Here is a 56,988-nt window from a genome sequence, read left to right as displayed (position 1 = left end):
GCACTGCAAGGGCGCCGGCGGCGTGACCGAGCATGGTGCTCTTGCCCGCGCCGGGTAGACCGGCGACGACCATCATGTCCCGGTCGCCGAGCTCGATGATGAGTCCCTCCGTCATGACAGGACAACGGAGCAGCGTCGGTAATGGTTCCTTTACCAATTAGCCGCCGGTGATGACTGCGGCGGGTGACCGCGCCATCAGGTGGCCTCAGGTGTCGGTGTCGGCCCGCACGGCACCCGACGCGATGGCGGCGAGCAGTGCGGCGTGGTCACGCTCGTTCTGATCGGCGTACGCCGCAGCGAATTCCGCGACCGCCTCGTCGAACACCGATGCCGAGCCGAGGTACGACCCGATCGCGATCGGGTCGCCGGACCGGGCGTGCGCGCGAGCCAGGGTCCAGCCGCAGAGGCGGCCGTAATCGGTCATGTTGGGCCACAGCATCCCGTCGATCTCGGCCGAGCCCTTCCAGTCGCGCAACTGCCGCAGGTAGAAGTCGCGCGACTGGCTGTCGAATCCGGCGACCCTGACCCAGCCGAGGAAGATGTCGCTCACCGTCTGCATGAGACGCTGCCCCGTCACGACACGCTGCCCGGCGTTGTCGAAACGGCTCGGCGCCAGGAACTCCTCCAGCACCGAGGGACCGGCCTCCTTTGCCTGGAGGAAAAGGGGATCCTGGTTGTCGACACCCAGCATCAACACCATCCAACAGCGTGTGCCGACGCTGCCGACTCCGACGATCTTGCGTGCGAGGTCCACGTAGGAATACCGGTCGAGCAGCGCACGGCGCTCCGGCTCCAGCGTCTCCCGATACGCCGCCAGCACCTCGCCGAGCCGTGCTCGCAATTCCTGCGGGTCCTGGCCGGGGTCGGCGATCTCGTCGACTCGGACCACGCGGTGAGCTTCGGAGACGATCCGCAACCCGCCGTCGGACGCCTCGGTGAACTGGCGCAGCGCGCCGAGATTGTTCTTCGTGCGAACCCTGGCGAGGTTGCCGTCCAGCTTCTTGCGGCTCGCCGCGCTCAGGTTCTGCGCGTAGACGGTGCGTACCATGTCGACGTCGGCGTGGGCATACCAGACGTCGAGCGCGGTGGCGCTCGCGAAAGCACGCATCGCCCGACGGTACTCGGCAACCGCGGCCACGACGATGCCGCGGCGACGCTTCGTCGGGTAGCCGTTGGACCTGCCCGCGATCTCCAGGCTTGCCGCCAGCCGTTTGACGTCCCACTCCCACGGCCCCGGCAACGTCTCGTCGAAGTCGTTGATATCGAAGACCAGCCGGCGCTCGGGCGAGGCGAACACGCCGAAGTTCATCAGATGAGCGTCCCCACACACCTGGACCGACAGGCCGCCGCGCGGGGTGGCGGCCAGATCGGCGGCCATCGGCAGCGCCGCGCCCCGGAAGTACGTGAACGCCGAGACCGCCATCCGCCCGTAGCGGATCGGCACCAGATCCGGAATCCGCGACTCGTCCTGCCTTGCCAGCAGTTCCAGCGGCGACGGCCCGGCGGAATCCCGCACGAACTCGGCATGGCTCGAGCGAGGGACCCTCGCCCGGGCCGCCTTGCCGCGAGCGACCCGCTCGGCGCGGGAGAGTCCGACACCTTCGACCGCGCCGCGTTCCTGCACCAGGACAGTCATCGACACAGTGTCCATACTCACGACCACCGAGACGCTCCCCCGTTCAGGGCGGACTCCCGATCGCGAGCGGCCAAAGGGCGCCATCGACGCGTGTGTGCCATCGGTGAGGAGCAGTGGTCGCAACAAAGTTGGTCCGTCGCGAGGGCGACGGACCAACTTCGGGTGATGCGCTATTTCCCGCCCGGCGACCAGGCGATCAGGTTGCCCGCCGTGCCGGTGCCGAAGCCACCGGAGTTGCCGTCCACCATGTACAGCGTGCCGTTGGCCAGGATGGGACTCGACCAGTGGTGTTGGCCGATGTCGCCCGCCCAGAGCACCTTTCCGGTCGTCGGATCGATGGCTTGAACCTGGTGCTTGGTGAGCTTGTCGGTGTGCTCACCGCCGCCGTTGGCCGCGTACAGCACACCGTTGGCCACGAAGGCCGAAGTGGTCCAACTCGTGGCGTTGAACCACTTCAGTCGAAGGCTCGGCACGCCCGCGGTATCGACCGCGATCTGGAATCCGGCGATGCCGTTCCCGCCCGGGACGAGCACCCAGACGGCGCCGCTGCGAGGGTCGGTCCACACGGCGCCCTGCGAGCGCATCAGGCCCATCTGCGGGAAGTCGAACAGTTGCAGTTCGCCGCCGAGGTTGCCGGGGCCGCCCTTGCCGGACAGATCGGCCAGGTTCAGCAGTCGGATCTTGTGGTCCTTGCCCGGCTGCACGCCCAGGTGCGGGTATTTCTTGCTCAGCCCGACCGGCAGGATCAGCAGCCCGCCCGCGCCGATGTCCTGGTCGGACTTGACGGTGGCGGCCCAGTTCGTCGGGGTGTAGCTGTCGACCGGGTATCCGCCGCCGCCGCGGAGCGTGGTGCTGCCGTCGGGTGGCAGCGCCACCCAGCTCTGCCGCCACACCTTGCCGGGCACCCAGGTTGTGCCGTTGTTGGTGCCGCCCATCTGGAACAGCAGGTTCAGCGACGGGTCGTAGGACGGTCCGCGTGACCAGGGTTCGGGGCCGTTCACCGTGCAGTCGTTGGGCGCGCCGGGTGCGCCGAAGTGGATGTCGGGGCGGTTGGCGCAGGAGAAGCTGAACACGTGCTGCTTGCCCGTGGCGAGATCGATCGTGGTGATGTGGCCGTGCCCCTCGTTCGAGGCGTAGAGGTGGCTGGCGCCGGTCGAGTCCGTGGCGATGGTCAGTTCGGAGCTTGCCTTGCCCGGGCCGGCCAGCTCCGGCCAGCCTCCTCCGGTCACTTCGGTGCCGTCGGCGACGCGCACCTTGTGCACGTTGCCGTCGTTCCCGTTCACGTAGATGAATTGGCGGTCGGGATCGATCGCCGGGCCGGTGTTGCTGCTGCCAGTGGTCGGCCCGAAGCTGGTCGACCAGACCTGCGTGCCGGTGTGGCCGTCGTAGGCGTTGAGGTGTCCGTGCTCGCCCTGGATGAACACGAGATCACGAACACCGGTGGCGGTGGTCACCCCGCTGAGCAGCAGCGGCGCGCCGTCGGGGACGTCGGTGATCGGGGTGGTGAACAGGCGGCCGAGGGTGGCGACGTTGCCCGCCCCCACGGTGGTTTCCTTGGTGTTGTCGGCCGATTTCGACTCGTCGAAGGCGAACTGCGGCCAGTCGTAGCGGGCTGACCTGGGGGCTGCCGTCGCGGGCGTCGCGGCGAGCGCCAACAGTCCGGCGGCGGCGATGGCGGCGAGGCTCTTGCGGGCGTGTGGTCGCATAACTCCTCCTCGCTGCGGCGGGATGAGACATATGTAACCGTTTACAGCGGGTTCAGGTGTACACCGGTCGCATCCTCGCGGTCAACCGGCCGGGGACGTCCGCTACTTCCGACGTGCGCAGGGTGTCTGCCTTCGGCGGTGACATGATCTCTCCCCCGACCGCGACAGTCCCCAGGCCGCCGGTTGGCGCACCGGTGTCAGATCCAGCCGTCGTCGGCGGCGATGCCTGGACTGCACCAGGTCCTCGGCGGGGCGCCAGTCACCGCACATGCGCTCTCGAAGACATCGGCAATGTCTTCGGCCGAGGTTGTCGAATCCGGGCCGCGCTGTTCGTCGCTCAGGTGACAGGGCACCCACGACCACAGGAGATGACGACCGATGTCGCACCCACAGGCCAAGGTCCACCGCATGTTCGAGCTCCTCGAGCCGATCGCCACCGTCACCTACTCCGAAGTGCCGAACGAGGCGTTTCTGGCCCTGGGGATGCGCAACTACTGGGACGGATACTTCGCCGGCCGCGCCGCGCCACTCGGCCTGGCGCCGGCCGAAGTGGTGCACGCGGTCTTCTACAACTTCGCCGACGGCGAGGTGGCCCGCCACATCCCGTGGGTCTGGGGGAAGATCACCCCCGAGGAGGCGATCGCCGTGCGCGAGCGGGGCAGCGCCACCGCGCTGCGGCAGAGGATCGGGGAACTCGCCGAGTCCCCCGATCTGGTCCGGATCGCCGACCTCGCCACCCGAGCAGCAGTCAGCGCCCCGACCGAGGGCCGAGCGCTCTACGCCGGGCTCCGGGCGCTCCACGTGCCTGAGGAGCCGGTGGCCAGGCTCTGGCACGCGGCGACGCTGCTGCGGGAGCACCGCGGGGACGGCCACAACGCCGTTCTCGTCGCCCACGGCATCGGCGGCACCGAGGCCCACGTCCTGCTCGCCCTCTCCCTCGGCATGAGGGCGGAGGAGTTCGGTCGGATCCACCACCTGCCCAACGCACAGCTGGCCGCCGTCGTCGACGGGCTGCGCGCCCGCGGCCTGGTGGACGACGCCGGCGGGTTCACCGACACCGGCCGGGAGACCAAGGAGCGGATCGAGGCCCTCACCGACGAACTGGCGGCACCGGCGTACGACGTGCTCAACGTGGACGAACTCGACGAGCTGATCGCCGGGCTGGAGCCGATCGCCGCCGCGGCACAGACCGACGACGACTGAGCAGCGGATCCGTTGTCAGGTCGGGGCCGCCGTCATCCGCTGGACTGCTTCCGTGATCAGTTCCGGCGTGGTGGCCATGTCGAGCCGGACGCGTGACCGATATCGAAGGCCCCCCGCACGTCTCCCAGTCGTGGATGGTTGTCGTCTGTAGGCTTTGGGAGCCTATTTTCACTCGTCACTGAAGTCATAGTGCTATACATCCATCAAGGAGGCGCGCCACCGGCAGGCACGGGGAACTCCCGTACGTGCCACTGGCGCGACTGTCCATCCACTGTGGATTTCATGGCGTGACCCGGCAGCTCCACGAGGAGGTCCTGCTACGTTTCGGCGGTGATCGAATTTCGACGCCTGTTCTACGGAATCGGCAAGACGAAGGCCTACGCCGCCGTCGGCAGGGCGCTGGCGCCGGTGGATCGGGTGCTGTTGCGCGTCAGCGGAGGAAAGGTCGGTCTGGGCTCCGCGCTCGGCGTGCGCACGCTGCTGCTGACCACGGTGGGCCGGCACAGTGGTCTGACCCGCCAGGTCCCGCTGGTGTTCGTCCGGCACGGCAAAGGGTTCCTGGTCGTCGGCTCGAACTGGGGCGGCGGGCAGCACCCGGCCTGGACCGCCAACCTGCTCGCCGACGCGAACGCGACGGTCGCCACGAACGGCCGGTCGACGCCGGTGCGCGGCCGCCTGCTCGACGGCGACGAGCGCGAGCGGGCATGGCGGGAGATGGTGGCCTACTGGCCCGCCTACGACACCTACGCGACCAGGGCGAGCCGGCGCGAGATCCGGGTTTTCCTGCTGGAACCCCGATAACCGCCTCGCACCACCGGCACACCCCGCAGGGCGGCTCACCGCCCGCCAGCCGCCTCCTCAACCTCACAGTCAGTACAGCTGGGTGACGTCGCAGACGGCCAGGGCTTGACGGTACTCGATGCTGTTGACGACGACCTCGCTGTTGGAGAGTTGCTGGGCCGACAATCCGGCGCCGCACTCACTCAGCGTCCAGCCTGATGACGTGCAGAGCGCGAACTTGCCGCTCGCGCCGATCGACGAGCGGTCGAGGTAATTGCCTTCGGGCTGGTCGGTGCTGACACCGGACGCCGGAATCGGGCAGGACACCAGGTCGGCGTGCGCGGCCGGGGCCAGCCCTGCGGTCAGCCCGCCGGCCACGAGCGCCGCAACTGCTGCCGCGCGGCCGGCCCGCCGGAATCGCGTTCGATGGCTTGTTCGCACCGTGGAGGCCATGACACCTGCTCCTTCCCAGGCGGCCGCCCCAGAGGGCCGGCCGTTGTCTCTTTGGGGACTCAGTCCGCGCCCTCGACGTGCAGCAGCCGGTTCGGAGAGCCGCTCAGTCCGGTGAGAACATCCTTTGTGGACGTGCGCATGAGCGCGTTGGCCACCTGCGCCGGCGGCGCGTCGGTGTGGTCGGCCAGGTACATCGCGGCCGCGCCGGTCACGTGCGGTGCCGCGTCCGAGGTGCCCGTCCAGCTGTAGATGGCGTCCTCTTCCAGGCCCGGCGCCTCGATGTCCTTGCCCGGGGCCATGATGTCCACGCATTTGCCGTAGTTCGAACCCGGCTCGCCGTCGTCGTTCGGATCTGCCGGGTCCTTGACCCACATGGCGTCCTTGCTCTCGGTCGCGCCGACGGTGATGACCTCCGGTATCCGCGCCATGGGCGACTTGCAGGCGTCGATGGCCTCGTTGCCGGCCGCGATGACCCACGGGACGCCGTTGGCGATCGACTTCTTGATGGTGGACTCCACCAAGGAGTCCGCGCCCGTCGCGGTCACCCCGGCCGGGGCTCCGACGCTGAGGTTGACCACCGCGGGTCGGACGATGTCGACCGTGATCCAGTCGATGGCGGCGATCAAGGTGGAGTCCTTGGTGGCCGCTCCGCAGCCGCCGACGCGCACCGGCACCAGGTCCACGGCTTTGGCGACGCCGTAGTCCTTCGAGCCGGCGACGCTGGCGACTCCGGTCCCGTGGCCGACGCAGTCCGTGGTGCCGTTGCTGTCGCCGGTGGCGTTGTAGCCCGTTTTCAGGCGGTCTCCGAACTGGTCCGGGATCTCCCGGACTCCGCTGTCCACCACGTACACGGTGACGCCGCGGCCGTCCTTGGCGGGGTTGTAGCTGCCGTCCAAGGGGAGATTGGCCTGGTCGATCCGGTCCAGGCCCCACGGCACCTCGTCCTCCTTGGCGTGTCGCACGGCGCGGTCCCGCGGCATCGGGACGATCCCGTCAGCCACCACCGAGGCAACGCTGGGGTCCCCGGCGACTCGACGCGCCTGGTCGGCGGTCATCGTGGCCGAGTAGCCCGACAGCACGTGTTCGTAGCGATGCGTGATCGTGCCCCCGTACTGTCGCGCCAGGTCAGTGGCCGATCTAGCGCCCGGTGATTGCTTGAGGACAACGATGAAACTGTCCGACCGGGGTACGGCCTCAGCCGGCGACGCAAGTAGCGGCATGGCCAATGCGGCCGCCACCAGCCCGGCCGGCCATCGACGACCCGCACGGGTGAATTGCCAGGTGGAGCGCGGCACCGCCGGCCACGAGCGGGCCCGAGAACGATGTGCCCGAGCGTTCGGCATACCCGCGGAGGCCGCGGCCCATCTTCGACGCCAGCGCGACATCGTCATCCCTCCAGAAGGCGGAACACTCGTCGTTCCCACCATGCACCGATCCGGACGGTCCGCCACCGCAGTGCCCCCAACGGGTTACCCGTGTCGGTTGTGGACGGCAAAACCTGGACAGCCGTCCATATTCGCTGCTACGGTTCGCCGCGTGCCGACATCGCGGACGCCGCAACAGGAACGCAGCCAGCGGCGGCGCGAAGCCGTGCTGCAGGCTGCCATCGACCTGATCGCCGAGGGGGGCGTCCAGGCGGTCAGCCATCGGGCCGTCGCCGCCCGAGCCGGGCTGCCGGCGTCGACCGTGGGCTACTTCTTCGCCGCCATCGACGACCTGACCGCCGAGGCGGTTCGGATGTACATGGCGCGGGAGATGGCCGCGTACCGCGACTTGGCACGGGAAGCCGGCACGCTGGACAAGCTGGTGGATCTCGTGGGCCACCGGGCCGTCGATGTGCGGCTCGCGCTGGCGCAGGTGGGCGTCTACCTTGAGGCCGCCCGCAATCCCGCCCTGCGCGGGGCGGCCGTGGAGATCCTGAGCGGGTTTCGCGCACTGGCCGGGGAGCTGCTCCAGTCGCTCGATCACCCGCGCGCGGCGGCGGCCGCCCCCGCGGTGGTCGCCCTGCTCGACGGATTCATGTTGGCGCAGCTGGCCGATCCCGAGGCGCCGATCGACCCCGATGCTCTCATCGAAGCGATACGCGCTCTGGTCATGGGCTTTCTGCTCACCTGGTCGACGCCGTAAGGAGAATCCATGCGCCGCACCGTGTTCGTGTGCCTGCTGGTCGCGATGCTGGCGTGCGGGACCGCCGCCGCGGCCTCGGCCACGCCCGCGTTTCACGAGTACGTCGCGCTGGGCGACTCGTGGTCGGCCGACTCGACCGTGATGCCGACCCGCGTCGCCACGACCTTCGCCCCGTTCGGCTGCGGGCAGAGCGTCGGTGACTACCCGAAGCAGGTCGCCTCGGCCTTGGGAATCACGAACTTTCGGGACGCCACCTGCGGCTCGGCGTCCACTGTGGAGCTGACCCGACCACAGGGCGTGCCCTTCGGGGGTGTCAACCCGCCGCAGTTCGACCGGCTGACCCCGACCACGGACCTCGTGACCCTGGGCATCGGCGGCAACGACATCGGCCTGGCCGGAGCGATTACCGGGTGCCTGAACCTGTTGCCCAGTCTTGGACTTCCGCTGCCCGCGCCGCTGGGCGGCTCGTGCGAATCACGGTGGGTGTCGGGCGGCGTCGACCAGATGTCGGTCAACATCGCCCACGCCGAGCCGCTGGTGGCCGCGGCGATCGAGGGCATCCGGGTTCGTTCGCCGCACGCGACCGTCCTTGTCGTGGACTACCTGCAAGGCCTTGCCCCGCATGGGTGTTGGCCGTACGTGCCGATGCTCGACGGCGACGTGCGCTGGCTGCGTGCGAAGCTGGAGGAGACGAACGCCATGCTTCGGCGGGTCGCCGCCGCGGAGCAGGTGGGGTTCGTGGACACCTACAGCACCAGCGCCGGCCACGACTTCTGCCAACTGCCCGGCACCAACTGGGTCGAGGGGCTGCTTCCACTGACGACCTCGCCGCTGGGCCTCGCCGTCCCGTTCCACCCGAACCAGCTCGGCGCTGATCACCAGGCCGGCAGCGTCCTGAGCGCGCTGGGCCGGCCGTCGCCGACCGCGCCGTGATCCGGTGGGCGAAAGCGCGTCCCCCGGGCGTGACCAGACCGGCCTCGTACGCGGCGGCCACGATCTGCGCCCGGGACGACAGCTTAAGTTTGGCCATCGACCGGTTGAGCGGTCCCTGAGGGTTGAGCTTGCCCACCAGCTGCGGCAGCGTCAGGCCCTTCTGCTTGGCCGCGCGCCAGAGGCTGAACACGCCCGGCTGCTTGATCGCGTCCACCGGCGCCTCACCCAGGGACTTGGCCAGATCCGCCCACGGAATGTCCTTCGGATCGGTGAGCGCGCCGGCACCGAGATCGCCGGCGACGCCCAGCGGCGAGACCCGGCTCGCGTCGGCGACCGAGGAGCCAGTGGAGGCCGGCTCGGGCGGCGTAGGACGCCTGGGTGACCGTGGTCAGCGCAAGCGCGGCCACCACCGTGGCCACCGCCGTCCGCAACGGCCATTTCACGACTGTCTGTTCACGCATCTCCTCGTTCCCTTCGATCGGCGAAGAACCTGCCGAAAGAATGTGGGAATTCGGAGCGAACGCCAATACGGCAGACGGGATATTCCCCGCCTGCCACACTGGGTTGAATTACGTTGAGACATACCGCGCAAGTTGTAGAACACACCCGTCCGCCATCAACCGGCTGGTGAACCTCGCGCCGAAAGAGGCGCCCGCAGGCTCGCTCAGGCGGCCTTCACGGCGCGGCCGAGGCGCAGGGCGGAGACGAGGAAGAAGATGCCGCCGAGGGTGGCGTAACCGGCCAGTGTGGACAGTCCGGCACCCTGCTGGCCGGCCTGGAGGATGAACGAGGCGCCGGCGAGAGTGGAAATGGCGCCACTGATGATCATGGGCCACTGGCCGCCGAGCTTACGACGGGTGAGGCCGACGGCGAGTTGGACGAGGCCGGACAGGATGGCCCAGGCGCCCCAGACTCGGAGCACGCCGGGGATGCCGGCTGAGACGGCGACGGCCAGGCCGATGGCGGCGAGCAGGCTGATCGCGATGTTGACGTACAGGCCCGGCACCGGCTTGGTGCTCCTGGACGAGCGAGCGTCGACAACGGCGGCGGCGACGTCGAACACCGGGTAGAGCACGAGCAGCGTGACGCTCAGCGGGTTGACGGTCGAACCGGTCACGACCAACAGACCGGCCCAGACGATCGCGAAGCCGAAGCGGATGAAGTACAGCCGTCGAAGGGAGGGCGCGATGCCCCCGTCGACCGCAGCCGTGGCGGTGCTCATGGGTTCTCTTTCTGGTTCGATGACCTGCTCGCTGTCGACACTGGCACCGGCCGTCCATCCCCGGAAAGGGCCGTTTTCGTCCCCTGACAGGGTTGTCCTGGGACAGTCCAGGCCCACCCTTGCCGGTGTCGGCGCTGTTAGATTCCTGGTATGACCGGCGACGCCCATCGCGGCGAACTGGGCGATTTCCTCCAGGCGCGGCGCAGCGAGCTGAGCCCCGACATGGTCGGGCTGCCCGGCACCGGCAACCGGCGGCGTGTCCGAGGACTGCGCCGGGAGGAAGTGGCCGCCCTCGCGTCGATCAGCACGGATTTCTACACGCGACTCGAGCAGGGACGACGCCGGGCGTCCGAGGAAGTGCTGTCCGCCCTCGCCCGGGTGCTCCGGCTCAGCGCGGACGAACGCGACTACGTGTTCGAACTGTCCGGCCGGGAGCAGCGGTCGGGGCGGCCGGCACAGCAACAGGCCCAGCCGCAGCTGCGGCGTCTGCTCGACGACCTCGCCGCCACCCCGGCGGTGGTCCTGGGCCGGCGTACCGACATCCTGGCCTGGAACCCCATGGCGGCAGCGCTGTTCACCGACTTCGGGCGTCTTCCGGAGAAGGACCGGAACTTCGTGCGCCTGGTCTTCTGCGATCAACGCGTGCGGGGGCTGTATCCGCGCTGGGAATACGCGGCCCGTAACGGGGTCGCGCAGCTGCGGCGGGAGGCCGCGCAGGATCCCGATGACCCTCAGCTCGCGGCTCTGGTCGACGAGCTCTCGGCGCAGGACACGGACTTCCGTCGATGGTGGACCGCACACCAGGTCGCGGTCCGCGGCGCCGGCAGCAACCAGGTGCGGCATCCGGTCGTCGGCGATCTCACCCTCGACTGGGCGGCGCTCGTCTGCACCGCCGATCCGGACCAGCAGTTGTTCACCTGGACCGCCCAACCCGGCACGCCGTCCCACGACGCGCTGCGCGAACTCGCCTCACGCGTCAGCGCGGGCGTCCTGCCCTGATCCTCGGCGGCGCCATCGATGATGTCCGGCCCGGGCCGGCGCCCGAGTCAGCGCGGCGACCCAGTTTGCCCGCGGATCGATGTCGACCAGCACGGCCATGATCAGCAATGTCGCCGGAATCGCCAGCAGCAGGCCCAACGGACCCAGTACCCACGCCCAGAACGCCATCGCCATGAACGCGGTCACGGCCGACAGTCCGACGGCGTCGCCCACATAGCGCGGCTGGATCAACGATTGCGCGACGAAATTGACCGCCGTGTAGACCAGGACGACGACCAGCATGAGTTGCCAGCCGCTGATGACCAGGGCGAGCAACGCGGGCGGGAGCAGCCCCAGGACGAATCCCACATTGGGCACGTAGTTGGTCACGAACGCCAGCAAGCCCCACAGCACCACCAGCGGAATGCCCACCCACGCCAGTGCGACCGCGTCCAGCGCGGCGACGATCAGTCCGAAAATCGTGGTGGTGACCAGGTATCGCCGGGTTCTGCGGGCGAAGCCCTGCATCGCGACGCTGGCGTGCGGGCGGTGCGCGGCGATCTCCAGCAGCCTCCTGTCGATGCCGTTGGCCTCCACGCTGAGGAACAGCAGGAGCGCGAGCAGGAACACGACGCTCGTCGTCATCCCGGTCAGGTCGACCAACAGGCTGCCGAGCGCTGACAGCACCTTGCCGACGTCCAGCGCGTCGGCGACGTATCGGAGCTGTGCCGGACCGACTCCGAGCCGGCCCATCACGTCGGTGACGTCGGCGACGAGGGCGTGGAACCGGTCACCGTACTGGGACAGCAGCGCGGCCAGCTTCGCGAAGGAGACGATCACCACCAGGCCGAACGCGATGAGCACGCCGTACACCAGGAGGACGAGCGCCAGCGTGGCGGCCCAGGCGGGGACCCCGCGTCCCCTCAACCACTTGATCACCGGGCTCACCACGATCACGATCACCAGTGCCAGCAGCGTCGGCGCGACCAACCACGCCGCCGCCCTGATTCCGGCCACCGTGATCACCGACGCGCCGGCGCCCAGCAGAAGCACCAGGCCACGTGGCATCGCCACGCCCGCACGCGGCGCGGCTTGCGCGGCCGCCGCGATCCGGTTGGACGCAGTGGAAATCGTCATCCGCCGAGGCGGATTTCGCCGCTGTGCGCTGCGCATCGCCACCTGGCGAGGCCGGCGCGGCGACGTGTGCGCTCGCCTGTCCCGGTCACCGTTCGCGCTAGCTGGATCACCACCCGGCATCTGGCCACTCTGACATGGCCAAACGGTGCGCTCCTCATCCTGCCGGGGTGATACCGCTCGGCCCGGTCAGGGAGCGGGCCGCCAGCTTGCCCACTTCCCACAACGTCAACAGCACAACCGGCGGCACCATCGCCCAGCCGAACTGCTGCGCGTTCAACTCGGTGGTGCCGAGCAACCGCTGGAGCCCGTCCACCTTCGTCACCAGCACCGCCAGCACGAACTCCCCGAGCACCACCCAGTTCAGCTGCTTGCTGTCGAACGTCGCCGTCGTCAGCACGGACGCCGTCTCGCTGCGGCATTCGAGGCCGGCCACGATGAGGCAGAGCGCGAACGCGGTGAACGCGATCGTATTGGCGACGCGCGGATCGCCGAAGTGGGACTCGCCCAGGTAGAGAACCGCGAGCAGCATCGCACTGATCAGCAGGCCTGCCGCCCCGACAGTGACCATCATCCCGGTGCCCACCACCGATGCGCCCCGAGGACGGGGACGGCGGGCCATGAGGCCGGGGCTCTCCCGATCGAAGCCGAGCGCGAACCCGAAGGGCGCGTTGACGACGAAGTGGATCCACAGCACCTGCCCGGCGTTGAACGGCTCCCCGGCCGCGATGTCGAACAGCGCCGCCCCGAGGAACGTCAGCACGAACACGACCAGCAGGACGAGGACGAACCGGATGTACTTGGTGAGGTTGTCGTAGATCTTGCGGCCCTGCTCGACGGCGAAGACGATGGTGGCGAAGTTGTCGTCGGACAGCACCATCCGCCCGGCGTTGCGGGCCACCTCCGTGCCGCTGCCCATCGCGATGCCGATGTCGGCGGCCTTGATGGCCGGGGCGTCGTTGACGCCGTCGCCGGTCATCGCCACCACATCGCCCCTGCACTTCAACGTCTCGGCGAGCAACACCTTGTGCTCGGGGGCGACCCGGCCCAGCACACCGATCCCGTCGATGCGGGCCAGTCGCTCGGACTCGTCCAGCGCGGCGAAGTCGGCGCCGAGCATGGCCTCGCCGGAGATGCCGAGCCGGCCGGCGATGGCGGCGCCGGTGATGACGTCGTCACCGGTCACCATGCGGACGCGGATGTGCGCCTCCTGCGCGCTGGCGACCGCCTCCTTCGAGGTGTCCCTCGGCGGGTCGACCATGCCCACCAGGCTCGTCACCCGCAGCCGAGTGACGTAGCCGAGCAGGTCGCCGTGCGGGTCGAACCGCTCGGGGTCGATGTCACGCGTGGCGGCGGCCATCACGCGTTTGCCCTCGCCTCCCATGCGTTCCAGATGCGCCAGGGCCCGTGCGGACAGGTCGGTGTCCCACGGAATGCTCTCCTGATCGGCCAGGGCGGAGCTCGCCCTGGACAGCACGGCCGGCGCCGCGCCCTTGACGAAGCAGCGGACGACCGGCCGCCCCGAGGCGTCCTGGGCCGGGTGGAACGTCGCCATCAGCTTGTAGGTCGGGTCGAAGGGCAGGGTCGCCAGCCGGGGAAGCGCCGCGCGAGTGGCGTCGACGTCGACGCCGGCCTTGTGCCCCAACACGAGCAGGGCTCCCTCCGTGGGATCGCCGACGACCTTGCCGTCGACGAGCTTCGCGTCGCTGGCCATCAGATAGGGCAGGATCGCGTCCTCGATCGTGTCCTTGGACCCGGCCACGCGCTGCACGCTGCCCGTCAGGTCGTACCCGCTGCCGGAAATCGTGTAGCGATCGGTCGGGTCGACGACCTCGACCGCGGTCATCTGGTTCATCGTGAGGGTGCCGGTCTTGTCGGAGTTGATCGCCGAGGTGAAGCCCAGCGTCTCCACCGAGGGCAGGTCCTTCACGATCGCGTTGCGCCTGGCCAGGTCGACGCCACCGAGCGAGAGGATGGTCTGGGTGACGGTCGGCAGGGCCTCCGGGATCGCGGCGATCGCGAGCGACACCGCGCTGACGAACAGCGCGTCCCAGGTCTGGCCCCGGTTGAGCCCGAGGACGAACATCACGATCATGGTCAGCCCCGCGGCGGCGGCGATCCACAGCGTCAGCCGGTCGAGCTCCCGGGTCAGCGGTGACTGCTCCGGCGGTGTGGTCGACAGCATCCCGGCGATCCGGCCCAGCTCCGTGGCGGCGCCGGTCGCGGTGACAACCATCGTGCCGCTGCCGTGGGTGACCGGGGTGTGCATGAACGCCATGTTCGTCTGGTCCCCGGGACCGAGGTGGTCGGCCGGGAGCGCCTGCGCGCTTTTGGCGGCGGGCACACTCTCGCCGGTCAGGGCGGACTCGTCGATCTGGAGCGAACTCGCGTCCAGGATCCGCCCGTCCGCGGGCACCTGATCGCCGGCCGCGATGAGCACGATGTCGCCCACGACGAGGTCCTCCGCCGGCAGCACCGCCTCCTTTCCGTCCCGGCGCACTCTCGCGGTCGGCTTCGTCATCGACTTCAGCGCGTTCATCGCGCTGTCGGCCTTGCCCTGCTGCCGCAGCCCGACAACCGCGTTCACCACGGTCAGGACCACCAGCAGGATCGCCGTGGTCCATTGCCGGATCGCCAGCGAGACCACCGCGGCGGCGACCAGAATGATCTGCATGTAGCTGCGGTACTCCTCGAGGAAGCGCAGCCAGCCCGGCTGTGGCTTCTCCTCCGGCAGCGCGTTGGGACCGTTGGCGCGCAACAACTCCACCGCGCGGGCGGTGAACAGCCCGTGGGCGGGATCGACGCCGAGAAGGGCCGCGGCGTCCTCGGCTCCGTGGGCGTACCACGGCCGGGCGGGCGCCGGGGCGTCGAACGGCTGCGTCATCTCGTCATCTCCTCTCAGGCTCGGCGTGAACCGCCCGCCGTCGTGGGAGGCTGCTCCTCGGCCTCGAGCTCCGCCCTGGCCTTGCTCAGCTCGTCACGAGCCTCGTCGCTCACACGCGGGTACTGAGGATCGAGCTCCATCAACGTGTGCGCCAGCACGGCGCCGGCGCACAGGCGTGCGAACCACTTGCGGTCCGCCGGGATCACGTACCACGGCGCCCAGGGTTTGCTCGTCGCCGACAGCATCTCGGAGAACGCGTGCTGGTAGTCCTTCCAGAACCGCCGCTCCCGGATGTCGGCGGCGGAGAACTTCCAGTTGCGGTCGGGCACGTCGATCCGCCTCAGGAACCGCGCGCGCTGTTCCTCCCACGACAGGTTGAGGAAGAGCTTCACCACGGAGAACCCGTTGTCGGTCAGGTACCGCTCCCAGTCGTTGATCTCGCGGAACCGACGGGCCCACAGGTTCTTGCCCGCGGAGGCGCCGGGAAGCCGCTGCCGGTCCAGGTTCTCCGGGTGCACCCGGACCACGAGGACCTCCTCGTAGTGCGACCGGTTGAAGATCCCGATCTCACCGCGGGCGGGCAGCCGGCACGCGTAGCGCCACAGGTAGTCGTGGTCGAGTTCCTCGGCCGAGGGGACCTTGAAGCTGCTCACCTTCACGCCCTGCGGGTTGACCCCGCTCATCACGTGCCGGATGGTGCCGTCCTTGCCGCCGGCATCGAGCGCCTGAAGGCACAACAGCACCCCACGGGTGTTCTCCGCGGCCAGCCTGCGCTGGTACTCGGCGAGCAGTTCGACCCCGGTCCGCAACAGCTCGCGGCCGTCCCGCTTCTTCGTGACCCCGGCCTTGAAGGCCGGGTCGAAGTCCTTGGCCAGCCTGACCTTCGAACCCGGCTCGACGCGCAGTGGCTCGATGAAGTTCGCGATCCTCTTGGCTCGCACGTCGTTCATCACGACGCCTCCTCGGTTTCGGCCTCCGATCGAGGCTCGGCGGATTTTTCCGTTCTGTCGAGGGTCTTTCGTCTCCTCCGATGAGGACCAGCTCCCCGGGAGAGGTGCGGGCGTGCCGGCTAGCATGGTCACCACCGTCCGTCCGCTGAAGGGATTGGCCATGTCCCAGTGGATCCCCGGTCTGCGGCAGATCAGGTCCTACCGGCGCAGCTGGCTGGCCAAGGACGTCGTCGCGGGTGTCGTCCTCACGACGCTGCTGGTGCCGCAGGGCATGGCCTACGCGGAACTCGCCGGGCTCCCCGCGATCACCGGGTTGTACACGTCCATCCTGTGTCTGCTGGGCTACGCGGTGTTCGGACCGTCGCGGATCCTCGTGCTGGGTCCGGATTCCGCGCTCGGGCCGATGATCGCCGCGACGATCCTGCCGCTGGGCGCGGCTCGCGGCGATCCGGCGCGCGCCGTCGCGCTCGCGTCGATGCTGGCGATCACGGTCGGGGCCATCATGCTCGTCGCGGCGGTGGCGAAGCTCGGTTTCATCGCCGATCTCATCTCGAAGCCCACGATGATCGGGTACCTCAACGGGCTGGCGCTCACCATCGTGGTGGGCCAGTTGCCCAAGCTGTGTGGGTTCAGCGTCGAGGCGGACGGTCTCATGGCCGAGATCGGCGCCGTGGCGCGGGGAATCGCCGGCGGCGAGGTGGTCGGCGCGGCCGCCGCGGTGGGAGTCTGCGGCATCGCGGCGATCCTGGTGCTGCAACACTGGCTGCGCAAGATCCCCGCAGTCCTGGTCGTCGTCCTGCTCGCGATCGCCGCGGCGCCGCTGTTCGACCTGGCAGCGCACGGCGTGCAGCTGGTCGGTGTCCTGCCGGGCGGCTTTCCACCGCTGACCATCCCGGACGTGCGCCTCTCGGATCTCGGGCCGCTGTTCGCCGGAGCGCTGGGCATCGCGGTGGTGTCGCTGGCGGACACGATCTCCACGGCCTCGGCGTTCGCCGTGCGCACCGGGCAGGAGATCCACGGCAACCGGGAGATGGCCGGAATCGGAGCGGCGAACCTGGCGGCCGGGCTCTTCCAGGGGTTTCCCGTCAGCACCAGCGGCTCGCGGACCGCGGTCGCCCAGCAGGCCGGGGCGCGGACCCAGCTGGCCGGAGTCGTCGGCGCCGCGCTGATCACGGTGACGATCGTCTTCGTGCCCGGGCTGTTCCGGAACCTTCCCCAGCCCGTACTCGCCGCGATCGTGATCACCGCGGCGCTGTCGTTGGCCGACGTGCCGGGAACAGCGCGGCTGTGGCGGCAGCGACGCACCGAGTTCTCGCTGTCGGCCGCCGCACTGGCCGGAGTCGCCCTGCTGGGTGTGCTGCCCGGGATCGCGATCGCGGTGGGCCTGTCGATCCTGAACGTGTTCCGGCACGCCTGGCGTCCTTACCAGACGGTGCTCGGCAAGGTCGAGAACCTGCCCGGCTTCCACGACGTGCGCTCCTACCCGCGCGCGCTCCGGCTGCCCGGCCTGGTGATCTTCCGGTTCGACGCGCCGCTGATGTTCGCCAACGCCAAGACGTTCCGCGACGAGATCCGCCGGCTGGCGGCGACAAGCCCCGCGCCCCACTGGATCGTCGTGGCCGCCGAGCCGGTGACCGATGTGGACACCACTGCGGCCGACATGCTGCGCGACCTCGCCGAGGAGCTCAACAAGCGCGGCGCCCACCTGGTGCTCGCCGAGCTGAAGGATCCGGTGCGGCGCAAGATCGACCGCTACCAGCTGACCCGTGCCCTCGATCCCGCCCATTTCTACCCCACCATCGACTCCGCCGTCGCCGCGTTCCGCGAGGAGCGGAACACCGACTGGATTCCCTTCAGTGCAGGTGAACCAGAACGAGGTTCTTCAGCAGGATCATGACGACGCCGAGCAGCCCGGCCGCACAGGTCGCCCCGATCAGCGCCGGCCCCCGCAGCCGGGCGACCCGCGCCGCCGACCACGCGTGGTACACCAACAGCATTACCGCGACGGCCAGCCCTGCGTTGGCCGCGGTCACCGGTGAGGCGCCCGCCAACCGAACCAGCAGGAGCGCGGCGAGCGGGCCGTAGGACGCGGTCACCATGGGCCAGGTCCTGCGCAGTTCCGCGGAGATCTGCGCCATCCCGGGTAACTTGCCGTCGTCGACGTGCTCGCCCAGCAGTTCCGCGTATTCCTCGGCTGTCCAGTAGACCAGGAGCGTGACCACGACCGCGACCGCGAGGGGCAGAGTGGGCAACTGCCCGCCCGCCGCGGTCAGGGTGGCCGCGGTCACGATCGACCCGTAGATTCCCGAAGCCCGGCGCCGCCCGGCAGTCCGCTCAGCCGTTTCGTCGGCCATGTCCCGAGTCCCTGTTCTGGCCGGACAGGACGGGACACAACAGCGACTCGGTCCGGCGAACCGCACCCGCCCGCTCCGCACCGTTGTCCGCCAGCGCCCGCACCACGGGATCGTCGGGACCCCGCCGTGCGCACAGCTCCACCGTCCGAGTCCGTAACGAGACGGGCAGGCCGTCGGGGCTCGTGGTCAGGTCGCAGTACCACAGCGCGTCCCGGACCGGGCCGCGTTCGTCCGGGAACTCCGCGAGCTGGTGGCCAAGGCCCATCAGCGCGGCGACCGATGCCGCTCCCGAGTGATGGGCCACCAGTCCGCATACCCTGCCGGGGACACCGAGCGCGGCGAGGTAGCGCGCGCCGTCGAGCGGGTGCAATCCGCACTTCCGCAGCACGGCGGCATATCCGATGTCATGCAACCACGCCGCGGCGATCAGCATTGGCCGGTCCGCGGGTTCGAGGGCGAGGGCGACGTCTTCGGCCTTGCGCGCCACACCCTGGCTGTGCGCCCATCTCCGCGGCAGCTCCGCCAGTAGCCGGCCCGCTGTCGACCGGGCCCATTCCTCCAGCGAGGGCAGGAATGTCGCCGACGGTTCCGCGCCACCCGGTGAGACCGTCGGGCCCTGAGGCTCCTCCATGTGCCCGACGCTAGGACGCCGCCACGGCCCGCTGCTCATCCCGGCCGGGTGAATCAGGCGCCTCGCGCGACGAAGCCACGCCGGACAGGCTCCAAGCCTCGCCCGCGCCGGGTGAAGCCCGCCGCGGCGGGCTCGGGAACAGTGTTGGCCGCCGGCAGGAGGGTGGTGTGGTGATGGCCCGGTACGTGGTTCGCTCCCCTGCGGCACGGCGCGGTTTCGCGCTGGTCGCGCTGGCCACCGGTGTCGCGCCGCTCGTCCTCACGGTTTCCGTGCTGTTGCGCGATCCGCTCGAGTTGATCGCCGCCGTCCTGCTCGTCGGCTGCGCGATCGCCGCCGCGTGGGCGGCGCTGGTCCGTCGGGGATGGCGCCGTATTCCGGCCGCCGCGATCGCCGTGCTGGCGCTGGCCGCCACCGCTGCCCTGCCGGACCTGCGCGCGTACCTGTGGGTCCTGGTGGTGGCCGTCCTGGTCGCGCTGTCCGCGGGCGCGACCAGGGCCGCATTGGGGCACACACCCGCCCGTGCCGTCAGCCGGACCGCGCCGGCGCGCCATGGCGTCCTGTTGATGAACCCACGCTCCGGCGGCGGGAAGGCCAGCCGGTTCGGCCTGGCCGCCAAGGCCCGCGCCCTCGGGGTCGAGCCCGTCGAACTGCGGCCGGGCGACGACCTGCGGGCGTTGGCCGAGCAGGCGGTCGCAAACGGTGCGGACGTGCTCGGAATGGCAGGTGGCGACGGATCCCAGGCAATGGTCGCCGACGTGGCACGCCGGCACGGCGTGGCGTTCGTCTGCGTCCCTGCGGGCACCCGGAACCACTTCGCGCTCGACCTCGGGCTGGACCGCGACGACGTGCCCGCAGCGCTGGCCGCGTTCGGCGACGCCGTCGAACGGCGCGTCGACCTGGCCGAGCTCGACGAGCGGGTCTTCGTCAACAACGTCTCGCTGGGGGTCTTCGCGACCGCTGTCCAGTCCCCCGCCTACCGAGACGCCAAAGCGGCGACGGTGGTGCGGCAGTTGCCCGATCTGCTCGGTCCGGACGCGCAACGCCCGGATCTGCGATTCGCCCTGCCCGACGGAACCCGTCGCGAGTCGGCCGATCTCGTGCTCGTCTCCAACAACCCGTACCGGCTGGAGCACCTGAGCGGGTTCGGCACCCGGCAGCGCCTCGACGCCGGAACGCTCGGCATCGTCACCGTGACGGCGAACCGAGCCGCGCAGGTGCCGGCGCTGATCTCGGCCGAGCTGGCGGGCAGGATCTCACGATTCCCCGGCTACGTGTCGTGGTCGGCGCCGGAGTTCGTGGTGGACTCCGGGCGCCCCCTGATCGAGGCGAGCATCGACGGCGAAGCGACGTGGCTCGCGCCTCCGCTGCGTTTCCGGATCCTGCCTGACGCACTGCGGGTCCGCGTACCCCGCGACGCACCGGGCACGTCCCCGGCGGCGACACTGCCGTCCGGAACGTGGGCCACGGTCGTCGCGCTACTCCGTGTGCTGGGCGGCCGGCCGAGTTGACCGCGAGGATCGCGACAGCTGGATTGCCCTGTCGACACCGACACCGGCCGGCACGATGAGCGACAGCGCGATCACGACCGTCCACTGCGCTCCGCTCAGCGAGACGGTGCTGAGCAGGCGCTGGAACATGGTCAGTTCGACGGCCGCCCACGTGAGCAGCCAGCCGAGGACGATCCAACCCAGGTACGGGAACACCGGAGGCGACCACGGCGCCTGGCGTTCACGGCGCATGACCAGGCCGATGTTGACCGCGCTGAGCGAGATGATCGCGAAGACCATCGTCATCGAGACGGACGGCTGCGTGGTGCTCGGCGTGTCGGGTCCCCAGACGAGCACGGCAAGGGCGAGACCGGCGAGCACGAACCCGCTGACGAGCCAGCGGACGACCTGCGGCCGGTTGACGATCGTCGTCCCGGGCCGGCGCGGCGGCATTCGCATCACGCCGGGATCGGGAACGTCGACGATGAACCCGATCACCACCGTGATCACCACGAAGAACTTGCAGAACAACAGCTGGAGCGGGAACAGGGCGACGCCCCGGTTGATGTCGAGGACGGTGGCGTACACCATCAGCTGCAGCACCGACGACAAGATCGTCAGTTGCAGCCGGACGTAGGAGGAGATCCGCCGGTAGATGTCGCGCCCCAGGTCGACGGCCCGCACGAGGGTGGCGAAGTTGTCATCGGTCAGCACGATCTTCGCCGCCTGCTTCGACACCTCCGAACCGCTGCCCATGGCGACGCCGACGTCGGCCTGCTTCAGCGCGGCCGCGTCGTTGACGGCGTCGCCCGTCATCGCCACGACCTCCCCCGACTCCTGCATCAGTCGCACCAGCCGCAACTTGTCCTCCGGCGCCACGCGCCCGAAGACATGCAGGTCGGGAAGCCTGCGCACCAGCTCGTCGTCGCCGAGCCGGTGCAGCTCGGCGCCGGTGACGACGCCGGGGCCGAGGCCGAGCTCGTCGGCGATCGCGCGGGCCGTGACGGCGTGGTCGCCGGTGATCATCCGCATGTCGATCCCGGCGGCCAGGGCGACGTCCACCGCCCGCTTGGCCTCGGGGCGGAGTGGGTCCACGATCCCGACGAGTGCCACGAAGACGAGGCCGCCGACCGCGCCCATGGGATCGGCCAGCGTCGCGGGCATCCTGGCGGCGTCGAGATCGCGGGCGGCGAACGCGAGCACCCGAAGTCCACGCTCGGAGAGCTGCCGGTTCGCGGCCTCGACATCCCGGCGGGCAACGTCGATCGGGACCTCGAGACCGCGCCACAGTGCTCGATCGCAGCGTGCCAGCACGACCTCCGGGGCGCCCTTCACCGTGACGAAGTGCGGCTTGCGCAGGATGCCGCCGGCCAGCAGGCCCGAACGGTCGTGGAACGTCGCCATGAACTTGTACGTGGAGTCGAACGGGACCTCGGCGCGCCGCGGCATCGCCTCCCGCGTCTCGACCGCGTCGACGCCCATCTTCGCGGCCAGCACCACCAACGCCGCTTCGGTGGGGTCCCCGATCACCGTCCCGTCGTCGGCGACGGTGGCATCGGTGCACAGCGCCAGCCCGAGGGCCAGGCGCCGGAAGTCCGGCGGCCGCGCCCCTGCCACGCCCAGAATCGCACCGGTCTTCCGATAGCCGGGGCCCTCGATCCGGTACCACTCACCGCCGGCCTGCATCGTGGTGACCGTCATCGCGTTCAGTGTCAGCGTGCCGGTCTTGTCGGTGTTGATGACCGTCGTCGCGCCAAGGGTCTCGACATCGGCGAGCGACGTGACCACCGCCTTGGACTCGGCCAGGCGCCGCGCGCCGGACGACAGCATCGCCTGCACGAAGGTCGGCAGTCCGGTGGGTATCGCCGAGATCGCGGTGGACACGCACAGCAGCAGGAGGGTGCCGAGCTGCTGTCCCCGTGCGACGCCGACGACGGCGATCAATGCCACCGACAGCCACGCGACGACCCCGAACACCTTGGTCATCCCGTCGAGCTCGCGTTGCAGTGGCGACCGGGCCCGCCGCGTCGCCGTGACCATGCCGGCGATCCGCCCCATTTCGGTGGCCCTGCCGGTCGCGGTGACCACGACCGTCGCCGTGCCCCGGGTGACCTGCGTGCTCTGGAACGCCAGATTCGTGCGGTCGCCGAGCTCCGTCTCCCCCTCGGACAAGGTCGTGGCGTCCTTGGCCACCGGCGTGCTCTCGCCGGTGAGCGCGGCTTCCTGCGTCTCCAGCGCCACCGACGAGATGATCCGCCCGTCGGCGGGAACGACGTCACCGGCCTCCAGCAGCACGATGTCGCCCGGCACCAGCTTGGTGGATTCGACCTCCACGACCTTTCCCGAGCGGCGAACCCGGGCGCGGGGAACCTGGACCTGCGCCAGCGCCTCGACACTGGCGTGGGCCTTCAGCTCCTGGCTGGTGCCCATGACCACGTTGAACGTCACCAGGCCCAGCACGACCAGACCCGTCGGCACCTGCCCGATCGCGAAACTGGCGACGCAGACCATCAGCAGCATGATGTTCATGGGGTTGGCCACCTGACCCCGGGCGACCGCCCACATGTTCGGTGGCGGATCGGTCGCCATCTCGTTGGGCCCGTACTCGGCCAGCCGGCGCGTGGCCTCGGCAGTGTCGAGGCCACGTTCCGGATCGACGAACAGCTGCTCGGCGACGTCCTCGGCCGGCCGAGCGTGCCACGCGGGAGTGCCCCTGTCGGCGTCTCCGACAGGTGAACCGAAGTCATGCATGTCGTGTCCTGCCTGCGAGGCTCATCCCCAGGGGCGCGCCGGAGGCCGGCTCGTGGATGAGGGTGGTGAACGCTTCCTGCCCGCGGTCAGTCTCGGCGGCTCGGAGGTGGCAGCGCTTCACCCGGTGCGGATCAGAACCGTGTGGCCGCGCCACCCTCGCATCCCATAGGCGACGCTCGCAATGCACACATTCCCTGTGGCGCTTCACCATTTGACAGTGAAGGCCAGCAATCCACGACTCCGGCGTCCGACAGGCATAGTGTCGAACTTCAACCAAGTCCTGGCCAGCGAAGCGCCGCGCGGCGACGTATTCACTCCCCCCACGAAGGTTTTCTACGCGATGCCGTCGGATTCGAGGTCGGCGCCATCGCTGCGCTCGCAATCGAGTGGCAGTGGCGGTCCTGCCGAGCCGCCGTCCTTTGCGGACGATGGTCAGTGTCAAGCCCGCGCTGCCCGTCGGCCCCGCAGCCACCCAAAGCAGGCAGTAGACCGGCCGCCGGACGCTCAGCCGCACTCCCCATTTGCGCGCAACATGTGCGAGCAGTAGCCCGGCTCCCCGAACCGAGGTTCGTGCTGCGCGGCCAGCGACGCGCAGAACGCCCGCGCCGGAGCATCCGCCGGCACTGTCACTGTCGACCAGGCGAACCCTGGACCACGAGCCAGCACGCATGCGACAAGCACAGTCGCCATCCGCCGACGCCGATGCGACGGCTTCACCTCCACCAGGGCGATGACACCTCGCCGGTCGACCGCGCACATCTGCACCCGAACCCGTGCCGCCGGCTTCTGCTCGAAGTGCAGCCGAAACTCACCAACCCCTCCGGTCGCACGCGGCGGGTACATGACGAACTCGACCCCGAGTTGGAGCCGTGGCGGCGCCTCGCCGGCTCGCCGCACCACGGTGTGATCGACAGCGAACCACGCCGGACGGTCCAGACTTAGCTCGGTGCACAGCACGCACGCCGTCGCGTGCAGATTCAGGCCATGGCTGAAGTAGCGGACCGACCCGGCAAGCCCGAGGCGATGGCCGTTCAAGCACTCGACGTGCGGATCTGACGTCCGCAACACGTACCCGAAGTCTCTACCCGCCGCCGAGCTATCGATCATACGTTCGATTATGCATCACTCACCGCTTCCGACCAGCAGTGACGTCCGCTCGCAGCGGACGGCGCGTACATGGCGCTAATATCGCCCAGTGGCGATGACATCCCCCGATCTTGAGGTACAGCGGGTCGAACTGGCGCCGGCAGCGGCGTTGTTCCGGTCGCTCGGCGACCCCGCTCGACTGGCGATCCTGCGTCAACTCGCCGGTGGACCGGCTCGGGTGGTCGACCTGGTCGCCACGCTGGGGCTGGCGCAGTCCACGGTCTCCAAGCACCTGGCCTGCCTGCGCGACTGCGGCCTGGTCGATTCCCTGCCACAGGGCCGGGCTTCGCTGTTCCGGCTGGCCCAGCCGACCGTGATCGACATCCTCGCCGCCGCCGAGCCGGTGCTGGCCGCCACCGGCAAGGCCGTCGCGCTGTGCCCCACGTACGGCATCGACGCCTGCTGCGAGGAGGACCCGTCGTGAGCACCGCCGACCAGCCGGTCCAGGACCAGGTCGACTGCTGCGCGGCCGCACCGGTGCGGCGAGACGAGAACTGGCGCCGCGACGCCCGGCAGGCTCGGCTGCTGTCCTGGTTGTCGCTGGCCTACATGGCCGCCGAGGGCACGGTGGCCATCGTCGCGGCGGTCCTGGCCGGCTCGGTCGCGCTGCTGGGCTTCGGCCTGGACTCCGCCATCGAAGGACTGGCCAGCATGATCGTCGTCTGGCGATTCACCGGCGCCCGCACCCTGTCCGAGACCGCCGAGGCCCGCGCGCGGAAGGCCGTCGCGGTCACGTTCTTCCTGCTGGCCCCCTACATCGCCTACGACGCGGTCACAACCCTGGTCGCCGGCGATCACGCGGGCATCAGTTGGCTGGGCATCGGCCTGTCGATCGCCAGCTTGATCGTGATGCCACTGCTGGGCGTGGCGAAGAAGCGCCTGGGTGGCCGGCTGGGTTCGGGGGCGACCAGCGGTGAGGGAGCCCAGAACCTGCTGTGCGCGTACCTGGCGGCGGCGGTGCTGGTGGGCCTGCTGGCCAATGTCGCGTTCGGCTGGTGGTGGCTGGACCCGGTGGTCGGACTGGGCATCGCCGGGCTGGCGGTGTGGGAGGGCGTCGAGTCCTGGCGCGGTGACGGCTGCTGCTGAGCGCCCACCGCGGTGGCGCCGGCCGGTCAGTTCTCGTCCGACCGGGCGAAGAAGATCGCGTAGACCTCGCGGGCGGCGTAGAAGACCAGGACGTAGCCGGCGACGGGGTCGGCCCACCACCATCCCAGGGCGGCGTTGAGCACGAGCCCGACCAGGACGGCCGCGGCCAGGATGCCGTCGACGAGGGTGACCCGCCCCTCGGTGCGCAGCACCGGGTTGTCCAGCGCCGCCCCGGTGCGGGCCTTGCCGGCGGCGAGCGTGAACATCACGACGGCGGTGAGCGCGGTCCACGCGATACCTCCCGGGCTGTGCCCGGGACGGTCGCCGTTGACCAACACCACTGTGGACTGCGCGGCCAGGTAGAGCGCCAGTAGAGCGAACGCGACGCCGATCAGCTGCAACGCACGTCGCTGGCGCTGGCGGTGCGTGTCCGACAGCTCCCACACCACGACGATCGACGCGCCGATCTCGATCAGCGAGTCCAGGCCGAAGCCGGCCAGCGCGACCGAGCGCGCGGCGATCGCGGTGACGGCGAGCACGACGATGCCGACCACGTTCCAGCCCAGCGTGACGTACTCCAAGACGAACCCACGGCGGACCAGCAGCGCCTCATTGTCCACGCGTCAGCCAACCACATCGGACCGTTCGGGCCGGCCCAGGGGACGGTCGGTGAGCCGATCAGCCGCCGGGAGCGCTGGGCCGGTGCCGTCGAGCGGTGCTCGTCGAACCTGGTGCGGCGGGCGGGTGGCGCCGACGTTTTCGCACCGACGACGCGGGTACGCCGAACGCATGCGAGCACTGGTATACGAAGGACCGCGCCAGGTGGCCGTCAAGGACGTGCCCGACGCGCGGATCGAGAAGGCGACCGACGTGCTGGTGCGCGTCACCAGCACCAACATCTGCGGCTCCGACCTGCACATGTACGAGGGCCGCACCGACGTGGAGGAAGGCAAGGTCCTCGGCCACGAGAACCTCGGCGAGGTGATCGAGGTCGGGCCGGCGGTGGACCGGGTCAAGGTCGGCGACCAGGTGTGCCTGCCGTTCAACATCGCCTGCGGATTCTGCAAGAACTGCGAGCGCGGCTTCACCGGCTTCTGTCTGACGGTCAACCCCGGCTTCGCCGGCGGCGCGTACGGCTACGCGTCGATGGGCCCCTACAGCGGCGGCCAGGCCGAGCTGCTGCGCGTGCCCTACGGCGACTTCAACTGCCTGCGGCTGCCGCCGGACGCGATCGAGAAGCAGAACGACTACGTGATGCTAGCCGACATCTGGCCCACCGGCTACCACGCCACGGAACTGGCGCAGGTCGAGCCCGGCGACTCCGTCGTGGTGTGGGGCGCCGGTCCGGTCGGGCTGATGGCCGCGTATTCGGCACAGCTGCGCGGGGCCAGCAAGGTGATGCTGGTCGACCACCAGCCCGACCGGCTGGCGCTGGGCGAGTCGATCGGGGCGATCCCGGTGGACCAGTCGGCCGTCGACGCGGTGGAGGCCGTGCTGGGCCTGACGGGCGGCGAGGGTGCGGACAAGGGCTGCGAGTGCGTCGGCTGGCAGGCCCACGATCCCGCCGGCCAGGAACGGCCGAACACGACCATGAACAGCCTCGTCCAGTCGGTGCGGGCGACGGGCGCGATCGGCGTGGTCGGCGTCTTCGTCCCGCAGGACCCCGGCGGTCCCGACGAGCTGAGCAAGGACGGCCGGATCGCGTTCGACATGGGCCTGTTCTTCCAGAAGGGCCTGCGGATGGGCTCGGGGCAGGCCAACGTGAAGCGGTACAACCGCCAGCTGCGCGACCTGATCGCCGCGGGGAAGGCGAAGCCCTCGTTCCTGGTGTCCCACGAGCTGACCCTCGATCAGGCGGCCGAGGCCTACGAGCGGTTCGACCGGCGCGAGGACGGCTGGACGAAGGTGGTGCTGCACCCGTGAGCGGTCGCGCGGGCCGGGCTCAGCGGAGCCTGGCCCGCAGGCACCGCAACAGCTCCTCCCCGTACGGCAACGCGATCAGGCCGGCGATCGCCGCCGCGACACCCGTGAGGTAGTTGCTCGGCAACGGGTTCTTCTTCCACTGGAACCGCCACGCGCCATCAGCCTTCACCAGCTCGCGGACCTGTTTCCAGTGCAGACAGGCGATCGCCGCCGTGCCCATGAACGGCAGCGACTCCAGGAAGCTGTGGATGTGCTGCTCGATCGGCCGCACCTCGCGCCCGCTGTCGACCGCCGTCTTCACGTCCCACAGGGCGGTCGCCTCGTGCGCGGCCACCGCCACGGCCATCGCCGTCAGCACCGCCGGGTTGACCTCGCACAGCAGCACCAGCGTGATCGGCACACCCACCTCGGCCATCATCAACAGGTGAATCGCCGATTCCTTGACGCCGGCGGTGTGCTCGATGTCCGTGCGGCGGTGCTGCCACCAGTCCAGGACGCCTGGCGCGAACCACGCGGGCAGCAGCACGTACAGCAGATAGCGCAGCGTGGCACTCTCGACGTCACTGGCCCGATCCGGAATCCGCATCACGGGCCGGCTCGTGACGACCTGGCGCAGCGCACGCAGTGGTTGCCTCATCACCGCCACCGGCTACCCCGACCGGTGTGACGCCACACCAACGTAGTTCTGCATCAGTCGCGGACGAGGTGGGGCACGCGTCCAGCGCGGACGCCGCCCGGCTCCGCGAACGACGCGCCGTGCGTGGCCGGCGGATTGTCGACGCCGACCACGCACCGGTTCGGATTCAGTGCGCCAAGTGAGCCGCGTGCCAGCAAGAGACCTGGCCGTGACAGGCGGTCATCGCTCGCAGATCGTCGTGCAGGGCCGTCAGCGTCGCGGCCGGCAGCTGCTTCACGGTGTTGTGCAGCTCGTGCGGATCGGATCGCCGGTCGTAGTACTCGGTCCCGCCGTCGCTGTACTCCACATAGGTGTAGGCCGCGGTGCGCAGCGCCTCGTAGCTGGTCGGGTTACCGCTGTTGGCTGCCGGGAAGTCCGGGTCGTCGGGATTGGTGTCCGGTCCGTGGTGCTCGATCAACGCGGCAGTGCGCCAATCGGCCGGGTTGTCGTCCGTCAGCAGCCGGGCCAACGTGTGCCCGTCGACGTCGGTCGGCGTATTCGCCCCCGCCAGGTCGGCGAAGGTCGGCCGCAGGTCGATGTTCTCGACCGGCGCGCTGGACGTGCGACCGGCCGGCACACCTGGTCCGGAGACGATGAGCGGCACGTTGACGTCGGTGTCGAACGCCGTCATCTTTCCGGGATTGAGCCGGTATTCGCCCATGTGGTAGCCGTTGTCGGAGCTGAACACGATGTCGGTGTCGCCGGCGACACCCGCCGTCGACAGCGTGTGCTCGATCGAGGCGATCATCCGGTCGACGGCCTGCACCGCCTGCACCCGCTTGCGGAAGCTGGTGTCGATGTTCTGCTGCTCCTGCGCCGTCAACGGAGCGCGGCCGGCCAGCCAGGCCGGCGGATCCGTGGGCAGCGTGTCGTAGGCCGGCCCTTCCGGCGCCGTCAGCCCGGGGAACGAGTTGGCGTCGGCCGGCGCGGGCGTGTACGGCGCATGCGGCGCGAAGGTCGCCACCTCGAGGAAGAACGGCGAATGCGCGGTCGCGGACGAGGTGATGAAGTCCGACGCCTTGCCGCTGAGCACGTCGGTGAGGTAGTCCTTCGGCTGGCTGCCGTAGTGCACCACCTTGTGGTTCTCGTTCAGGTCGTAGTTGAACTCGGGATAGCCGTCGCCGGCGACGTCCCAGGTCGACCAGCCCGGCGGGACGTAGTCGGCCTGACCGTCCAGAGTGGACGCGGGCTGGTAGCCGTTGAGGTACTTGCCCATCATGCCGGTGCGGTAGCCGGCCTGCTGCAACGAGGTGGCGACGGTGTCCTTCTCCTCGCCCCTGGCGTGGAAGGTGCCGAAGCCGCCGTCGTTGCCGCCGTTGGTGTAGATGCCGGTGTCGTGCGGGAACCGCCCGGAGAACAGCGACGACCGGGACGGGCAGCACAGCGAGTCGGTGACGGTGTAGTTGCTGAAGGACGTTCCGGCCTTGGCCAGCGCCTGCACGTGCGGCATGTACTGGACGAGGTTGGTGGCCAGGTCGTCGGTCAGCACGAACACGATGTTCGGTTTGGCATGGCCGGCGTTCGACGCCGCCCGGGCTCCGGGCAACGCGCAGGCAGTGGTGACGAGAGCCAACGCGGTCGCGGCAACGGCCCATCGGCTGCGAGCTAATCCGTTTGCGCTCATGTGCGGAACGTAGCGAGCCAGCCTGAAGCAGCGCTGATGATCCGGGAACCGGCACAGGTCTATTGCCCCCGGCCGGGCAAGCACCAATTCCACGCGCCACGTCACGCAATTCGGCTGCCGTATGAACGCTTCGGGTCGGCACACGAACGTGAATTCACGAAAACCCTGTCGTGTCATCACCCTTCGGGCCGCCCACGGGCCCGACCTCGCATTCGGGAGTGAAGATCACACGCCTAGGTCGATGCCGGACAGGGCACGTGGGCATCGGCCGGCAGAGCCCAATGGCCCTGCCCGATCCGGCCAACCAGCCCTGGACGCCGCCATCTTCCACGCCGTCGACGGCGGTTCGGACGCGCGGGCGGACGCTGTCGACACCCCCGCCGTGGCCGCTCAGCGGAGTCGTCCGAGGGCGAGTCGAGAAACTGTCACCCAACGGCAGTCGGAGCCGATCCCCGCGCCGGGGATCGCACTATTGCCGGCACCGACCGGTCGACACACCGAAAACCTGCGGCGACGAGAACGGTCGATGAACCGTCGAGATCGCGTCGTCGTAGTAGAGCCGCAACCCGGTCGTCCCGAGATGAATCCCAGGCAAGCCGAAATTCTCGGCAGCCGCTCGACCGGGCCGACAAGAAGTGACGTCCGACCGCCGGCCGTTCGATCGACCCGAGTGCGAACCGCGCCATCTCGATCGACGCGGCCGCGCTCATGCGACCATCCGGGAGGAACTCAAGTGTCGCCGCAGTTGACCGCCCTGACCCAGTTGATCACCTCACCAGCAGTGCACTCCCCGCACGACACCGGCGTGCGCCAGGTCGCCCAGCTCAACGCCAGGCTGTCCTACGCGTTGACCTGCATGACCCTGGTGTGGGGAATCTTCACCGCCACGGGGTGGGTGGCGAAGCTCACGGGCCGACAGGCCGTCCGCAGCACGCACATGGTGCTGGCGACCTTCGCCCTCGCGTTCGGCGGCATACACACGGCCAGCTTTCTCTTTCTCACCGACTCCGACGAGACGTTCGGATGGATCAACGTCCTCGTGCCGCTGGTCGGCGGGGGCCAGTTGCGCTGGGCGCTCGGTATCGTCGGCGTCGAGGTGATGGCGGCCATCATGATCTCGACCGGGCTGGTCAGATTCTTCGTCTACCGGCGGTGGTTGCGCCTGCACCAGACCGCCTACCCCGCGGTTGCGCTGATCATCGTGCACTCGTGGCTGGGCGCAATCGCCAACGGACACCTGGAGATCCTCTGGCTGGCCGGGCTGACCGTGCTGATCCCGACCGCCGTGCTCACCGTCCTGCGCGTCATCCCCAGTCGCACCCTCGTCGGCGCGGGTCTGCTCAACGGCGGATAGCCGACCGTGGACGACGGCGACATCGCCTGCTGACGTCCGGACACCACCCAGCCTGAATCGTTTTCGGATCGATTTCGGGATAGACTGCCGGCCGACAGTGACGAGCGCAATCACTGAGGCGGGTGCCGATGACCAGTCCTGGGGAGCCGGAGTGGACCCCGGGTGCGTTGGCCCGCATGCTGGGTGTCTCGCCCAACACCCTGCGCACCTGGGACCGTCGGTACGGTCTGGGACCGACCGTCCGTGAGGACGGGCGGCACCGACGCTACAGCGAGGGCGACGAGCGCCGGCTGCGCCGCATGGTCGCGCTCACCGCCAGTGGCATGAGCACGGCCGCGGCCGCCGCCATTGCCCGCGGCGAGTCCGCGGAGTCCCAGTCCCCGGGCCCCGCCGTCGAGCCGCTCGCACCGGCGGCCGCGGTGCGAGGCTTCCTCCGCGCGGCCGCACGCCTGGACGCCCCGCTGATGCGCGACCTCGCCCGGCGGCTGATCGCCGAGCACGACGTGGCCACGGCGTGGGAGCAGGTGTTCACCCCGGTGCTGGTCGAACTCGGGAACGGGTCGGCCATCGAGGTCGAGCACATGGCGAGCGCGAGCGTCCAGCACGCGTTGCGGCAGATCCCGGCGGCGCAGGAGCGCGGCCGGTTGCCGGTGCTGCTCGCGTGCGCCCCGGACGAGCAGCACACTCTGCCCCTCGACGCGTTGGCGGCGGTTCTGTCGGAGCGGGGCTGCGCCCATCGGAGCCTGGGGCCGCGGGTCCCCGCGCCGGCGCTGGTCAAGGCCGTCGATCAACTTCGCCCTTCCGCGACGGTCGTGTGGGCGCACACCGTCGCGCTGGCCGGCCTCGTCCCGCTCGACGACCTGCTGGCGTCCGGTCACACGACGGTCGTGGTCGCCGGTCCCGGTTGGATGCCGGAGGCGGTGCCGCCCGAGGTGCGGCAGGTCCGCTCGCTGCGGGGCGCGGTGGACGTGGTGTCGGAGATCTGCGGCATCCCCGTGTGAGCGGCACTCAGCACCTGGGCGACCCGGTCCAGCAGGCCGGTGACGACCCGGACCGCTCGACGCCGGCCGGCCGCGTCGACGTCACGCGTCGTGTTGACGCGTTCGACCAGCCGGCGGTCGGCCTCGGCGAGCAGGGCGAGTTCGTCACGGGTGATGCCCCGCCGGACGAGTTCCACCGCGTCCCGCTCGGCCATCACTCCCCCGAGCACCGCCCGTAACGCGCCTGTCGCCCGGATCCGCAGGTCAGGGCCGGGCATTCCGGCGAGGCGATCGGCCACCACGTCGGCGAGATCGCATCGGCCGGCGTCGACCAGGACAGCCCAGATCAGCCTGCTCGCTCGGTCGACGAGTCCGCTCGCGGCGCCGGTCATGGCGTGTGCCGACGCCCGGCGCGACGGCGCTGGGTGATCAGAGAGCGGAGTTCCACCTCGGTCAGGCCGCCCCAGATGCCGAACGACTCCTCCACGCTGAGGGCGTGCTCCCGACAGCGATCGAGCACGGGGCAGCGGGCGCAGACCTGCTTGGCCCGGCTTTCGCGCTCCTCCCGGTGGCACCCCCGCTCGTTGCCGGGATGGAAGAACACGGCGCTGTCCTGGCCGCGGCAGGCGGCGCGGAGCTGCCAGTCCCAGGTCTCGGCGACCGGACGGGGCAGTCGGCTCACGTCGGGCATGGCGGTCTCCTGTCGCTCACCGGGCGGACCGGACATCGCAAGCCTAGAATCGATTCGAAATCGATTCAAGTCGGGAGGCGACGATGACGGTCCTCACGGTGCGCCGCCAGGCGGGCGCCGGCGCGGTGTTCGCCCTGGCGGTGGTGCTGGCGGCGCTGGTCGGTGCGCTCGCGAGCACACGCACGGCCCAGGACTACGCGCGGCTGGCGCAGCCCTCCTGGGCGCCGCCGGCATGGGTCTTCGGCCCCGTGTGGGCGGCGCTCTACGCGTCGATCGCAGTGGCCGGCTGGCTGGTCTGGCTACGCGCCGGCGCGAGTCGGGGACGCGGGGCGCTGATCGCGTACGGCGTGCAGCTGGCGCTCAACGCCGCATGGACGCCGATCTTCTTCGGCCTGCGGCAGTTCGGGGCGGCATTCGCCGAGGTCGTGGCGTTGTGGCTGGCCATCGCCGTGACGGTGGTGCTGTTCGCGCGGATCCAGCGCGCGGCCGCCGCCCTGCTGCTGCCCTACTGGGCGTGGACGACGTTCGCGGCCGCACTCACCTTTGCCGTCTGGCGGCTCAACCCGTGAGTGGCGGCGATCCCGATGTCGTCGTGGTCAGAACTGCTGGCGCTCGGCCTCCTGGGCGGCGACCTCCGGGGCGTCGTCCAGCCGGCGCAGCGACTGCACTGCCCGCGCCATCCGATGGTTGCGGCTCATGGGTTCCTCGTGACGGCTCAACCAGGCCCAGTAGCCGGCGGTGAACGGACAGGCCCGCTCGCCGCGGCGGCGCTTGGGGTCGAACCAGCAGTCCCGGCAGTGATCGGTCATCCGGTTGAGGTAGGCGCCGCCGCTGAGGTACGGCTTCGTGGCAATGAGTCCGCCGTCGGCGTGCTGGCTCATGCCGATCACGTTGACCGGCATGACCCACGGCGTGCCGTCCACGAAGGCCGTGGCGAACCAGTCGTTGAGCGCGCGCGGATCGTACTCGCGCTGGAGGGCGTGATTGCCCAGCACCATCAGGCGCTGGATGTGGTGCACCCAGCTCCGGTCGCGCACGGACTCCAGCGCCGTGCGTACACACGCCGCCCGGACGTGGCCCGGTCGCAACCCGGTCCACCACACGGGCAGCTCGGCCGTCGCGTCGAACACGTTGTGCCGGAGGTAATCGGGGCCGAAGTGCCAGTACAGGTGCCACACGTATTCGCGCCATCCCAGCACTTGACGCACGAAACCCTCCACACCGGACAGTGGCAGGCCCTTGTCCCGGTAGGCGCGCTCGGCGGCCCGGACGACCTCCAGCGGATGCAGCAGGCCGTGGTTGAGCGGCACGGACAACAACGAGTGCGCCATCGTCCAGTCGCGGGTCAGCACCGCGTCCTCGAACGGCCCGAACAGGCCCAGCCGTTCGTCCACGAAGTGCCGCGCCGCCCGCACGGCCTCGTCCCGGGTCACCGCGAACCGCCTGGGCCCGTCCTTGCCGACCGTGGGCAGCGACCACCGGTCGAGGTCCCGTCGCACCTCGGCGTCGATGTCGTCCTCGTCCGGCCACCAGGGCTCGGCCACATCCAGCCGTGCCGTGCCCTTGGGCGGGGACTCCCGGTTGTCGGCGTCGAAGTTCCACCGGCCGCCGGCCGGGTCTCCCCCGTCCAGCAGGATCCCGAAGCGCCGCCGCTGATCCCGATAGAAGTCCTCCATCAGGAATCGGTCCCGATCACGGGCCCATTCGCCGAACTCCTTGCGGGACAGGGCGAACGCCGGCGTCGGCAGCACCTCGGCCACCAGGCCGTCGGCACGCATCCGCTCGACCAGCCGCTCGGCGGCGTGCGAGCCCGGCTCGTGCACCAGGACCGGCCGGCCGAACTCGTGCAGCGCCCGCCGGTAGGTGTCAGCCCGCAACAGCACCGCGCGGTCGCCGAGTTCGGCAGCAGCGTGCCGGAGGCCGGAGAGCACCAGGTGCAGTTTCTGTCGGTGGTAGGGCCTTCTGCGCAGCGCGGCCGCCGACTCGACCAGCACGATCCCGCGCTGCTCGTGACCGGCGCGGAAATGCGGGCCGAGTTGGTCGCCGAACAGCAGCAGCGGCGTGTCGTCGGAGTTCACCGCACCAGCCAAGCAGCGCCGGCCGCCGGCCGCATGATGGAGCCGTCGTCATGTGCGCCGGGCGAACCCCCGGTAGCGTCGGAACCCGTGGGCATCAAGCATTCGAGCGTCGTCGAGTTCCCGCTGGCCGAGGTGTTCGACTGGCACCGCCGGCCCGGAGCCATGCCGCGGCTGACGCCGCCGTGGGCGCCGCTGCGCGTGATCGCGGAATCCTCGTCGCTGCGGGACGGCCGGGCGGTGCTCGGGCTGCCGGGCGGACTGCGGTGGCTGGCCGCGCACCAGCCGGACGGCTACGACCCGCCGCACCGGTTCGTCGACGAGCTGGCCTCACAGCCGCTGCGCACCGTGCTGTCGTGGCGGCACACCCACGAGTTCGCCGCCGCGGGCGACTCGGCGACGAGGGTGACCGACCGGATCGACACCCCGGTGCCGGGCGCCGCGTTGCGGTCCATGGTCGCCTACCGGCACCGGCAACTGGCCGGCGATCTGACCGCGCACCGATGGGCACGCGAGCTCCGCGGTGACCCGATGACCATCGCGATCACCGGCAGCGGGGGCATGATCGGCTCGCAGCTGGCCGCGCTGCTCAGCACCGGCGGGCACACGGTGATCCGGCTGGTCCGGCGCGCACCGCGCACGGCGGACGAACGGCATTGGCGGCCCGATGATCCCGATGCCGAACTGCTGGCCGGCGTGGACGCCGTCGTGCACCTCGCCGGGACGTCGATCGCGGGCCGCTTCACCCCGGCGCACAAGGCGGCCGTGCGGGACAGCCGGATCGAACCGACTCGTCGACTCGCAGAACTGGCTGTACGCGGACGGCACCGGCCCGCGTCGTTCGTCAGCGCCTCGGCGGTCGGCATCTACGGCGCCGACCGCGGCGACGAGCTGCTGACCGAGAAGAGTCCGCGAGGCGAGGGCTTTCTCGCCGACCTCGTCGCCGACTGGGAGGACGCTGCCCGGGTGGCTGCGGACGGCGGCATCAGGGTCGTCACCGTGCGAACCGGCATCGTGCAGTCTCCGCGTGGCGGCACCCTCCGCCTGCTGTTCCCGTTGTTCGCGGCCGGCCTCGGCGGCCGGCTGGGCGACGGCCGGCAGTGGCTGCCGTGGATCGGCATCGACGACGTGCTCGACGTGTACCTGCGGGCGCTCGTCGACAGTGGCCTGTCCGGCGCGGTGAATGCCGTTGCGCCCCAACCGGTTCGCAACGTCGACTACACCAGGGCCCTGGCCGCCGTGCTGCATCGGCCCGCACTGCTGCCGGTTCCGTCGGTCGGACCGCGCCTGCTGCTCGGCGAGGAAGGCGCCGTCGAGTTGGCGTCCGCCAGCCAACGGGTGGTGCCCCATCGCCTGGAACTGGCCGGCCACCGTTTCCGCCACCCGTCGGTGCACGAGGCGCTGGCGCACGTCCTCGGCCACGAACTCACCGCGAAGGACCGGCACTGATGGCGTTCCTACCGCGACTGCTCGGTGCCCTGACAGCAGCATACGGCGTCGGCCTGATCGCCCGACCCCAGCTGTTGGCCGAACCCTGCGGACTCGTCGACGCCGACGGCCGCCTCTCCGATGGCGTGGCGGTGTTGAGCCGGGCTCTCGGAGCCAGGGATGCCGTGTCCGGACTGGCGATGGCCGTCGCGCCGGCCGGACCGGCACTGCGGCTGGCGATCGCGGTGCGCGTCGGTTGCGACCTCGCCGACGCCGTCGGCCTCGGTCTGACGTTGCCGAGCAGGCGGGCCCGGCAGAAGGCTGCCACGGTTGCCGGCCTCTGGGGTGCGTTGTGCGCCGCCAGCGCGCTGACCGTCCGAGCAACGGGCAGCGGCGGTGGCAGTCGCACTTGAGGAGACCGATCGTCCCGGCTGGATCAGTCGCCGTCCGGCCCGCGCTGGAAGGTGTCGTGGATGTCGCTGTCGGTGGCATGACCGGTGATGACGAGGACGGCGTCATCAGCGCGGAAGCAGTAGTCGCCGCGCGGCACGGTCAGCGCGCCGTCGTGGATGACGGCGGCGACCACCGTGTCGGGCGGCAGTGTGAGCTGGTCGACGGCTCGGCCATTGGCGAACGAGGCCGTGGTGATCTTCGTTTCGATCAGGCTGACCCCCGCGCTGGTGAGCCTGATCAGGCCGATGGTGTCGACGATGTCCGCGGCCTCCTCGATCAGCGACACCAGGACCCGCCGCCGCCGGCAGGGCCGCGTCGACGCCCCAGCGGGCGTCGAACAGCCACGCGTTGTCGGGCCGTGGGCTGGACCATCATCGTGGTGGGCCGGGCCAGCTTCGTCAACGAGGTCGACGATCTGGTCGTCATGGCCGGAATCTGGCTCCAGCCGTGGGCGCCGGGCCGTCGGGACCACTTCGTGCGCATCCGGCCCGAACGGGTGACCGGGCGCCGCCTGCATCCCGATCACGACCCCGGGCCCGGCGTGTAGTCATCCGCCCGCCGAGCCGCCGTGCCCCACAACGGATTTCGGCGTCGCACGCTACCCACGATTCGATGATCACCCTGCCTCGTCACCGGACAGGGCAGGAGTCCCGCCCGCAGGCGCCCGCCGTCACTGTCGCGCCGGCCTCGCCCGGAGACGTCGTCGCTCAGAAGCCACTCACCGGCTCGCCGACCTCGATGCCCTCGCGGGTGATCACGAACTTCCTGGTCTCGGGCCGGTTCTCGTTCGCCCGGGACTTCAACACGGTCATCGCGCGTTCCAGCGTCGGCCCGTTGCGGACGTAGTGCAACAGCACCAGGTTGTCGGACAGATGGGACGTCCCCAGCTGTGTCAGCCGGGACTGACCGAACAGGTCCGGCACTTCGAGCGTGAGCAGCGTGCTGATGCCGGCCTGTGCGCAGCGGCTCAGCAGTGAGTGGACGAACTCGCCGAACCGGCGCTCGTCCTCGCACGCGGCGGCGAGGTCGCCGACGCCGTCGATGACCAGCCGACGGCACCCCGTGGCTTCCAGGAAGTCGACGAGTTCGTAGAACCACTGGTCGATGTAGATGTCGTTGGGGGACTCGCAGCGCAGCGCGACGTTGTCGTTGTTCGGATCCCAGCCCAGGCTGCGGATGGCCCGGTCGAGCTGAACGTGGTTCTCCTCCAGGGTGGTGAAGGTGCACTTCTGCCCCAGGTCCGCGCCCCGGTACACGAATTGCAGCCCCAACACCGTCTTGCCGGCTCCCGACGGACCGGCCACCACCGTGCTGGAACCGGGCCAGTAGCCGTCGTTGAGCATCTCGTCCAGCGCCGGTATGCCCGAGCTCACCCGGCCCACGGCGTCGCGCGGCTGAGCCACCGACTTGACGTCGCTCAAGCGGGGGAAGGCAGCCAGGCCGTCCGCGGTGACACGATAGGCGTGCCAGCCGGACAGGCACGTGCTCCCCCGGTGCTTGAGCACCTGTAGGGCCCGGTTGGTTCGTTGACCGGTGGTCTGGGTGGACAGCACGACGGTGCTGTCGGCGATGGCGTACTCCGGCGACGTCGCCAGTTCGGCCGTGGCGTACTCGGCCAACCACACCGTGCAGGTGGCCAGGGCGCTCAGGCGGCCGGCCAGCTCGCACAGGAAGCGGGCGTACTCATTCGCGTCGCGCGCGGCGAACCGCAGCGCCCGGACGCTGTCGATGACCAGCATCCCGCACGACGTGCGGGTGATGATCTCGGTGATCCGCTCCAGTCCCGCCGGCAGACCCCCGTTGAGCACCACGTCGCCGAGGTCCTCGAACACGACGTCCACGCCGATCCGGTCCGGCTCGCAGAAGGCCAGTCCCTGCACGAACTGCGTGATCTTGGCCAGCGGTTCGGTGAGGGTGCTCAGGTAGACCACGGGGGCGTCGGGGCGGCCGTTGGCGAACGCGTACTGCTGGGCGAGCACGGTCTTGCCGGTGCCGGGCGACCCGGCCAGGAGCGTGATCGACGGATCGACCAGGCCGCCGCCCAGGATCGTGTCCAGCCGAGGGCAGCCACTGGGCAGCCGCCCGCTCATGCTGGCACCTGCTCCCGCGCGGCCGGGTGCAGGCGGCGGACGGCCGCCACGACGCGGGCGGGCGGGATCGGCCTGTGCAGCAGGACGGCGGCCCCGGGCGGCGGCTGACCGGCCGGCACGGCGGACATCGTTATCACCCGGGTTCCGCCGGCGGCCAGGTCGCGCCCGAACTCGACCGCGCCGGGCAGGAGCTGGTCGATGACCGCCACGGGGGGCGGGTTCGCCCGCTGGCCCCGCGCGTCGTGCACCGTCGCGGCGGTGATGACCTCGAAGCCCTCCTCGCGCAGCATGCCGGCCAGACACTTGCTGACGAAGGGGTCGGCCTCGACCACCGCCACCCGAGCGTCGCGGTCGTCGCCGGAGAAGGCGTCGCGCGCTTCCGGCGTCCACGCCAGGACCTCCCGCGCGCTGCGCGCCAAGGGCTGGCTGTCGTCCACGGCGTGCCGGCGGAGCGCGGCTGACGCGGTGGGGATGTCCACGCCGCGTCTGGCGGCCAGTGCACCTGCCGCCTGCCACACGGTGATCTGATCGTGGAACGCGCCGTACTGCGTGAGGGGCGAGGCCGTGTTGGGAAGGGCGTCGGCGGCAGCGTCGGCCAGCATGCCCGCCGCGGCGATCACCGCCCACCCGTGTGCGGCGTCGAGTTCGGCGGCCGTCAGCACCGGCGCGCGGCGGCACACCAGCACGAGAGTCCCGACGGGAACGCCGAAGGCCCGCATCGGTACAGTGCACAGGGCCCGGATCCCGTGTGCGGCGGCGAACCGTGCCAATCGCGGCCATTGGCCAATCCGCGTCGCGGGGGCCGCGTACACCGTCGCCGGCTCGCCCGGTTCCTCCGTGGTGGTCCGGAGGTCGAGATCGGCCTGAACGGCGTGGAAGGCATCGAACAGCCCGGAGTCGGTCGCGGCGATCACGCGAGGACGGGCCGGGCCGGCGGTGACCAACACCCCGGCGGCATCGACGCCCGCCAGTTCCACACATGCTTCGGTGAGCAGGCAGGCGGCGTCGAGCGCACAACCCCGTGACGCCAGTGTCCGGGCCAATCGCGTCAGCGTCGAGTTTCCTCGCGGTGCCAAGGCGCCCACCTCCTGTGACTGCTACTCGTATGCATCATCGCCCTCTTCGGGAATGCCCGGCGAGTCATCGCGTCGAAGTCTCAGCAGGCCCCCGATGACGTCCTCAGCGACATCGGACAGCCGTCGGCCGGTGGCGTACGCCTGGCCGCGCAGCCGGAGCAACGCCTCGGTGAGCGTGCAGCGCAGCTGCACGCTCACCATGCCCGTCGCCTGGTGCACCGTCTGCCAGCGACCGTGCAACCCCTCGACCGCGAACGTCTCCATGTCCGGCGCTCCGACCTCGGCCACCTGGTCGATCAACTGGCTGGTCATCACCTCGGCGAAGGCGAGGGCCACCTCCAGCTCGTCACCGGACAGCGGGAGCACGCCCGTCCGGTAGACCTCCAGCGCGCCGACCGTGATCTGGCCCATCAGCAGGGGGAAAGCGAAGATCGCGGACAGGGACACGGCCGCCGCGGCCGGGCCGAACACCGGCCAGCGCGCGAGGTGCCGCCGGTGCGACAGGTCCGCGGCCAGCACCGGCTCGCCGTCCGCCATGGCCGTGACGGCCGGTCCCTCGCCGAGGGTGATCTGGAGTTCGACCATCTGCTCGACGATCTCGGTGGTCGCGCAGGCGGGTTCCACCATGCCGAGGTCGCCGAGGATGTACACACCGACGCCGCGGGCGGCGAGCTGATCGTGGCACACGGAGGCGACATGACGCACCGACACCGGGACGCCCTCGGCATCCGCGCGGGCGCACGCCTCCTGGTAGATGCTCTCCGGATCCTGCTCGATGACCACGCGCGCCGCCTCCCCAGCACCTTGACCATGTTCGTCCAGCTCAGTGAGACCAGCGACGCTAACGTCCGGCCGAAGAATGCGGCCAGGGCCGAAATGCCGTGCGCAGACCCGGCTTTCGTCACGTCGGGAGCCGTGGCGCTAGGGCTGTGCGACGCCGTCGGTCGGCTCGACGGAGAACAGGTGGACCTGCCAGGGCACCAGGGCGACGTACAGGCCCGAGTCGGCCAACTCGTCGCCGTCCCGGTCGAACACGGCGTCGCCGAGCAGGTCGGCCAGACGCCAGCCACGGCCGGGCAGGTCCGGCCAGTCCAGCGGGATCCGGGCCTGCGCCGGGCGCGCCGAGAAGTTGATCACCACCAGGTGTCGCGGCGCGCCGTCGGCGGACAGCCAGCACCAGGCGAGCAGGTTGCGGCAGGACTGGTTGTCGGGCCAGCCGACCGGTTCCAGCAGCCGCCACACGCCGCGGCGGACGCGGTGGCCCGCGACGGTGGCCAGCAGGCGGGCGTGCCACTCGACGAGCCCGGAGTCCACGGGTTCGTCGGGGCGCCGCGACAGGAACACCGACGGTCGCACCCGGCGGCCCTCGAACTGTCCTTCGTGCCACAGCGTCGCGCCCGGCACCGTCGCGATGGCGACGGCCGCGGCGCGCTCCGCGGACGCGGGCAGCCGGCCGACGATCCTGGGCTCGTCGTGGTTCTCCAGGAACCGCACCAGCCGCGACTGGTAGGCCCGGTCGGCGCGCAGCGCTTCGCGCATGGCCGCCGGGTCCTGCTCGACGACGTGGTCGTGCAGCCGCTTGTCATAGCAGAACGTGAAACCCTGCTCCTGGAGGGTGCGTTCGAGGTCCCAGTACGTCTCGGCGACGAGCACGGTGTCCGGGTGCCGGTCGCGCAGCCGGCCGATGACCGCGGGCCAGAACTCCTCGGCCGGCGCCGGGCCCACCCACTCGCCCCAGGTCGTCCCGAACACCCGGTTCGTCACGAGCATGGCCATGTCGCAGCGGATGCCGTCGCACTGGTCGGCGATGTCGGCCAGGGTGTCGGCGGTCGCGGCGCGCAGCGCGGGAGAGTACGCGTTGAGCTGCACGACGTCGGGCCACGGCGGGAAGTACGGGTCCCGGCCACGGGCCAGGATCCGGCCGGACATCTCCAGCCATCCCCGCGGCTGCGCCCGCACGTCGCGCGGCTCGCCCAGGACGAACAGGTCCGGGCGGTCCATCACCCACGGATGGTCGGGGGCGACGTGGTTGGGCACGTAGTCCAGCACCAGCCGAACCCCGCGGTCGGCCAGCACGGACCGGGCCACCGCCAGTTCGGCCGGTCCGCCGAAGGCGTCGTCCACCACGTATTCCCGGACGCAGTACGGCGAGCCGACCACATCGGTGGGGCGCAGGTCCGGCAACGCCGCCCGGAACGTCCGGCGCAGCTCGGGATCCGCGTCGGCCAGGGCGAGACCGGCCGGGCTGCGCCGCCAGACGCCCATCAGCCAGACCGCGTCGATGCCGGGCAGGGTGATCGCGTCCCAGTCGCGCGCGGACACGTCGGCCAGGGTCGTGCGGCGACCGGCGTTGCGCGAGAGCTCGTCCAGCCACACCGCGGTGTTGACCTCGTAGATCACCGGCTGGGTCGGCCACCCGTTCATCGGCCCACCCCCGCGAGCCGGCCGCCCGGCCCGGCGGGCGCCAGCGCGCCGCGGAACAGCAGCGGCAGCAGAGCGACCGCGCCGGTCCAGCCGGTCTGGTGGCTGGCGCCGAGACCGGCGCCGTTGTCGCCGTGGAAGTACTCGTAGAACAGCGGCAGGTCACGCCAGAGCGGGTCGTCCTGGAGCACGGCCTGGCCCCCGTGCACGGGGCGATGACCGTCGGCGTCCGCGCGGAAGATGCCGACCAGCCGGTCGCTGATCTCCTGTGCCACCTCGTAGAGGTTCAGCCGCCGGCCCGACCCGGTCGGGCACTCCACGCGGAAGTCGTCGCCGAGGTAGGCGTGCAGGTTCAGCAGCGCCCGCACGAGCATCAGGTTCACCGGGAACCACACCGGCCCCCGCCAGTTGGAGTTGCCGCCGAACATGCCGCTGTCGGACTCCGCGGGCAGATAGCCGACGCGATGCTCCTGGCCGTCCACCCGCAGCACGTACGGGTGATCGGCGTGCCAGCGCGACACCGACCGGATGCCGTGCGGACTCAGGAACTCCGCCTCGTCCAGCATCCGCGACAGGATCCGGCGCAGGCGCTGCTCGTCGAACAGCGCGAACAGCGCCGGGCCGGTCTCGCGGGCCTGCCGGCCACGGCTCCACAGCTCCGCCGTCACGGCCGGGTGGCGGTCCAGGAACGCGGCGGCGCCGGCGACCAGCTCCGGGAAGCGGGTGCGCACGTCCGCGCTGACGACCGTGGCCGCGGCGAGCGGCATCAGCCCCACCACCGAGCGGATCCGGAGCGGGACCGAGGTGCCGTCCGGGCGGCGCAGGACGTCGTAGAAGAAGCCGTCCTCCTCGTCCCAGAGACTGGTCGCGTCCGGACCGACATGGTTGGTCGCGGCGGCGATCCACGCGAAGTTCTCCAGCATCGCGAGCGCCTGTTCCACGTACACCGGATCATGCTCGGCGAGCTCGATGGCGATGCGCGTCATGCTCTGGCAGTACAGCGCCATCCACGCGGTGCCGTCGGCCTGGTCGATGCGGCCGCCCGACGGCAGCGGCGCGCTGCGGTCGAAAACGCCGATGTTGTCCAGCCCGAGGAAGCCGCCCTGGAAGATGTTGCGGTCGTCGGCGTCCTTGCGGTTGAGCCACCAGCCGAAGTTGCGCGTGAGCTTGTGGAACGCGTTCTCCAGGAAGCGGCGGTCGCCCACGCCGGTGGCGGCCCTGTCCAACTCGTACACGAACAGCGTCGCCCAGGCGTGCACCGGCGGGTTGACGTCGCCGAAGTTCCACTCGTACGCCGGCAGCTGGCCGTTGGGATGCAGATACCGCCGGTCCAGCAGCAGGTCCAGCTGGTGCTTGGCGAACGCCATGTCGACGGGGGCGATGGCGACGGCGTGGAAGGCCAGGTCCCACGCCGCGAACCAGGGGTACTCCCACTTGTCCGGCATGGAGATCACGTCCTCGGCGAGCAGGTGCCGCCATTCCCGGTTGCGCAGCGGGACATCGGCGGCGAGCGGGTCGGCGCCGCGCTCCACCAGCCATCGCTCCATGTCCAGCGCGTAGTACTGCTTCGACCAGAGCATGCCCGCCAGCGCCTGCCGGACGACGAGCCGCTCGTCGTCGGTCGGCTGTTCGGTCAGCGCGCCGTAGAACTCGTCGGCCTCGTCGCGGCGCCGGCCCATGACGTGGTCGAAGTCGCCGAACGGATCGCCGCCGTCGCCCGGCCGGACGGGCTCGGCGTCGGTCAGCCGGACCCGCACGGTCACGCTCTCCCCCGCGCGCACCACCAGCGCGTGGTGCATGGCCGCCTTCGTGCCCACCCCGGTCGGGTCCACCGCGTCCCGGTCCCCGTGCACCACCGCGCGGTCGATGCCGTCCTTGACGTACGGGGTGTCGTTCGGGGACCCGAAGACGCGCTCGTTGTCGGTCTCGTTCCCGGTCACCAGCACCGGCACCACCCGGTCCGTGTAGCACCACCTGGTGCCCAGCTGGAGGTGGTCCGCGCGGACCGCGCTGACGCCGGTCAGCTCGTTCGCCACGCGCAGCACCGGCCGCTCGTCGCCGCCGGCCCAGGACCAGGTGTGCCGGAACCACAGCGTGGGCAGCACGTGCAGCTCGGCGTCGTCCGGTCCGCGGTTGTGCGCGGTGACCCGCATGAGCACGTCCTCCGGCGCCGCCTTGGCGTACTCCACCTCGACGTCGAAGTACCGGTCGCCGTCGAAGACTCCGGTGTCGAGCAGTTCGTACTCGGGCTGCGTCCGGTCCCGTGAGCCGTTGACGGCCACCAGGTCCGCATAGGGGAACGGGGCCTGCGGGTACTTGTAGAGCATCTTCAGGTAGGACGACGTCGGAGTCGCGTCCAGGTAGAAGTAGCACTCCTTGACGTCCTCGCCGTGGTTGCCCTCGGCGTTGGTGAGCCCGAACAGCCGCTCCTTGAGCATCGGGTCGGCGCCGTTCCACAGAGCCAGCGCCAGGCACAGCCGCTGACGGTCGTCGCAGATGCCGGCCAGGCCGTCCTCGCCCCAACGGTAGGCGCGGTAGCGCGATTGTTCGTGTGTGAACGACGACCAGGGACCGTCACCGATGTCCTCGCGCACCGTGCCCCACTGCCGCTCGCTGAGATACGGCCCCCAGCGCCGCCAGGCCGCTCCGGCGTCGGCATCGGCGAGCCGCTCTCGCTCCGTGTCGGGCATGGTGTACCCACCTCCACTCGAGCCGGTTCGGTTGCGCCGCAAGCATGTGCGCGGCTGCCGCGCGCGACGTCATCCCGGCTGGGTGGTTCCGGGCAACAGGACGGCGACCACGAGCCCGAGCACCGCGACGACGCCCAGGGTGGCGAGGGCGAGCGCGAACGAACCGCCGCCGGGGCGCGCGGCGCCCACCAGAACCGAACCGACGAGCGCGGTCCCGACCGAGGACCCCAGGTTGGACACGGCACGGGAGATCCCCGAGATGTCGCCCTGGAGCTCCAGGGGTGAGCCGGACTGCACGAGGTTCACCGACGCCGTCAGCATCACCCCGATGCCGGCCCCGATCAGGAACAGGCCGGGAACGAAGCTGAGCACGCCGGAGTCCTCCCGGACCAGGGCCAGCAACAGGCCCACGCCGACGACGGTGAGCACGAAGCCGCCGCAGATCAGCCACCGCTGGGTGTGGCGGCGGGCGAGCCGGCCGGCCGCGCCGGAGGACAGCAGGATGCCCACCGTCGCCGGCAGCAGCATCAGTCCGGTGCCGATGGCGTCGAACCCGCGGACCTGCTGGAGGTAGACGGAGATCACGAAAAACGCCCCCTGGAGCACCAGCCACTGCAGAAGCTGGGTCGTCAGCCCGAGGCACGTGGTGCGGCCACGGAACAGCGCCACCGAGAACAGCGGATCGCGGCCGGCTCGCTCCCGGGCGCGCAGGTGCAGGACGAGCAGGGCCAGCGTGACGACGCCGGCGCCGATGGAGATCCAGACCGGTGACGGCCCGCCGGCCGGGACGAGGACGGCGCCGGCGACGCGGAAGTCCACGCGGGCGACCAACCAGCCGTAGGTACCCGTCCGCAGGATGCCGAACACCACCAGGAACAGCCCGAGCGCGCACAGCGCGGCGCCGAGCAGGTCGAACCCCGGACGTGGCTCGGGTCGGGGCGGATCGGCGACCCGCCGGGCCAGCACGATGATCGACAGCACCAGCAGAGCCTGGAGCAGGAACGACGCGCGCCAGCTCAGCGCGCTGGTGACCACGCCGCCGATCAGCGGGCCGGCCGCCGCGCCGAGGCCGCCCGCGCCGCTGACCACGCCGAAGTTCCGCGCCCGGGCCGCCACGTCGTCGAACGACACCGTGATCAGGATGTAGATCGGCGGGATCATCAGCGCCGAGCCGACGCCCTCCAGCACCGAGTAGCCCAGCACCATCACGCCGAGCCCGGTGGCCAGCGACGCGAGCACCGCGCCGACGCCGTAGACCACCAGCCCGACGAGGAAGCAGACCTTGCGGCCCCAGATGTCGGTCAGCTTGCTGCCGGGAATCATCAGGGCCGCCATGGTCAGCGTGAACAGGGTGATCGTGGTCTGCACGCCGATGACGGTCGTGCCGATGTCCACCGCGATCGCGCTGATGGCCACGTTCATGGTCGTCGCGGCGAAGCTGGCGACGAACTGGGCGAGCGCCAGCGGCAGCACGAGCGTGGCCGAGCCGGTGCGTGTCATCGCCATCACCTCGAGGGTCGGCACTGCGGAGGTCCGGTCGCGGCCCACGCTGCGGCCTCGGCGGCCGGTCGTCCTCATCCGCCCGAGGCGACCGGGTCACCGCGAGAGGTCGGGCGGTTCGTGGACCGGCGTCGGCGCCCCGTCGGCCGCCGTTCGGAGCAGGCCGAGTTCGCGGGCGCGCCGGATGGCGTCGTTGCGCCGGTTGACCGACAGTTTGCGCAGGATGCTCCGGATGTGCGTCTTCACCGTGTTGACCGACACGAACATCGCCTGTGCGATCTCGTCGGTGGACAGCAGCGCGGCCATGTTGCCCAGCACCTCGTGTTCGCGCTCGGTGAGCGGTTCGACGAGCGCCGCCGGCCGGCTGTCGTCGTCCGAGCGCATCGTCGGCACGACGGCGAAGGCGCCGCCCAGCCAGTGATGCTGGTGGAGCAGCTCCTGGTCCTGCGACAGAAATCTCCGCAGCCGGGGTGGGGCCTCGGCGATCGGCCGGCGAAGGCTCTCCGGCGCCGCCAGGTGCAGCGCGTGCCCGAGGGCCCGCCTGGCCAGATCGTCGCGTCCGCGGTCGAGTTCGGTGGAGGCACGGCGCAGCCACGACTCCACCGGCACGGTGACCACCCCGTCGCGGGTCGGCCGGACCGCGGCCACGAGCCAGGCCGGAGCCGCCCGGTCTGCCGCCCGGTCCGCGCGGCTGTGCAGCACCCGGTCGCGCAGCACCGCCAACGCCGCGGCGGTCACCGGATCGTCCGGCTCGGGCCGGGCCCGCGCATGCCGCTGCGCGGTGCGCAGGTCGTGCTGGTTGAAGTGGATCCAGGCCAGCGCGGCGTCGATCGCGGCCGGCCGGCGCACGCCGGACAGGCCGACCTCGTCGGCGACCTCGGCCGCCGCGCCGGCGTGGTCGCCGGCGCGACGCAGCCGGCCCTGTGTGGCGTTGAGCAGGGCCAAGTGGCCGAGCACATGTGCCCGCAGGCGGCCGAGTTCGGCGACCTCCGCCGACCGCGCCGCCGCGAGCAGCGTGTCCTCCGCCTTGTCGAGCTCGCCGGCCCACATCAGGGACGCACCGGCGCGGGCATGGACGAGAGCCGACAGATCCTCGGCCGGCGGCCCGGCTTCGGCGGCCAGCGCGTCGAACGACACGGCGGCCTCGGCCGCCCTGTCCACATCGGCCGACAGCACCTCGACCGCGGCCAGCACCATCCGGACCGCCAGGTTCTCGCGCGTCGGCGGGTTGCCGGCGATCACCCGCCTGGCCTGGGCGAGGTGTGGGGCGGCGCCACCGCGATCGCCGGCCACCACCGCGAGCGCGGCTCGCAGCACCGAACCATGCGGACCGCCGACCTCGTCGGGTATGCCGGCGAGGGCCTCCGTCAGGTCGTCGTCGGTGCCGGCCAGCACACCGCCGACGGCGAGACCGTCGATCGCGAGGGTGGCCGCATGCCCCCACTCGCCGGCCGCGGCGGCGTGAATCGCCGCGGCGGCGGTCTGTCCGTCCGCCATCAGCCACCGTGCCGCCGTCTGGTGCAGGCGGACGACCTCCTCGGCCGGTCGGCGGCCGAGCTGCGCCCGCAGCAGGTCCCGGTACAGGCTGTGGTAGCGGACCGCGCCGTCGTCGGCCGGCAGGACGAAGACGTTGGCCTGCACCAGATCGTGCAGGAGCCGCGCACTGTCGTCGCGGCCGCTGAGCTCGTCGGCCAGCGCGGTCGGCAGGAGGTCCGCCACGCTGGTGCGCAGGAGGAACTCGCGTACACCGGGCGGTTGCGCGTCGAACACCTCGGCCAGGAAGTACTCGGCGACGTCCTGCCGGCCGCCGCCGAACCGCCGGACGATCTCCTCGCTCTCGTGGGGGTCCCGGTCCTGCAACGACATCGCCGCCATCCGCAGCCCGGCAGCCCATCCCTCCGTGCGGCGGACCAGGATCCGCACGGCCTCCGGCCCCACCCGCGCGCCGTGCTCGGCCATCATGGACTCCGCCTCGTCCTCGGTGAACGCCAGCTCGTCGAGCTGGACCTCGGTGAGCCAGCCGGCGAGGCGGTACCGGTGCAGCGGCAGCGGCGGGGCGGTCCGGCCGATCGCCACCAGCCGCAGCTGCGGGCTGGCGTGCCGGAGCAGGAAGTCGACGCCGTCGAGCACCGAGGAGCCGAGCACCTCCACGTTGTCCAGCACGAGCACGGACGGTTCGTCCTGGTCGGACAGCCAGGCGGCCAGCCTGGTCAGCAGCGACCTGCCGGTGGTGTCCGACCGGGCGGGCGGCCTGAGGGCGGGCAGCGGGACGCCGCTGCGCGCCAACCCCTCGAGCACGTACGTCCAGAAGACGCCGGGCTGGTCGTCGCCGCACTCCAGGCTGATCCAGGCCACCCGGCCGGGCACCCGTCCCGCCGACACCCAGGAGCTGGCCAGCACGGTCTTGCCCGCCCCGGCCGACGCCGTGACCAGGGTGAGCGGCCCTCGGGTTCCCTCGTACAGCCGGTCGAGCAGCCGCTGCCGCAGCACCACCCGCGTCCGGATCTCGGCGACCCGCAGTTTCGCCGGCATCAGCGGCTCACCGCCGGGAATCACGGCATACGCAGCGGCAGTATCGGCACGCACCTCAAGTCACCAGCCTGATCGTCTTGGTCGCCAAAGATCAGCGGTCGCGTCGCGGTGCCCAGCCCCGGCCGAGTGTGACGGTCCGCGACCGCTCGGCACATCACCTCACACGGATGGTGTTGAACGACGGCTGCCGGCGCGCGAACAGCTTCGTGTCGCAACGACTCCGGTTCACGCGCCGCGGGGGAGGCGGCTGCGCCGCCGCCCCGCTCCGATGGACACCGGAGCCGGGCCGCGCATCGGCCGGCGGAAGGGAGTGGACGCACATGGCGACGTTGGTGGCCATCGGGTATCCCGAGGAGGCAACGGCCGCGGCGGCGGCAGCGGAGGTCCAGCGCCTGGCGGCGGACCTGGTGATCGAACCGGACGCCATCGCGGTGGTGACCAGGGACTCCGGTGGCGCGTTCCACACCACGACGAACCACCACGCGGTGGCCGGCGGGGTGTCCTGGGGCATGTTCTGGGGCCTGCTGTTCGGGTTGTTGTTCTTCGTGCCGTTCCTGGGCATGGCGGTCGGCGCCGGCCTCGGGGCGCTGCTGGGCAAGGTGGAGAAGTCGGGCATCAGCAAGCAGTTCCAACGACAGGTGCGGGACATGCTCCAGCCCGGGACGTCGGCGCTGTTCCTGATCATCGAGCGGGCGACGACGGACAAGGCGGTCGCCGCGCTGAGCAGGTACGGCGGCACCGTGCTGAAGTCCTCCCTGCCCGAACAGGCGGAGGTCCAGCTCCAGGCGGCGCTGCACGGCGACACGCCGGCGCCGCGGCCCACCGAGCCGGCTGCCAAGCAGCAGACGCACTGAGGGAGACACGCCATGGCGATCGGTCCCGTGCAACTGCTGGTGCTGGGCTTCCAGCATCCCGATTTCAAGGGCGAGGTCCTCGCCGAGCTCGAACGGCTGCGCAACAGCGACACCATCAAGGTGATCGACGCGGTCATCGTGCGCAAGGACGCGGCGGGGCGGATGGACGTCGAGCACCTGACCAACCTCACGCCGGCGGAGACGACCGAGTTGGGCGGCAAGATCGGCGCGTTGGTCGGCCTCGGCTACGGCGGTGAGGCCGGGGCCGTCGAGGGCATGGCGACCGGCGCCGAATCCGCGGCGGAGCGCGGCGTGCACGTGTTCCGCGACCAGCAGACCTGGGACGTGCTGGCCGAGATCCCGAACGACTCGGCGGCCGCGCTGTTGCTGCTGGAGCACCACTGGGCGGTGCCGCTGCGGGACGCGCTGATGCGCACCGGCGGCTTCCGGGTGGGCGACGTGTTCATCAGCCCGTTCGACCTGGTCGACATCGGCCTCGCCACCCGCCAGGAGGCCGAGCGGATGCACGACCTGGAGGCCCCATAGCCGGCGGGTGAGCGGTGACGGGGCGCCGTTTCGGGCCACCTGTCGGATAAACCCACCGCCCCGCCGTTCTCGGTCGCGGGGCGGTGGTGTGTCACGGGCACACGTCGGCGGCCTGTCGTTTGAGCGCGTCCCATCCGGAGCCGACCGCCGCGATCTGCGAGCGAAGCTCGGACAACGCGGTACGGACACCGGCCGCGTCGGTCAGGCCGGCGATCGTGTCGCCGAGGTCGTCCAGCTCGGCTCGCAGGGTCCGCAGCTGCGGGCCGAAGGCGCCGCTCGCGTCGCGGGCGACGACGCCCAGCTGCGCGCTCACCCGCTGCACGGCGGTCTTGAGCCCACCGACTCCGACGGCGACCACGTCCAGCGTGAGCAGAGCGTGCACATCGGAACCCAGTTGGCGCATGGACGCGCAGAACACTGCCGTGCTCGACGGCGAGGGCGTGACGTGGGTGGCGGTGCCGTCGGCCGGGAACGTGGGTGTCGTGCTCCCGCACGCGACCGCCGCGCACATCGACAGGACCACAGCCGCCGGCCACACCTTCCGTTCAGTCATACCTGAAGCCTGTGCCGGCCGTCCGCGTCCGGTCGTCACCCTGCGCGGATGAGGACGCCGTCCACCCGTGACCGGTTCACCCCCGGCGGGTGAGGCACCCTCGGCCGGCACCCGCCAGGGTCGGCCGGCGACACCATTCACTCAGGGAAGGATCGTCCATGGTGCTGAACAAGACGATGTGGGCCGGCTGGGTGTTCTTCGCCGGTGTGATGCTGCTGGTGACCGGGGTGCTCAACGTCGTCGAGGGCCTGGTGGCGCTCGGCCAGACCGCGCGCGTGGTCATGGTCGAGGACAAGCTGTACATGATCGACCTCAGGGGCTGGGGCTGGGCGCTGGTGATCTTCGGCGCCGTGATGCTCGCGGCCGGGCTCGGCCTGTTCGCCGCCAGCAGCGCGGCGCGCATCGCCGCGATCGTGATCGTCGGCGTGCACGCCGCGGTGCAGGTCTTCTGGCTGGGCGCGTATCCGGTGTGGTCGCTGCTGATGATCGGACTCGACGTCGTCGTGCTGTACGCGCTCACGGTTCGGTGGCAGGAGGTCCGGGTCCCCGACAAGGTCGACAACAAGTTCAGTGACCGCAGCACGGTGACGTGACGCGTGGCGGAGGACGAGCTCGCCCGGTTACGGGCCGAGGTGGAGGAACTTCGTTCCCAGCTGGACAGGAAACAGGGGCGTCAGCGGCGCCTGGCCGTCGCACGCAGCTGTGCGGCGGCCGTTCTGGTTGCCCTCGCGGCACTGGGCGTCGTGGTGAGCATGGTCGGCGTCTGGGCCACGTGGACCGTGCTGGACACGGACCGCTGGGTTGCCACCGTGGCCCCGCTGCCCCGGCAACCCGAGGTGGCGACGGCGATCGCCACGTACACGACGGACGAGGTGTTCCAGGTGGTCGACGTGCGAGGGCGGCTGGCCGAGGTGCTGCCCGGCCCGGCCGCCTTCGTGGCCGGGCCGCTCACCGGGCAGCTGCACGAACTCGTGCAGCGAACCGTCGATCAGCTCGTGCGCACGGACCAGTTCCAGAGCCTCTGGACGGCGGCCAACCGACTGGTCCACCAGCAGGCCGTGGCGATACTCGACGGCGACAGCCAGGTGATCGCGGCGACCGGCGACGAGGTGCGCATCGACCTGCTGCCCGTCGTCAACCAGGTGCTCAGGCAGTTGGAGCAGCAGTTGCCGACGTTGTTCGGGCATCGGCTCGACCTGCCCGACGTCACCAGCGGCGAGGTGCCGCCGCAGTTGCGGGCGATCGTCGGCAACGCGCTGGGCGTCACACTGCCCGCGGACTTCGCCCGGTTCACCGTGTACCGCGGCGACGAGCTCCGCCAGCTCCAGGAGGGCGTGGTGCTGGCGAAGCGGTGGCTCTACGGCGTGATCGCGGCGACGGTGGTGGCATTGGCCGCCGCATTGTGGACGTCGCCGACCCGGCGACGCACGCTGCTCCAGTTCGGTGTCTGGCTGGCGGTGTGGGTCGTCGCCGTGACCGCGGCGATGCGGGCGGTGAAGGCCCAGGTGCTGGTCCAGGTGCCCGCCGGCGTCTACCGCTCGGCGGCCGACACCGCCGTCACAGTCGTGTTCTCCGGGCTGCACCGGAGTGGAATCGGGCTGCTCGCCGCCGGCTGCGCACTGGCCGTGCTGGCCTACCTCGTGGGACCAGGACGATTGCCGGTGTGGTTGCGGCGCAGCGCAGTTGCCGTTTGCACGCGGATGTGGCCGGTGGTGCGCCGGATCTGGGCAGCCTGCCCCGGCTGGATCCGCCGCCACGTCGACCTGCTGCGGGTGGCCGGTGTCGTCGTCGCGGCGGTGGTGGCCTCGGTGCTGTCGTCGTGGACCGGACTGCTCGTCGTGGCGGCAGTTCTCGGCGCATATGAACTGGCGCTCATGTTTCTCGCTCGTGGCGGCGGCGTCGCACGGCGCCGAGCAGAACGCGAAGCACCACCCCGAGCACCAGCAGGTCACCCACCATCTGGACGGTGACCGCGATCCTGGCCGGCTGGCTGACCGCGACGATGTCGCCGAACCCCACGGTGGCGAACACCGTGACGGTGAAGTAGAGCGCGTCGGTCCTCGTCAGCGACTGGTTGAAGCTGCCGGGCACGTCGGCGGCCAGCAGGTGGTAGGCCGAGGCGAACACGAGCAGGAACAACGGGATGGCCAGCGCCAGCGCCTGCACGCCCTGCGCCACCGGGCGAGTGGACCGCAGGATGGTCCGGAGCTGCCAGATCACGACGCCGACCACCGCGACCAGCCCGCCGGACAGGACGGCGAAGGCCCCCGCGCCGGCCGGGCGGTCCATCGGCAGCAGGTAGTACAGCGCCACCAACACCGCGGTCGACAGCGTCGGCCGGACCGCTGCGAGCACCACATGACGAAACGACATTCTCCGGTCCACGCTGGCCTCCCACCTCGAAGTCTCCTCCTGCAGGCTGTTCGGCGGTCCATCCGCGCGGGAGGAGGCGGCGGCGGCCGGAGCGCGGGCACCGTGTGTCCCCTGATGTGCGACCGCATGTCAGCTGCCCGACCAGGGAGGCATGATGAATCTCGCGCAGTCAAGCGGGTACCCCATGCTGGACGTGCTGTGGACGATGCTGATCGTGTTCGCGTGGATCATCTGGTTCTGGCTGCTCATCACCGTCTTCGCCGACCTGTTCCGCCGGCACGACATCTCCGGATGGGGCAAGGCCGGCTGGACGGTGTTGGTCATCCTGCTGCCGTTCGTCGGCGTCCTGGCGTACCTGATCGCCGAGGGCAGCGCCATGGCGGTGCGCCGCGAGGTCGCCGCCCAGGAGACCGGGATGTGGCACAACCACTCGGCCCGGCCGGTCTCGGCCGCCGACGGTCCGGCCGAGCAGATCGCCAAGGCCAAACACCTGTTGGACAGCGGCGCGATCACCAGGGCGGAATACGAGACCCTCAAGCACAAGGCACTCATGTCGTGACGGCGGGCGCGGTGGTGACATCTGGTGTCCGGAGCCCCTGACCCCGGGGGACCAACTGCTCTCCCCGAGCACGGCGACCCGCCCTCAGAGTTGACGCCGACATCGTCGAACCGGCTCGGGGAGACGACGACGCCGACTCCCCGCCGACAGTGAGGAGAGGTCATGCCGTCCGTGAAGGCCGCGGCAGCCGCGTTCCTGGCCAACCGGCGGATCGCGGTGACCGGCGTGTCCCGCACCCCGGAGAACCACGGCAGCAACGTGGTGTACAAGCGGCTGCGGGACCGCGGTTACGCCGTGTTCGCGGTGAACCCCAACGCCGATCGCGTCGAGGGCGACCGGTGCTACGCCGACCTGAAGTCGATCGACGGCGGCGTGGACGCCGTCGTGATCGGCACGCGCCCGGAGACCGCCGAGGCGACCATGCGCGAGTGCGTCGATCTGGGCGTCAAGCACGTGTGGATGCACCGCGCGTTCGGCGCGGGCAGCGTGTCGCCGGCCGCGACGGACTTCGGCCGCCGACACGGAGTCGCTGTCATCGACGGCGGCTGCCCGTGCATGTTCGAGCCGACCGCCGACGGCGGGCACAAGGTGATGCGCCTCATCGGCACGATCACCGGCAAGGTGCCTCGGCAGGTCTGAGCGCCGCCGCACCCGGCGCGCGGGACCGGGCCGCCGAGGTCGATCGGCGACCCGGCCCTCCGGCCGACGACCCCTCACGACTACCGCAAGACCGTCACCCCCTGGTTCCGGTCGATCTTCTATCTCCAGCCGCAGCCGTCGCTGATGGCCGCCGCCCCGCTCGGCTTCCAGCTGCACGCCCTCGCCGCGTGGACCCTGTTCGCGTTCTGACCGTTCAGCCGCCTGGTGCACGTGTTCTCCAAGCCGCTGGGCTATCTCGTCCGCCCGTACATCGTCTACCGCAGCCGTGACGAGCGGCCGCCGCGACGGGGTTTGGAACCGATCCGCTGACGGGCGGCCGCCTTGCGCAGTTCCTCCAGCCACAGCACCGTCGACGCGATGGCCGCCGCGATCAGCCAGTCGATCGGCGTCAGGGTGGTGGTGGCGAACAGGCCTTGCGCGAACGGCAGGTACACGGCGGCGGCGTGCAGGACGACCACGCTGCCCATCGCCGCCCACAGCCGCCAGTTGCGGGCCAGCATCGGTCCGAACGCGCTGTCGCGCTCGTCGCGAACGTTGAGCAGGTTGAACAGTTGGTACAGTACGAAAGTGGTGAACGCCAGGGTGCGCGCGGCGGCGAAACCCCGGCCCAGTCCGAGCCAGAAGGCCGCGAGCGTGCCGGCGGCCATCACCGCGGCGGCGGCCGCGATCCAGCCGAGACGGCGGCCGGTGAGGATCTGGACATCGGTCCGCTGGGGTCGTTCCCGCATGACGCCGGGCCGCGCCGGTTCCAGGCCCAGCGCCAACGCAGGCGGTCCGTCGGCGATCACATTGACCCACAACAACATCAGCGGCGTCATCAGGCTCGCGCCGGCCAGCAGCACGGATCCCGCGGCCATCGCGAAAATGGCGGCGACATTGGTGCTGACCTGGAAGCGGACGAACTTGACGATGTTGTCGCGGATGGTGCGGCCGCGTCGCACGGCGGTGACGATGGTGGCGAAGTTGTCGTCGGCGAGGATCATCGCGGCGGCCTCCTTGGCCACGTCCGATCCGGTGCGTCCCATCGCGACGCCGATGTCGGCGCCCTTGAGTGCCGGCGCGTCGTTGACACCGTCGCCGGTCATCGCCACCACATGGCCGGCACGGCGCAGCGCCCGCACGACGCGGATCTTGTCCGCCGGGGCGACCCGGGCGAGCACGCCGGCTCGGGTCAGGGACGCGTCGTCCAGGCGCTCGATGTCCGCGCCGGACAGGACCGGGCCACCGATGCCGACGGCCTGAGCCACGGCGGTCGCGGTGGCGGGGTGATCGCCCGTGATCATCTTGACCTCGATGCCGGCCGCCCGGCACTCCGCGATGGCGTCCGCCGCCTCGGGTCGCGGCGGGTCCATCACGCCGGCCAGACCGAGCAGGAGCAGCTGGGCGGGCAGCACTCCCGGTTCGGCGTCGCCGATCGCGACGGCCAGCACGCGTTCGCCCCGCTCGGCGAACCGCTCGATCTCCGCCGTGAGGCCCTCGCGCGCCGAATCCGTCAGTTCGACGTCGCCGAGCTCGGTTCGGACGTGCGTTGCCAGCGCGAGCAGCACGTCGGCCGCTCCCTTCACACACGCCCGCGTCTTGGCGCCGGAGCGGTGGAACGTGGCCATGTACCTCAGGTCCGGGTCGAACGGGATCTCGGCGATCCGCGGCGCGGCCGCCCGTTCGCCGGCGACGTCCAGACCAGCCTTGCCGGCCAGCACCACCAGCGCGCCTTCGATCGGATCCCCGACCAGCTGCCCGCCGTGCACCACCGCGTCACCGCACAGGACCGCCGGCACGAGTAGACCACGCAGGTCCGGCACCGCTCCGCCGTCGAGCGCGGCGATCGTCCCGTCCGGGGCGTAGCCCTCGCCGCTGATCAGGTAGCCGCGGCCGGCATACCAGACCGAACGGGCGGTCATCTGGTTCACCGTCAGCGTGCCCGTCTTGTCCGTGCAGATGACCGTGGTCGCCCCGAGGGTCTCCACCGCCGGCAGCCGTTTGACGATCGCCCGCTGCGCCGCCATCTTCCGCATCCCCAGCGTCAAAGTCACGGCAACAGCCGCCGGCAGGCCCTCGGGAATGGCCGCCACGCCCAACGCGACCGCGACCGTGATCACCTCGCCGAGTTGTCCACCGGCCAGCCACAGCACGGCCGCCACGGCCACCACAGCGATCGCGGCCAGCAGTGCGAGCCGTAGCCCGAGCCGGTCTAGCTGCCGCTGCAACGGCGTCGGCTCCACGTCGGTGTCGGCCAGCAGACCGGCGACCTGGCCCACCTCGGTGCGCATCCCCGTCGCGGTGACGAGCAATTCCCCGCTCCCCCGGGTCACCGCGCCGGTCATGTGGCACATCGACGTCCGGTCGGCCAGCCCCGCGTCGCCGACCAGCGACGTGGCCGACTTCGCCACCGGCAGGCTCTCCCCGGTCAGCCCGGACTCGTCGATCTCCAGGCTCACCGCCCGCAGCACGCGGCCGTCCGCCGGAATC

Annotated in this window: 50 protein-coding genes and 1 pseudogene (2 of these 51 only partly in view); 23 read left to right on the top strand and 28 right to left on the bottom strand. The window is 70.8% G+C overall.

The window, feature by feature from the left end:
- The 3 genes from BCF44_RS43265 to BCF44_RS43255 all read right to left on the bottom strand — a co-directional run.
- Nucleotides 1-115: the 5' portion of an AAA family ATPase gene (locus BCF44_RS43265; RefSeq protein ID WP_116180307.1), read on the bottom strand. The gene continues 458 nt to the left of window position 1, outside the view; only the first 115 of its 573 coding nucleotides appear in the window; it begins with the start codon at nt 113-115; the stop codon falls past the left edge of the window.
- A 90-nt stretch (nt 116-205) separates the two neighbouring features.
- On the bottom strand, nt 206-1,636 hold the full coding sequence (locus BCF44_RS43260) for a DUF2252 domain-containing protein (protein ID WP_116180362.1): 1,431 nt from the start codon (nt 1,634-1,636) through the stop codon (nt 206-208).
- 170 nt (nt 1,637-1,806) lie between these two features.
- Nucleotides 1,807-3,342, bottom strand: coding sequence for an outer membrane protein assembly factor BamB family protein (locus BCF44_RS43255; RefSeq protein WP_116180306.1), 1,536 nt, complete (start codon nt 3,340-3,342; stop codon nt 1,807-1,809).
- A 378-nt stretch (nt 3,343-3,720) separates the two neighbouring features.
- On the opposite strand from BCF44_RS43255, the gene BCF44_RS43250 reads away from it, so the two are divergent.
- On the top strand, nt 3,721-4,545 hold the full coding sequence (locus BCF44_RS43250; RefSeq protein WP_211353488.1) for an SCO6745 family protein: 825 nt from the start codon (nt 3,721-3,723) through the stop codon (nt 4,543-4,545).
- A 330-nt stretch (nt 4,546-4,875) separates the two neighbouring features.
- A complete protein-coding gene (locus tag BCF44_RS43245) occupies nt 4,876-5,346 on the top strand; it encodes a nitroreductase family deazaflavin-dependent oxidoreductase (protein ID WP_342775720.1) in 471 nt (156 codons plus the stop codon).
- A gap of 69 nt (nt 5,347-5,415) precedes the next feature.
- Here the strand turns inward: BCF44_RS43245 and BCF44_RS43240 are convergent, their stop codons facing one another.
- Together BCF44_RS43240 and BCF44_RS43235 are read right to left on the bottom strand one after the other, a co-directional pair.
- Nucleotides 5,416-5,778 (bottom strand): hypothetical protein, encoded by a 363-nt coding sequence (locus tag BCF44_RS43240; protein ID WP_116180305.1) that lies wholly within the window; start codon nt 5,776-5,778, stop codon nt 5,416-5,418.
- Nucleotides 5,779-5,837: 59 nt separating this feature from the next.
- Nucleotides 5,838-6,998, bottom strand: a complete 1,161-nt coding sequence (locus BCF44_RS43235) for a S8 family peptidase (RefSeq protein ID WP_281283211.1) — start codon at nt 6,996-6,998, stop codon at nt 5,838-5,840.
- 316 nt (nt 6,999-7,314) lie between these two features.
- Between BCF44_RS43235 and BCF44_RS56100 the strand changes: the two genes are divergently transcribed.
- Nucleotides 7,315-7,905 carry a TetR/AcrR family transcriptional regulator gene (locus BCF44_RS56100; RefSeq protein ID WP_170218062.1) on the top strand — a complete coding sequence of 197 codons (591 nt, stop codon included), beginning with the start codon at nt 7,315-7,317 and terminating at the stop codon, nt 7,903-7,905.
- 9 nt (nt 7,906-7,914) lie between these two features.
- Entirely contained in the window at nt 7,915-8,838 is a 924-nt protein-coding gene (locus tag BCF44_RS43225) for an SGNH/GDSL hydrolase family protein (RefSeq protein WP_116180303.1), read from the top strand.
- Between the two features lie 664 nt (nt 8,839-9,502).
- Here BCF44_RS43225 and BCF44_RS43215 read toward each other — a convergent pair.
- Nucleotides 9,503-10,060, bottom strand: coding sequence for a hypothetical protein (locus tag BCF44_RS43215; RefSeq protein WP_116180302.1), 558 nt, complete (start codon nt 10,058-10,060; stop codon nt 9,503-9,505).
- 150 nt (nt 10,061-10,210) lie between these two features.
- Between BCF44_RS43215 and BCF44_RS43210 the strand changes: the two genes are divergently transcribed.
- Nucleotides 10,211-11,059, top strand: a complete 849-nt coding sequence (locus BCF44_RS43210) for a helix-turn-helix domain-containing protein (protein ID WP_116180301.1) — start codon at nt 10,211-10,213, stop codon at nt 11,057-11,059.
- Here the strand turns inward: BCF44_RS43210 and BCF44_RS43205 are convergent.
- The 3 genes from BCF44_RS43205 to BCF44_RS43195 all read right to left on the bottom strand — a co-directional run bounded on the left by BCF44_RS43205 (nt 11,030) and on the right by BCF44_RS43195 (nt 16,006).
- The gene (locus BCF44_RS43205) at nt 11,030-12,175 is read right to left on the bottom strand and encodes an AI-2E family transporter (RefSeq protein WP_246016146.1); all 1,146 of its coding nucleotides are present in this window, start codon (nt 12,173-12,175) and stop codon (nt 11,030-11,032) included. The genes BCF44_RS43210 and BCF44_RS43205 overlap by 30 nt on opposite strands.
- A 154-nt stretch (nt 12,176-12,329) precedes the next feature.
- Complete coding sequence (locus BCF44_RS43200) at nt 12,330-15,056, bottom strand: cation-translocating P-type ATPase (RefSeq protein ID WP_116180300.1); 2,727 nt, start codon at nt 15,054-15,056, stop codon at nt 12,330-12,332.
- Between the two features lie 14 nt (nt 15,057-15,070).
- Nucleotides 15,071-16,006 carry a polyphosphate kinase 2 family protein gene (locus tag BCF44_RS43195; protein ID WP_116180299.1) on the bottom strand — a complete coding sequence of 312 codons (936 nt, stop codon included), beginning with the start codon at nt 16,004-16,006 and terminating at the stop codon, nt 15,071-15,073.
- Nucleotides 16,007-16,118: 112 nt separating this feature from the next.
- Between BCF44_RS43195 and BCF44_RS43190 the strand changes: the two genes are divergently transcribed.
- Nucleotides 16,119-17,903 (top strand): SulP family inorganic anion transporter, encoded by a 1,785-nt coding sequence (locus BCF44_RS43190; protein WP_246016145.1) that lies wholly within the window; start codon nt 16,119-16,121, stop codon nt 17,901-17,903.
- Here the strand turns inward: BCF44_RS43190 and BCF44_RS43185 are convergent.
- Nucleotides 17,860-18,294, bottom strand: coding sequence for a hypothetical protein (locus tag BCF44_RS43185; RefSeq protein WP_246016144.1), 435 nt, complete (start codon nt 18,292-18,294; stop codon nt 17,860-17,862). The genes BCF44_RS43190 and BCF44_RS43185 overlap by 44 nt on opposite strands.
- Before the next feature lie 46 nt (nt 18,295-18,340).
- Entirely contained in the window at nt 18,341-18,991 is a 651-nt protein-coding gene (locus tag BCF44_RS43180; RefSeq protein ID WP_116180297.1) for an HD domain-containing protein, read from the bottom strand.
- A 173-nt stretch (nt 18,992-19,164) separates the two neighbouring features.
- Here BCF44_RS43180 and BCF44_RS43175 point away from each other — a divergent pair, with 173 nt between their 5' ends.
- The gene (locus BCF44_RS43175; RefSeq protein WP_116180356.1) at nt 19,165-20,499 is read left to right on the top strand and encodes a diacylglycerol/lipid kinase family protein; all 1,335 of its coding nucleotides are present in this window, start codon (nt 19,165-19,167) and stop codon (nt 20,497-20,499) included.
- Here BCF44_RS43175 and BCF44_RS43170 read toward each other — a convergent pair.
- Complete coding sequence (locus BCF44_RS43170; RefSeq protein WP_116180296.1) at nt 20,467-23,229, bottom strand: cation-translocating P-type ATPase; 2,763 nt, start codon at nt 23,227-23,229, stop codon at nt 20,467-20,469. The genes BCF44_RS43175 and BCF44_RS43170 overlap by 33 nt on opposite strands.
- Before the next feature lie 1,201 nt (nt 23,230-24,430).
- Between BCF44_RS43170 and BCF44_RS43160 the strand changes: the two genes are divergently transcribed.
- Together BCF44_RS43160 and BCF44_RS43155 are read left to right on the top strand one after the other, a co-directional pair.
- Nucleotides 24,431-24,799 (top strand): ArsR/SmtB family transcription factor, encoded by a 369-nt coding sequence (locus BCF44_RS43160; protein ID WP_116180354.1) that lies wholly within the window; start codon nt 24,431-24,433, stop codon nt 24,797-24,799.
- The gene (locus tag BCF44_RS43155) at nt 24,796-25,461 is read left to right on the top strand and encodes a cation diffusion facilitator family transporter (RefSeq protein WP_211353487.1); all 666 of its coding nucleotides are present in this window, start codon (nt 24,796-24,798) and stop codon (nt 25,459-25,461) included. Before BCF44_RS43160 ends, BCF44_RS43155 begins: the two co-directional genes overlap by 4 nt.
- A gap of 26 nt (nt 25,462-25,487) precedes the next feature.
- Here BCF44_RS43155 and BCF44_RS43150 read toward each other — a convergent pair whose 3' ends face one another.
- Complete coding sequence (locus BCF44_RS43150; protein WP_116180294.1) at nt 25,488-26,081, bottom strand: cation efflux transmembrane domain-containing protein; 594 nt, start codon at nt 26,079-26,081, stop codon at nt 25,488-25,490.
- A 169-nt stretch (nt 26,082-26,250) separates the two neighbouring features.
- Between BCF44_RS43150 and BCF44_RS43145 the strand changes: the two genes are divergently transcribed.
- Entirely contained in the window at nt 26,251-27,384 is a 1,134-nt protein-coding gene (locus tag BCF44_RS43145) for a glutathione-independent formaldehyde dehydrogenase (protein WP_116180293.1), read from the top strand.
- A gap of 19 nt (nt 27,385-27,403) precedes the next feature.
- On the opposite strand, the gene BCF44_RS43140 is transcribed toward BCF44_RS43145, so the two are convergent.
- The gene (locus tag BCF44_RS43140; RefSeq protein WP_246016143.1) at nt 27,404-28,021 is read right to left on the bottom strand and encodes a diguanylate cyclase/phosphodiesterase; all 618 of its coding nucleotides are present in this window, start codon (nt 28,019-28,021) and stop codon (nt 27,404-27,406) included.
- Nucleotides 28,022-28,187: 166 nt separating this feature from the next.
- Entirely contained in the window at nt 28,188-29,684 is a 1,497-nt protein-coding gene (locus BCF44_RS43135; protein ID WP_116180291.1) for a sulfatase family protein, read from the bottom strand.
- A gap of 733 nt (nt 29,685-30,417) precedes the next feature.
- Here BCF44_RS43135 and BCF44_RS43130 point away from each other — a divergent pair.
- Both BCF44_RS43130 and BCF44_RS43125 read left to right on the top strand, forming a co-directional pair.
- Nucleotides 30,418-31,038, top strand: coding sequence for a ferric reductase-like transmembrane domain-containing protein (locus tag BCF44_RS43130; protein WP_246016142.1), 621 nt, complete (start codon nt 30,418-30,420; stop codon nt 31,036-31,038).
- A gap of 128 nt (nt 31,039-31,166) precedes the next feature.
- Entirely contained in the window at nt 31,167-32,039 is an 873-nt protein-coding gene (locus tag BCF44_RS43125) for a MerR family transcriptional regulator (protein ID WP_116180290.1), read from the top strand.
- A gap of 367 nt (nt 32,040-32,406) precedes the next feature.
- On the opposite strand, the gene BCF44_RS43120 is transcribed toward BCF44_RS43125, so the two are convergent.
- Complete coding sequence (locus BCF44_RS43120) at nt 32,407-32,709, bottom strand: WhiB family transcriptional regulator (RefSeq protein ID WP_116180352.1); 303 nt, start codon at nt 32,707-32,709, stop codon at nt 32,407-32,409.
- Nucleotides 32,710-32,792: 83 nt separating this feature from the next.
- Here BCF44_RS43120 and BCF44_RS43115 point away from each other — a divergent pair, with 83 nt between their 5' ends.
- The gene (locus BCF44_RS43115; protein WP_116180289.1) at nt 32,793-33,278 is read left to right on the top strand and encodes a TspO/MBR family protein; all 486 of its coding nucleotides are present in this window, start codon (nt 32,793-32,795) and stop codon (nt 33,276-33,278) included.
- A 27-nt stretch (nt 33,279-33,305) separates the two neighbouring features.
- On the opposite strand, the gene BCF44_RS43110 is transcribed toward BCF44_RS43115, so the two are convergent.
- Nucleotides 33,306-34,787 carry a cryptochrome/photolyase family protein gene (locus tag BCF44_RS43110; RefSeq protein WP_116180288.1) on the bottom strand — a complete coding sequence of 494 codons (1,482 nt, stop codon included), beginning with the start codon at nt 34,785-34,787 and terminating at the stop codon, nt 33,306-33,308.
- An 87-nt stretch (nt 34,788-34,874) separates the two neighbouring features.
- Between BCF44_RS43110 and BCF44_RS43105 the strand changes: the two genes are divergently transcribed.
- Both BCF44_RS43105 and BCF44_RS43100 read left to right on the top strand, forming a co-directional pair.
- Nucleotides 34,875-36,233, top strand: a complete 1,359-nt coding sequence (locus BCF44_RS43105; protein ID WP_116180287.1) for a TIGR01777 family oxidoreductase — start codon at nt 34,875-34,877, stop codon at nt 36,231-36,233.
- Nucleotides 36,233-36,625 (top strand): hypothetical protein, encoded by a 393-nt coding sequence (locus BCF44_RS43100; RefSeq protein WP_116180286.1) that lies wholly within the window; start codon nt 36,233-36,235, stop codon nt 36,623-36,625. Before BCF44_RS43105 ends, BCF44_RS43100 begins: the two co-directional genes overlap by 1 nt.
- Before the next feature lie 23 nt (nt 36,626-36,648).
- On the opposite strand, the gene BCF44_RS43095 is transcribed toward BCF44_RS43100, so the two are convergent.
- On the bottom strand, nt 36,649-36,951 hold the full coding sequence (locus tag BCF44_RS43095) for a hypothetical protein (protein WP_116180285.1): 303 nt from the start codon (nt 36,949-36,951) through the stop codon (nt 36,649-36,651).
- Nucleotides 36,952-37,023: 72 nt separating this feature from the next.
- On the opposite strand from BCF44_RS43095, the gene BCF44_RS43090 reads away from it, so the two are divergent.
- Complete coding sequence (locus BCF44_RS43090) at nt 37,024-37,212, top strand: hypothetical protein (protein WP_116180284.1); 189 nt, start codon at nt 37,024-37,026, stop codon at nt 37,210-37,212.
- Between the two features lie 160 nt (nt 37,213-37,372).
- Here the strand turns inward: BCF44_RS43090 and BCF44_RS43085 are convergent, their stop codons facing one another.
- The 7 genes from BCF44_RS43085 to BCF44_RS43055 all read right to left on the bottom strand — a co-directional run bounded on the left by BCF44_RS43085 (nt 37,373) and on the right by BCF44_RS43055 (nt 49,028).
- The gene (locus tag BCF44_RS43085; RefSeq protein WP_116180283.1) at nt 37,373-38,755 is read right to left on the bottom strand and encodes a DUF7125 family protein; all 1,383 of its coding nucleotides are present in this window, start codon (nt 38,753-38,755) and stop codon (nt 37,373-37,375) included.
- Nucleotides 38,752-39,831 (bottom strand): GAF domain-containing protein, encoded by a 1,080-nt coding sequence (locus tag BCF44_RS43080; RefSeq protein ID WP_170218061.1) that lies wholly within the window; start codon nt 39,829-39,831, stop codon nt 38,752-38,754. The genes BCF44_RS43085 and BCF44_RS43080 overlap by 4 nt, the downstream gene beginning before the upstream one ends.
- 21 nt (nt 39,832-39,852) lie before the next feature.
- On the bottom strand, nt 39,853-40,614 hold the full coding sequence (locus BCF44_RS43075; RefSeq protein ID WP_116180281.1) for a GAF and ANTAR domain-containing protein: 762 nt from the start codon (nt 40,612-40,614) through the stop codon (nt 39,853-39,855).
- A 138-nt stretch (nt 40,615-40,752) separates the two neighbouring features.
- Entirely contained in the window at nt 40,753-42,255 is a 1,503-nt protein-coding gene (locus tag BCF44_RS43070; protein ID WP_116180280.1) for an alpha-amylase family glycosyl hydrolase, read from the bottom strand.
- Nucleotides 42,252-44,942, bottom strand: coding sequence for an MGH1-like glycoside hydrolase domain-containing protein (locus tag BCF44_RS43065; protein ID WP_116180279.1), 2,691 nt, complete (start codon nt 44,940-44,942; stop codon nt 42,252-42,254). The genes BCF44_RS43070 and BCF44_RS43065 overlap by 4 nt, the downstream gene beginning before the upstream one ends.
- A gap of 69 nt (nt 44,943-45,011) precedes the next feature.
- Nucleotides 45,012-46,442 carry an MFS transporter gene (locus BCF44_RS43060; RefSeq protein WP_116180351.1) on the bottom strand — a complete coding sequence of 477 codons (1,431 nt, stop codon included), beginning with the start codon at nt 46,440-46,442 and terminating at the stop codon, nt 45,012-45,014.
- A gap of 96 nt (nt 46,443-46,538) precedes the next feature.
- On the bottom strand, nt 46,539-49,028 hold the full coding sequence (locus BCF44_RS43055) for a winged helix-turn-helix domain-containing protein (RefSeq protein WP_147328861.1): 2,490 nt from the start codon (nt 49,026-49,028) through the stop codon (nt 46,539-46,541).
- 266 nt (nt 49,029-49,294) lie between these two features.
- On the opposite strand from BCF44_RS43055, the gene BCF44_RS43050 reads away from it, so the two are divergent.
- Both BCF44_RS43050 and BCF44_RS43045 read left to right on the top strand, forming a co-directional pair.
- Nucleotides 49,295-49,828: a DUF1269 domain-containing protein gene (locus tag BCF44_RS43050; protein WP_116180277.1), complete on the top strand. Its 534-nt coding sequence runs from the start codon at nt 49,295-49,297 to the stop codon at nt 49,826-49,828.
- Between the two features lie 12 nt (nt 49,829-49,840).
- Entirely contained in the window at nt 49,841-50,374 is a 534-nt protein-coding gene (locus BCF44_RS43045) for a hypothetical protein (protein ID WP_116180276.1), read from the top strand.
- A 91-nt stretch (nt 50,375-50,465) separates the two neighbouring features.
- Here the strand turns inward: BCF44_RS43045 and BCF44_RS43040 are convergent, their stop codons facing one another.
- Entirely contained in the window at nt 50,466-50,927 is a 462-nt protein-coding gene (locus tag BCF44_RS43040; RefSeq protein WP_116180275.1) for a hypothetical protein, read from the bottom strand.
- 158 nt (nt 50,928-51,085) lie between these two features.
- Between BCF44_RS43040 and BCF44_RS43035 the strand changes: the two genes are divergently transcribed.
- Both BCF44_RS43035 and BCF44_RS54945 read left to right on the top strand, forming a co-directional pair.
- Nucleotides 51,086-51,520 carry a DUF7144 family membrane protein gene (locus BCF44_RS43035; RefSeq protein ID WP_116180274.1) on the top strand — a complete coding sequence of 145 codons (435 nt, stop codon included), beginning with the start codon at nt 51,086-51,088 and terminating at the stop codon, nt 51,518-51,520.
- Nucleotides 51,521-51,523: 3 nt separating this feature from the next.
- Nucleotides 51,524-52,897 carry a hypothetical protein gene (locus BCF44_RS54945; protein WP_147328860.1) on the top strand — a complete coding sequence of 458 codons (1,374 nt, stop codon included), beginning with the start codon at nt 51,524-51,526 and terminating at the stop codon, nt 52,895-52,897.
- Here the strand turns inward: BCF44_RS54945 and BCF44_RS43025 are convergent.
- On the bottom strand, nt 52,800-53,300 hold the full coding sequence (locus BCF44_RS43025; RefSeq protein ID WP_116180272.1) for a potassium channel family protein: 501 nt from the start codon (nt 53,298-53,300) through the stop codon (nt 52,800-52,802). The genes BCF44_RS54945 and BCF44_RS43025 overlap by 98 nt on opposite strands.
- 154 nt (nt 53,301-53,454) lie before the next feature.
- On the opposite strand from BCF44_RS43025, the gene BCF44_RS43020 reads away from it, so the two are divergent.
- From BCF44_RS43020 to BCF44_RS43010, 3 genes and pseudogenes are all read left to right on the top strand, one after another.
- Nucleotides 53,455-53,859, top strand: a complete 405-nt coding sequence (locus tag BCF44_RS43020; protein WP_116180350.1) for an SHOCT domain-containing protein — start codon at nt 53,455-53,457, stop codon at nt 53,857-53,859.
- 162 nt (nt 53,860-54,021) lie between these two features.
- Nucleotides 54,022-54,498, top strand: coding sequence for a CoA-binding protein (locus BCF44_RS43015; protein WP_116180271.1), 477 nt, complete (start codon nt 54,022-54,024; stop codon nt 54,496-54,498).
- 72 nt (nt 54,499-54,570) lie between these two features.
- A pseudogene (locus BCF44_RS43010) lies at nt 54,571-54,828 on the top strand (respiratory nitrate reductase subunit gamma); the annotation flags it as partial.
- Here BCF44_RS43010 and BCF44_RS43005 read toward each other — a convergent pair.
- Nucleotides 54,774-56,988: the 3' portion of a cation-translocating P-type ATPase gene (locus BCF44_RS43005; protein WP_116180349.1), read on the bottom strand. 443 nt of this gene lie beyond the right edge of the window; the window shows 2,215 of its 2,658 coding nt (coding positions 444-2,658); its start codon lies beyond the right edge, outside the window; its stop codon occupies nt 54,774-54,776. The pseudogene BCF44_RS43010 and the gene BCF44_RS43005 overlap by 55 nt on opposite strands.

It is taken from the genome of Kutzneria buriramensis (assembly GCF_003387475.1).
GTDB lineage: Bacteria > Actinomycetota > Actinomycetes > Mycobacteriales > Pseudonocardiaceae > Kutzneria > Kutzneria buriramensis.
This window is presented reverse-complemented; position numbering and strand designations above follow the sequence as displayed.

Coding starts and splice junctions, on each gene's coding strand:
- BCF44_RS43260 (WP_116180362.1), bottom strand. CDS start 1,636: ATGACTGTCCTGGTGCAGGAACGCGGCGCGGTCGAAGGTGTCGGACTC.
- BCF44_RS43255 (WP_116180306.1), bottom strand. CDS start 3,342: ATGCGACCACACGCCCGCAAGAGCCTCGCCGCCATCGCCGCCGCCGGA.
- BCF44_RS43250 (WP_211353488.1), top strand. CDS start 3,721: ATGTCGCACCCACAGGCCAAGGTCCACCGCATGTTCGAGCTCCTCGAG.
- BCF44_RS43240 (WP_116180305.1), bottom strand. CDS start 5,778: ATGGCCTCCACGGTGCGAACAAGCCATCGAACGCGATTCCGGCGGGCC.
- BCF44_RS43235 (WP_281283211.1), bottom strand. CDS start 6,998: ATGCCGCTACTTGCGTCGCCGGCTGAGGCCGTACCCCGGTCGGACAGT.
- BCF44_RS43225 (WP_116180303.1), top strand. CDS start 7,915: ATGCGCCGCACCGTGTTCGTGTGCCTGCTGGTCGCGATGCTGGCGTGC.
- BCF44_RS43215 (WP_116180302.1), bottom strand. CDS start 10,060: ATGAGCACCGCCACGGCTGCGGTCGACGGGGGCATCGCGCCCTCCCTT.
- BCF44_RS43210 (WP_116180301.1), top strand. CDS start 10,211: ATGACCGGCGACGCCCATCGCGGCGAACTGGGCGATTTCCTCCAGGCG.
- BCF44_RS43205 (WP_246016146.1), bottom strand. CDS start 12,175: ATGACGATTTCCACTGCGTCCAACCGGATCGCGGCGGCCGCGCAAGCC.
- BCF44_RS43200 (WP_116180300.1), bottom strand. CDS start 15,056: ATGACGCAGCCGTTCGACGCCCCGGCGCCCGCCCGGCCGTGGTACGCC.
- BCF44_RS43195 (WP_116180299.1), bottom strand. CDS start 16,006: ATGAACGACGTGCGAGCCAAGAGGATCGCGAACTTCATCGAGCCACTG.
- BCF44_RS43180 (WP_116180297.1), bottom strand. CDS start 18,991: ATGGAGGAGCCTCAGGGCCCGACGGTCTCACCGGGTGGCGCGGAACCG.
- BCF44_RS43175 (WP_116180356.1), top strand. CDS start 19,165: ATGGCCCGGTACGTGGTTCGCTCCCCTGCGGCACGGCGCGGTTTCGCG.
- BCF44_RS43170 (WP_116180296.1), bottom strand. CDS start 23,229: ATGCATGACTTCGGTTCACCTGTCGGAGACGCCGACAGGGGCACTCCC.
- BCF44_RS43160 (WP_116180354.1), top strand. CDS start 24,431: ATGACATCCCCCGATCTTGAGGTACAGCGGGTCGAACTGGCGCCGGCA.
- BCF44_RS43145 (WP_116180293.1), top strand. CDS start 26,251: ATGCGAGCACTGGTATACGAAGGACCGCGCCAGGTGGCCGTCAAGGAC.
- BCF44_RS43140 (WP_246016143.1), bottom strand. CDS start 28,021: ATGAGGCAACCACTGCGTGCGCTGCGCCAGGTCGTCACGAGCCGGCCC.
- BCF44_RS43135 (WP_116180291.1), bottom strand. CDS start 29,684: ATGAGCGCAAACGGATTAGCTCGCAGCCGATGGGCCGTTGCCGCGACC.
- BCF44_RS43125 (WP_116180290.1), top strand. CDS start 31,167: ATGACCAGTCCTGGGGAGCCGGAGTGGACCCCGGGTGCGTTGGCCCGC.
- BCF44_RS43120 (WP_116180352.1), bottom strand. CDS start 32,709: ATGCCCGACGTGAGCCGACTGCCCCGTCCGGTCGCCGAGACCTGGGAC.
- BCF44_RS43115 (WP_116180289.1), top strand. CDS start 32,793: ATGACGGTCCTCACGGTGCGCCGCCAGGCGGGCGCCGGCGCGGTGTTC.
- BCF44_RS43100 (WP_116180286.1), top strand. CDS start 36,233: ATGGCGTTCCTACCGCGACTGCTCGGTGCCCTGACAGCAGCATACGGC.
- BCF44_RS43085 (WP_116180283.1), bottom strand. CDS start 38,755: ATGAGCGGGCGGCTGCCCAGTGGCTGCCCTCGGCTGGACACGATCCTG.
- BCF44_RS43070 (WP_116180280.1), bottom strand. CDS start 42,255: ATGAACGGGTGGCCGACCCAGCCGGTGATCTACGAGGTCAACACCGCG.
- BCF44_RS43065 (WP_116180279.1), bottom strand. CDS start 44,942: ATGCCCGACACGGAGCGAGAGCGGCTCGCCGATGCCGACGCCGGAGCG.
- BCF44_RS43060 (WP_116180351.1), bottom strand. CDS start 46,442: ATGACACGCACCGGCTCGGCCACGCTCGTGCTGCCGCTGGCGCTCGCC.
- BCF44_RS43050 (WP_116180277.1), top strand. CDS start 49,295: ATGGCGACGTTGGTGGCCATCGGGTATCCCGAGGAGGCAACGGCCGCG.
- BCF44_RS43045 (WP_116180276.1), top strand. CDS start 49,841: ATGGCGATCGGTCCCGTGCAACTGCTGGTGCTGGGCTTCCAGCATCCC.
- BCF44_RS43040 (WP_116180275.1), bottom strand. CDS start 50,927: ATGACTGAACGGAAGGTGTGGCCGGCGGCTGTGGTCCTGTCGATGTGC.
- BCF44_RS43035 (WP_116180274.1), top strand. CDS start 51,086: ATGGTGCTGAACAAGACGATGTGGGCCGGCTGGGTGTTCTTCGCCGGT.
- BCF44_RS43025 (WP_116180272.1), bottom strand. CDS start 53,300: ATGTCGTTTCGTCATGTGGTGCTCGCAGCGGTCCGGCCGACGCTGTCG.
- BCF44_RS43020 (WP_116180350.1), top strand. CDS start 53,455: ATGAATCTCGCGCAGTCAAGCGGGTACCCCATGCTGGACGTGCTGTGG.
- BCF44_RS43015 (WP_116180271.1), top strand. CDS start 54,022: ATGCCGTCCGTGAAGGCCGCGGCAGCCGCGTTCCTGGCCAACCGGCGG.